The sequence below is a fragment of the Enterobacter sp. 01-M-03-SI-ECC genome, assembly GCF_047530215.1.
Lineage (GTDB): Bacteria > Pseudomonadota > Gammaproteobacteria > Enterobacterales > Enterobacteriaceae > Enterobacter > Enterobacter chengduensis.
This window is the reverse complement of sequence record NZ_JBLKDA010000014.1, coordinates 1-56,961: the sequence shown is the minus strand read 5'-3', so window position 1 is coordinate 56,961 and position 56,961 is coordinate 1. Positions and strand designations below refer to the sequence as shown.

Sequence of the window (56,961 nt, the reverse complement as noted above, 5' to 3'; positions counted from 1 at the left end):
GCGCGCTGAACAGCTTCACCCTCAGCGGACAGGCGGCGGATAACATCAACGACTCTGCTCTCGCCTCCGTCAGCCGGGTCATCACCCCGGTCTTCAAGCCGATTGGCGTGCATGAGGATAACTGGCAGGCAACCGTCGGGCTGTTCACCGGCGCGATGGCGAAAGAGGTGGTTGTCGGCACCCTGAACACGCTTTACACCGCGGAGAACATTCAGGAGCAGGAATTTAATCCGGCAGCGTTTCACCTCGGTGACGAACTGCTGGGTGCCGTAGAGGAGACCTGGCAGAGCCTGAAGGACACCTTCAGCCTGAGCGTGCTGGCGAACCCGATTGAGGCAAGCAAAGGCGACGGCGAAATGGCGACCGGTGCCATGGGGGTGATGGGCGAGAAATTTGGCAGCGCGTCCGCGGCCTACAGCTACCTCATCTTTGTTCTGCTCTACATTCCGTGCATCTCGGTGATGGGGGCGATTGCCCGCGAATCCAGCCGCGGCTGGATGGGCTTCTCCATCCTGTGGGGGTTAAATATCGCCTACTCGCTGGCGACGCTGTTTTACCAAACCGTTAACTTCAGCCTGCACCCGCGCTACAGCCTGATCTGCATTCTCGCGGTCGTGCTGTTCAACGTGGTTGTTCTTGGTCTTCTGCGCCGGGCGCGCAGCCGCGTCGACATCAACCTGCTGGCAAACCGTAAAAACGCCGCGACCTGCTGCAACAGCCCGGCGGGCGACTGTCACTAAGGAGCACTCCATGGCATCGTTAATTCAGGTTCGTGACCTGCTGGCCCTACAGGGGCGGATGGAGGCGAAACAGCTGAGCCTCAGCCTGAATACGCCGCAGCCGATGATCGATGCCATGCTGGAAAGACTGGAGGCCATGGGGAAAGCCGTGCGGATTCAGGAAGAGGCGGACGGCTGTCTCTCCGGCAGCTGTAAAAGCTGTCCGGAAGGCAAGGCCTGCCTCAGAGAGTGGTGGGCACTGCGTTAATAAAGCCAGGCAGCGATGCCTGGCTTTATCGTATTACTTGTAGACGTCCGCCGTTGCGCGTACGTTTTTGGTATATTTCTCGGCGCTGGTGATAACGTAATATTTCCCACCCAGCTCATCCGCTTTTTTAGACAATTCACGTTTCGCATCCATTGGAGCCGTGGTGTCTGACGTCGTAATTTCACCGACTTTAGTCAGTTTCATGCTGGCAACTTTATCTTTTTCCAGCTCTTTTGCCGCAAAGACGCCAAAGGACAGTGACCCAATAACCAGAGAAGTGACGATACCTGTAACAAGTTTCATAGCCTGACTCTCCATAGGATTGTTGTTTTGATTATCGTAGGCAGAACAACCGCAACGACATCTGGAGTATGGTTGCGGTGTGTTACTTTTTCCAGGCTGGATAGAAAATAATCAGTCTAAACGTTGACTTAACGCAACGAGCGCTGAACAAAACTCCGGCGGATGAGAGATAAACGGGGCATGCGCGGCTTTGGCAATGACCTGCGATTCGCTGTCCGGCCAGAGCGCATCCAGAAGCGGTACCACTTTGCGCGGCACCAGGCCGTCAAGATAGCCATAAATACGCAGATGCGGCATCGTCAGCGCGGCCAGCGGCTCGCGCAGGTCGACCGTTTTCAGGATCTCAAGCCCGCCGTTGAGTACCCCAACGTCCGGCATCGGCAAAGAGAGCACCACCTGCTTCAGCGCTCTGGCATCCTGTCGCGCGGTTTCCGTCCCCATCGTCTGCAGCGCGAGGAACCGCTCTACGGTGCGCTGGAAATCGTCGCTCAGCTGCTGCTGGAAGCCCGCCAGCACGTCAGGCTTAATACCGGGCCACGCTTCCTGCGCGCTAAAGCAGGGCGACGACGCCACCGTCACCAGCGCCTTTACGCGTTCGGGCCAGGAAAGCGCAATCTGGCTTGCCACCAGCCCGCCGAGACTCCAGCCCAGCCAGATGGCATGTTGTGGCGCCGCGTCAACCACCTCCTTCGCCATCTCTTCGAGCGTCATCGCACCATAGCCGTGGCTACGGCCATACCCCGGTAGATCAACCAGATGCAATGTAAATTGCGAGGCAAGTTCCTCGCTTATGCAATGCCACACTTCCGCATTCAGGCCCCATCCGTGCAGCAGCACAAGATGGCAATTTCCTGTCCCGACGGTCTGCCACCACAGCGTATTCATCCGTTACTGTTCTCTTTTTTGACATGGAGGTTGAACATGCTAACAGTGCCCGGCTTGTGCTGGCTATGCAAAATGCCGCTTGCCCTCAGCGCCTGGGGCATCTGCTCCGTCTGCACGCGCTCGCTGCAATGGCGAATCGGAACCTGCCCGCAATGTGGTTTACCGGCCACTAATCCCTCGCTGCCCTGCGGCCGTTGCCTGAAAAAATCCCCGCCGTGGCAAGCGCTGGTGGCGGTGGATGATTATATTCCGCCGCTGAGCGGGCTGGTTCACGCGCTGAAGTTTTCCGGGCAGAGCGCGCTGGCGCAGCCCCTTGCCCGCCTGCTGTTGCTGGCGATTTTGCAGGCACGACGTCACCGGGCGCTGGCGAAAGTCGACATGGTGGTGAATGTCCCCTTATACCGACGTCGGCACTGGCGGCGCGGCTATAACCAGAGTGACCTGATCTGCCGCCCCCTCGCCCGGTGGCTCGGCTGCCGGTACGAGGCCGGTGCGCTAACACGTGTACATGCCACCGCCATCCAGCATCAGCTCAGCGCCCGGCAGCGCAAAAGAAACCTCAAGAATGCCTTTCGCCTTGAATTGCCGGTCGACGGTCTCCATATCGCGATTGTGGATGATGTCGTCACCACGGGCAGTACCGTTGCTGAACTTTCCCGACTGCTTTTGCGAAGCGGCGCCGCGTCGGTTCAGGTATGGTGTCTGTGCCGTACCTTGTAGCCCTTCTTCAATGGGCGTATGATTATACCCAGGTAATTTAGTCAACTATTAGGCCAAAGCTATGATCCGTATTTCCGATTCTGCACAAGCGCACTTTGCCAAACTGCTGGCAAATCAGGAAGAAGGGACGCAGATCCGCGTGTTTGTGATCAATCCAGGCACGCCGAATGCAGAATGTGGTGTTTCTTATTGTCCTCCGGACGCCGTGGAAGCCACCGACACTGCCCTTAAGTTTGAACAGCTCACCGCCTACGTTGATGAGCTGAGCGCACCGTATCTTGAAGATGCGGAGATCGACTTCGTCACCGACCAACTGGGCTCTCAGCTCACCCTGAAAGCACCGAACGCGAAGATGCGTAAAGTGTCTGACGATGCCCCGCTGATGGAGCGCGTCGAGTATCTGCTGCAATCCCAGATCAACCCGCAGCTGGCGGGCCACGGCGGTCGTGTTTCCCTGATGGAAATCACGGAAGACGGCCTGGCGATCCTGCAGTTTGGCGGCGGCTGTAACGGCTGTTCAATGGTGGATGTGACCCTGAAAGAAGGGATCGAGAAGCAGCTGCTGAACGAGTTCCCGGAACTGAAAGGCGTGCGCGATCTGACCGAACACCAGCGCGGCGAGCACTCTTACTACTAAGCCGTCTGCCTTTGCCCGGTGGCGCTGCGCTTACCGGGCCTACAAAACACGAATCGTAGGCCGGGTAAGGCGAAGCCGCCACCCGGCTTTTGTTTTCCCCCGCTCCTCCTCTATATGTTGACCTGCGTCTCATAATTCACATTTTGCCTTCCAGGGTGATTCTCAATCACGCCATGTTACCCGTATCATTCACATGGGCACTAAGCACACTCATAACAGCCGACTAAACTTTATGGTTTGCAAGGCATCAGTATTAGTGCCGTTACTTCTCTGTTCCCAGTTGGGACAATCGGAACGTGTCGTTGAAACAATGACGTTACCCATAACAATTCAAAGGCCAGGTAAATCATGCCATTAGTCATCGTCGCTATCGGTGTTGTGTTATTACTGCTCTTGATGATCCGTTTCAAAATGAACGGGTTTATCGCTCTGGTTCTGGTGGCACTTGCAGTCGGTCTGATGCAGGGCATGCCGCTGGTAAAAGTTATCAGCTCCATTAAAGCCGGCGTCGGCGGCACGCTCGGCAGCCTGGCGCTGATCATGGGCTTCGGCGCCATGCTCGGCAAAATGCTGGCGGACTGCGGTGGCGCCCAGCGTATCGCCACCACGCTTATCGACAAATTTGGCAAGAAGAACATTCAGTGGGCAGTGGTGTTAACCGGCTTTACCGTCGGCTTCGCGCTGTTCTATGAAGTGGGCTTCGTGCTGATGCTGCCGCTGGTGTTCACCATCGCGGCTGCGGCGAGCATCCCGCTGCTGTATGTTGGCGTACCAATGGCTGCGGCGCTGTCCGTGACCCACGGCTTCCTGCCGCCGCACCCGGGCCCAACGGCTATCGCGACCATCTTCCACGCGGACATGGGTAAAACCCTGCTGTTCGGTACGATTCTGGCGATCCCGACGGTGATTCTGGCAGGCCCGGTGTATGCCCGCTTCCTGAAAGGCATTGATAAGCCCATCCCAGAAGGTCTCTACAGCGCCAAAACCTTCACCGAAGAAGAGATGCCTGGCTTTGGCGTCAGCGTCTGGACCTCTCTGGTACCGGTGATCCTGATGGCGATGCGCGCCGTGGCGGAGATGGTTCTGCCGAAAGGCCATGCGTTCCTGTCCGTCGCGGAATTCCTCGGTGACCCGGTGATGGCAACGCTGATTGCGGTGCTGATCGCGATGTTCACCTTCGGCCTTAACCGCGGCCGTTCAATGGATCAGATTAACGACACGCTGACCTCTTCCATCAAAATCATTGCCATGATGCTCCTGATCATCGGCGGCGGCGGCGCGTTCAAGCAGGTGCTGGTTGACAGCGGCGTGGACAAATACATCGCGGCCATGATGCATGAAACCAACGTGTCACCGCTCCTGATGGCCTGGTCTATCGCCGCGGTTCTGCGTATTGCGCTGGGTTCTGCAACCGTTGCGGCGATCACCGCAGGCGGTATTGTTGCCCCGCTGATTGCCACGACGGGCGTGAGCCCTGAGCTGATGGTTATCGCCGTCGGTTCCGGTAGCGTGATTTTCTCTCACGTTAACGACCCGGGCTTCTGGCTGTTCAAGGAGTACTTCAACCTGACGATCGGTGAAACCATCAAGTCCTGGTCCGCGCTGGAAACCATTATTTCGGTGTGCGGTCTGGTCGGGGTGCTGCTGTTGAATATGGTGGTTTGATGTCATAAGTCGGGTGGCGGCTTCGCCTTACCCGACCTACATGAGCACTACCGGATAATAAAAAACCCGCCACTGGCGGGTTTTTTATCACTTCTTACCGGCTGCTTTTCGCCGCTTGTCCAAATCCCTAATCAGCCTGTTCACCCCGTCATCGGCAAACATCTTCTCAAGCGTGGTGGACAATTTGCGACGCCAGTTCTTGTACTGATAGCTGGTCCCCGGGATGTTCACCGGCTCCGCCATATCAATCCAGTCTTCCGGCTGCAGGCCCAGCAGGGCGCTGTTGCTGTCGGCAATATAGCGCTGCAAGCCCCGATTGAGGGTGGCGGTCATCGACATCAATGACGCCTTATGCCCGGCACGTTTCGGCAGACAGCCCTGCTTGTGCAGCGCATCCAGCAGCCCCTGTTTGGAGAGCTCGCGATCCTGATACAGCCCGCGCAGCACCTCTTCATCAGGATAGAGGCCCAGCGTTTTACCGAGCGTCAGATCGCCGCTTTCCCAATAGCCACGAAGCGTAGGAAGGTCATGCGTCGTCGCGACTGCCATTGACTGTTCAGGGTACGCTTGCGGCGCGCGGAAGGTTTTCTCATGGTCGTTTTCAAAATAGAGCACTTTATAGGAGTAGACGCCGCTGTCGCGGAGCTTGCTGACAATTTCCACCGGCACGGTCCCGAGATCTTCACCGATCACCATGCACTGATGCCGCTTGCTTTCCAGGGCTAGGATCGACAGCAGATCGTCAACCGGATACTGCACGTACGCCCCATGATCCGCCGTTTCACCGTACGGGATCCACCACAGGCGGAGCACGGACATCACGTGGTCGATACGCAGCGCGCCGCAGTTCTGCATGTTCGCACGGAGCAGGTCGATAAACGGCTCGTAGGCGCGCGCCGCCATAACGTGCGGATCCATCGGCGGCAGGCCCCAGTTCTGGCCCAGCGGGCCAAGAATATCCGGCGGCGCCCCCACGGAGGCCTTCAGGCAGTAAAGCTCACGGTCGCACCAGGTTTCCGCGCCGCCTTCGGCCACGCCCACGGCCAGGTCACGGTACAGGCCGATCGGCATCTTATAGCCCTGGCTTACCTGCCAGCAGGCGGCAAACTGGCTGTACGCCAGCCACTGCAGCCACAGGTAGAAGTCCACTTCATCGGCATGTTTTTCACAAAACGCCTTCACTTCAGGCGTGTCGACGGATTGATACGCTTCAGGCCAGACCGGCCAGCCCCAGCGCATTTCGTCCTCTTTCACCTGATACGCGTGCAGCGCATCGAACGCCGCCTGCCAGTAGAGGCTTTCCCCCTCCTGCATGACAAACTGGCGGAACGCGGCCATCTGGTCGTCATCGCGCTGCGAAAAGCCTTTCCACGCCAGACGCAGCGCGGCCATTTTCAGCGCCGTGACGGTGGAATAGTCCACCCAGTCGGCGTCGCGCGCCTGCTTCAGCGCCTGCTGGGTGGTGCTGAGCGCCCACCAGGCCTGCGCCTCTTTGCTGTTTTTGAAATCATCTAACGCGTTAACGTCGATATAAATCACGTTCAGCCAGCGGCGGGAGGACGGGCTGTACGGGCTGGCGCTCTCCGGGTTCGCCGGATAGAGCGCGTGGATCGGGTTGAGGCCGATAAACGCGCCGCCGCGCTCGCCCACGGAGGCCAGCATGTTCTTCAGATCGCCAAAGTCGCCGATACCCCAGTTGCTGTCGGAGCGCAGCGTGTAGAGCTGCACGCAGGCGCCCCACAGCTTTTTGCCTTCCAGCAGCGCCTGCGGCTCGTAGCAGCGTTTTGGCGCGACGATAACCCGGCAGTGAAAACGCTCTTCGCCCTGGGTGAGCGTCAGGCTGTGATAGCCCTCCGGCAGCTTCGCCGGAAGGGTAAACGTTTTGCCGCCGGTGGCGTGACCTTTGTGCTGATGCCCCTCTTCGGTGGTGAGCAGCCAGCTAAACTCGCCGCGCCCCTCCACCGCGAGCGCCATCTTTTTGCCTGCGGTGAACACCTTCACGTTCGGTACCGGTAGCGCCGACGCTTTCGCGTCGGTTTTGTGCATAGCGTCCAGCAAACGTCTTTTGGTGTCGGCGCCAATAGACTGTGGTTTGCCGTGAGCATTAATGTAACTGAGGCTGATCCCCGCCGCCTGCGCGGCACTGTCCAGACGTTTACTCTCCATCGCGCTTCCTTAGCGTTTTGCCTGCCAGATACGAGCCTGATAATCACGGATTGAGCGGTCAGAGCTGAACATACCGCAGCGGGCGGTGTTCAGGATGCACGCCCGGGTCCACGCTTCCTGGTCGCGATACAGCGCGTCGACCTGCTTTTGCGCTTCCACGTAGGCCGTGAAGTCCGCCATCACCAGATACGGATCACCGCCGTGCTTGTCCATGCTGTGCAGCATCTGGTCAAACGCGTGCTTGTCGCCGTCGCTGTATTTACCGCTCTCCAGCTCTTTCAGTACGGCATCCAGCACCTTGTCTTTCTTACGCCATTTCACCGGGTCATAGCCTTTGGCCTTGATGGCTTTCACCTCTTCCACGGTATGGCCGAAGATAAAGATATTCTCCTCGCCGACCTTCTCGGCGATTTCGACGTTGGCCCCGTCGAGCGTGCCGACGGTCAGCGCGCCGTTCAGCGCCAGCTTCATGTTGCCGGTGCCGGACGCTTCTTTTCCGGCAGTCGAGATCTGCTCGGAGATGTCCGCCGCCGGGATCAGCATTTCAGCCGCCGAAACGCAGTAATCCGGCAGGAACACCACCTTCAGCTTGTCGCCTACTTTTGGATCGCTGTTGATCGCCGCCGCCACTTTATTAATGGCGAGGATGATGTTTTTCGCCAGGTAGTAGCCCGGCGCCGCTTTCGCACCGAACAGGAACACGCGCGGCACGCGGTCGGCCTGCGGGTTCTCGCGGATCTCTTTGTACAGTGCCAGAATGTGCAGCAGGTTCAGGTGCTGACGTTTGTACTCGTGCAGGCGTTTAATCTGGATATCGAAAATCGCATTCGGGCTGATCTCAATCCCGGTGCGTGCCTTCACGAACGCCGCCAGGCGAACCTTGTTCTCCAGCTTGATGGCACGGTACTGCTCGCGGAACTTCGCGTCGTCGGCGTATTTTTCCAGATTGATGAGCTGGTCCAGATCGTTGGCCCACTCTTTCTTCAGGGTCTTATCCAGCAGGCCGGCCAGCAGCGGGTTGCACTGCTTGATCCAGCGACGCGGCGTGATGCCGTTGGTCACGTTGTGGAATTTGGTCGGCCACAGCTGGTGGTATTCCGGGAAGAGATCTTTGACGACCAGATCCGAGTGCAGCGCCGCCACGCCGTTTACCGCGAAGCCGCTCACCACGCACATGTTCGCCATGCGCACCTGCTTATCGTGCACCACCGCGAGCTTCGCCCAGACCGCCTTGTTGCCCGGCCAGGTTTTATCCACCTGCTTTTTAAACTTGTCGTTAATCTTGTTGATGATCTGCATGTGGCGCGGCAGCAGCGCTTTCACCAGCTTCTCGTCCCAGCACTCCAGCGCTTCTGGCATCAGGGTGTGGTTGGTGTAGGCAAAGGTACGGCTGGTGATGGCCCAGGCGTCGTCCCAGGCCAGCTGATGTTCGTCGATCAGCACGCGCAGCAGTTCCGGGATGGCAATCGTCGGGTGCGTGTCGTTGAGCTGAATCACCTCGAAGTCCGGCAGCTGCGCCAGCTTGCGCCCCGCCAGGTGATGGCGACGCAGAATGTCCGCTACGGAGCAGGCGCACTGGAAGTACTGCTGCATCAGGCGCAGCTTTTTACCGGCCAGGTGGTTGTCGTTCGGATAGAGGACTTTGGTCAGCTTCTCGGCGTCGATGCCCTGCTGCTCGGCGCGCAGGAAATCGCCGTCGTTGAATTTGGTCAGGTTAAACGGATGCGCGTGCTTCGCCTGCCACAGACGCAGCGGCTGCGCCACGCCGTTACGGTAGCCGAGCACCGGCAGATCCCAGGCTTCGCCGGTAAGGGTGAACGCCGGTTCCCAGAGACCTTGTTTCGTCACTTTCCCGCCAATGCCCACCTGCACGTCAAGCTGCGCGTTGTGGCGGAACCACGGATAGGTATTACGATGCCAGTCGTCCGGCGCTTCCATCTGATGGCCGTCAGCGAAGGACTGGCGGAACAGGCCGTACTGGTAGTTCAGACCGTAGCCGATCGCCGACTGGCCGACAGTCGCCATGGAGTCCAGGAAGCAGGCTGCCAGACGTCCCAGACCGCCGTTGCCCAGCGCCGGGTCAATCTCTTCTTCCAGCAGGTCGGTCAGGTTAACGTCGTGTTCTTTCAGGACCTCACCGATCTCCTGATACCAGCCAAGGTTCAACAGGTTGTTGCCCGTCAGACGGCCAATCAGGAATTCCATTGAGATGTAGTTCACATGGCGCTGGCCTTTTACCGGCTTTGCCAGAGGTTGAGCATCCAGCTGTTCTGCGAGCGCACCGCTCACCGCCTGCCACCACTGGCGAGGCGTCATTTCGTTTGCAGCATGAAGGCCAAAACGCTGCCACTGACGCGTCAGGGCAGCCTGGAATTGAGCTTTGTTGAAGGTAGGCTGTGACATAGGGGATCGGCATCCTTTAGAAAGAAAACACAAGTTGGCGCTAGTGTGCCAGGCTCATTTCCCCTCTTCCTCCTCCCGTGGGGGATTAGACAGGGAGGAGTAGCGGGGATGAGCATAAAAGTGTGATCGAGGCCACTCTCAGAGCATAGCTGGAGTGTGCCCGGAAGAGAAAAAGTAACCGGGGAGAATGTCAAAGAAATGAAATGCGGTTTCGTGTGAAATTAAACCCCGCTGAAATAATTACTTACGTAGAATAATATTTCTGCAATCGGGTCATCGCTAAGACGATTATTCATTTCTCTTAACGTTACCAGGAGTATATTAAATTTGACGTCACTATCCCTTTCTGAAACCAGTTTCAGCGCAGCCGCAGCACAGCCATACAAGCCAGCATTGACGCGGCATCGCAGACCTTTTCGGAAAGTTCCACCCTCTGTCTGAATGTTTTGTGACAGAGTGCAAATTCACAGCCACCAAATCCAGACATAACTTGCAATAGATAACGTATTGGCCGAACTTATATCCATTAATTACGAAGCGCAAAAAAAATAAAATTTCTCGTTCCCCACAGTGAAGTGAAACCTATGTTGATTCCGTCTAAATTAAGTCGCCCGGTTCGCCTTGACCACACCGTGGTTCGCGAGCGTCTGTTGGCTAAACTTTCCGGCGCGCATAATTTCCGACTGGCGCTGGTTACGAGCCCGGCAGGCTATGGAAAAACAACGCTCATTTCACAGTGGGCTGCGGGTAAGAGCGACCTTGGCTGGTACTCCCTTGATGAAGGTGATAACCAGCAGGAGCGTTTTGCCAGCTATCTGATTGCCGCCATACAGCAAGCCACCCATGGACACTGCGTCGCCAGTGAGGTGATGGTGCAAAAGCGCCAGTATGCCAGCCTGTCCTCCCTTTTCTCTCAGCTGTTTATCGAACTGGCCGAATGGCATCGCCCGCTGTACGTGGTGATTGATGATTACCATCTCATCACGAACCCGGTGATCCATGAATCGATGCGTTTCTTCCTGCGCCATCAGCCGGAAAACCTGACGCTGGTGGTGCTGTCGCGCAACCTGCCGCAGCTGGGTATTGCCAACCTGCGCGTACGCGATCAGCTTCTGGAAATCGGCAGCCAGCAGCTGGCCTTTACCCATCAGGAAGCAAAACAGTTCTTCGACTGCCGCCTGAACTCGCCCATTGAAGCCGCCGAAAGCAGCCGTCTGTGTGACGACGTTGCCGGCTGGGCCACCGCGCTGCAGCTCATCGCCCTTTCTGCCCGGCAAAACAACAGTCCCGCGCATCAGTCGGCGCGGCGTCTGGCAGGCATCAACGCCAGCCACCTTTCTGACTACCTGGTGGATGAGGTGCTCGACAGCGTCGATCCCTCAACGCGTAATTTCCTGCTGAAAAGCTCCCTGCTGCGCTCCATGAACGACGCGCTGATCGTGCGGGTGACGGGCTGTGAAAACGGCCAGCTGCAGCTGGAAGAGATTGAACGTCAGGGCCTGTTCCTGACGCGCATGGACGATCCGGGCGAATGGTTTAGCTATCATCCGCTGTTTGGCAGCTTCCTTCGCCAGCGCTGTCAGTGGGAGCTGGCGGTTGAACTGCCGGAGATCCACCGTGCCGCCGCCGAAAGCTGGATGGCACAGGGCTTCCCGAGCGAGGCCATCCACCACGCGCTGGCCGCCGGTGATGCCAGCATGCTGCGCGATATCCTCCTCAACCATGCGTGGGGCCTGTTTAACCACAGCGAGCTGACCCTGCTGGAAGAGTCCCTCAAAGCCCTGCCGTGGGAAAGCCTGCTGGAGAACCCGCGTCTGGTGCTGCTGCAGGCCTGGCTGATGCAGAGCCAGCACCGCTACAGCGAAGTGAACACCCTGCTGGCGCGCGCCGAGCAGGAGATGGAAAGCGAGATGGATACCACCCTGCACGGCGAGTTCAACGCCCTGCGTGCTCAGGTAGCCATTAACGACGGTGACCCGGACGAAGCCGAACGGCTGGCGATGGTCGCCCTGGATGAACTGCCGCTGGCCAACTTCTACAGCCGCATCGTGGCAACCTCCGTGCACGGCGAAGTGCTGCACTGCAAAGGCGACCTCACGCGTTCGCTTTCACTGATGCAGCAAACCGAACAGATGGCGCGTCGTCATGATGTCTGGCATTACGCGCTGTGGAGCCTGATCCAGCAGAGCGAGATTTTATTCGCACAGGGGTTCCTGCAGGCCGCCTGGGAAAACCAGGAGAAAGCGTTCCAGCTGATTCGTGAACAGCATCTGGAACAGCTGCCGATGCACGAGTTCCTGTTGCGTATTCGCGCTCAGCTGCTGTGGGCGTGGTCGCGTCTGGATGAAGCAGAAAGCTGCGCCCGCCAGGGTGTGAATGTTCTTTCCAGCTTCCAGCCTCAGCAGCAGCTGCAGTGTCTGGCGCTGCTGGTACAGTGCTCGCTGGCGCGGGGCGATCTCGATAACGCCCGCAACCATCTTAACCGCCTGGAAAACCTGCTCGGCAACGGTCAGTATCATAGCGACTGGGTGTCGAACGCCGATAAGGTCCGGGTGATTTACTGGCAAATGACCGGCGATAAAAAATCCGCCGCCAACTGGCTGCGTCAAACCCCAAAACCGGAATTTGCGAACAACCACTTCCTGCAGAGCCAATGGCGCAACATTGCCCGCGCGCAGATCCTGCTCGGCGAACTCGAGCCCGCGGAGATTGTTCTGGAAGAGCTGAACGAGAACGCGCGCAGCCTGCGCCTGATGAGCGACCTGAACCGCAACCTGCTGCTGCTGAACCAGCTTTACTGGCAGGCGGGTCGTAAAAACGATGCCCAGCGCGTGCTGCTGGAAGCGCTGCAGCTGGCGAACCGCACCGGGTTTATCAGCCACTTTGTGATTGAAGGTGAAGTGATGGCGCAGCAGCTGCGCCAGCTTATTCAGCTCAACACGCTGCCGGAGCTGGATCAGCATCGCGCCCAGCGCATCCTGCGCGAGATTAACCAGCACCATCGGCACAAGTTCGCGCATTTTGATGAGAACTTTGTTGAACGTCTGCTAAACCACCCCGAAGTGCCGGAGCTTATCCGCACCAGCCCGCTCACCCAGCGCGAATGGCAGGTGCTGGGGCTGATCTATTCAGGCTACAGCAACGAGCAGATTGCCGGCGAGCTGGCGGTGGCGGCGACCACCATCAAAACGCACATCCGCAACCTGTACCAGAAGCTGGGCGTGGCGCATCGTCAGGATGCGGTGCAGCATGCCCAGCAGCTGTTGAAGATGATGGGGTATGGAGTGTAATTCATTGCCCGGCGGCGCTACGCTTGCACGGGCCTACGGGGTTTGTAGGTCGGGTAAGCGCAGCGCCACCCGACACAACCGCTAGCACAATTCCAGCTGCAGATTATTATCCTTAATCACCTGCATCACGCCCGCCGGCGGCATCACGTCGGTATAGACCGCATCCACCATGCTGATGCTGCCCATGTTCACCATCGCGTTACGGCCAAACTTCGAGTGGTCCACCACCAGCATCACGTGGCGTGAGTTTTCAATGATCGCGCGCTTGGTGCGCACCTCGTGGTAATCGAACTCCAGCAGCGAGCCGTCGCTGTCGATGCCGCTGATCCCCAGAATGCCGAAGTCGAGGCGGAACTGAGAGATAAAATCGAGGGTCGCTTCGCCGATAATCCCGCCGTCGCGGCTGCGCAGCTCGCCGCCCGCGAGGATGATGCGGAAATCGTCTTTTTGCATCAGGGTGTTGGCGACGTTCAGGTTGTTGGTCACCACGCGCAGGTTCTCGTGATCCAGCAGGGCATGGGCGACCGCTTCCGGCGTGGTGCCGATATCAATAAACAGCGTCGCCCCGTTGGGGATCTGGCTTGCCACTTTACGGGCAATGCGCTCTTTCTCCGCCGTCTGCGTGGCTTTACGGTCGTGCCAGGAAGTATTGACCGAGCTGGACGGCAGCGCCGCCCCGCCGTGGTGGCGGAGAATACGGTTCTGATCGGCCAGGTCGTTCAGGTCACGACGGATGGTTTGCGGGCTGACGGCAAACTGCTCTACCAGCTCTTCGGTGCTGACGTATCCCTGTTTTTTGACCAGTTCGATAATGGCGTCATGACGTTGTGTTTGTTTCATCAATTATCCCTGAGAATTATGTTCGTTTTCGCGCATGGAGCGTGTCGGCAAACGCCATCGCCAGCCCCACGGCCAGCCCGGCGACGTGCGCACCGTTGGCGATAGACATACCAAACAGATCAAACCATCCGGCAATTAGCCATATTAACGCAAAGGTTATTAATCCGCGTTGCAGATAGATGCCGCTTTCCGGATCGCGCTCCCCGCGAAGCCAGACGTAGCCCATCAGGGCATATACGACGCCCGACAGCCCGCCGAACCACGGCCCGCTGAACTTGTGCTGTACGTAGCCGCTCAGCAGGGCGCTGATAATTGTGATAACGATCAGCTTGCCGCTGCCCAGACGCTTTTCAACGGCACCGCCGAGATACCACCACCACAGCAGGTTAAAGAGGATATGCATCACCGAGAAGTGCATCAGCGCGTGGGTAAAGTAGCGCCAGACGTCAAACTCAAGAGACGGATCGTACGGCCAGGCCAGGGCAATCATCACGCTCTGGTCGCCCACCACGTTCATAATAATGAAGACGATAATGCAGGCCGCCATCAGCAGCAGCGTAAACGGGCCCGCGCGTTCGCGAATAGTGGCAAGGAAGGGAAAGCGGCTGTAGTGCAGCCCGCTGCCGGTCTGGCCAGACTGCCAGCTTGCCGCGAGATAGCGCGGGTCACCGGGATTTTCAAGAAAACGCGCCAGCTCCTCGTTTACCCGCGCGGCCTGGCTCTCATCGGCCAGCCAGACGTCGGTCTGCGTATGTTGCTGAATAGTCAGAATAATGCCCTGCGTCGCCATATAGTCGACAAACGCCTGGGCTACGCGCGGGTTGGTAAAAGAGGTGATCATCAACATGGGCAGCGGTCGCTTATTTCCACACAAAAGGGGACAGTATAGCGGGATTAGCGCTCAAACGCGTATTCCACTTCCGCCGGGAAATGACGATGCCAGGCATCGAAACCGCCGTCGACGCTATAAACCGCGTCATAACCCTGCTGAAGCAGATACTGCGCCGCGCCTTTGCTGCTGTTGCCGTGATAGCACATGACCATCACCGGCGTGTCGAAGTCGTTATCGCGCATAAACGCGCCCAGCGTGTCGTTGGTGAGATGAAACGCGCCCGGGGTATGGCCCATCGCAAAACTCTGCGGATCGCGGATGTCTACCAGCACCGCTTTTCCCTGGTGCATCTTCTGGTGGGCTTCTTCTACGTTAATACATTCAAACTGATCCATGGTGTTCTCTTAACAGTGGTCAACGACAAGATTTTACCCCGTAGTGTACGTCCTGGCGGCGGGTAAACGCCATTATGTTATCCATATCACTCTAAATTGTTTTTTTGATGTTACCAAAAGCGCGTTCCTTTGCTATTATGAGCGATATCGAACATTTCTGAGCTTTAACGAAAGTGCATGAGGGTGTTATGGAAACCAAAGATCTGATTGTGATAGGCGGTGGCATCAACGGTGCCGGTATTGCGGTCGATGCCGCAGGACGCGGTTTATCCGTACTGATGCTGGAAGCTAACGATCTCGCCTGCGCGACGTCGTCCGCCAGCTCCAAGCTGATTCACGGTGGCCTGCGCTACCTGGAACACTACGAATTCCGCCTGGTTAGCGAAGCGCTGGCCGAACGTGAAGTGCTGCTCAAAATGGCCCCGCATCTGGCGATTCCGATGCGCTTCCGCCTGCCCCACCGCCCGCACCTGCGTCCGGCATGGATGATCCGAATTGGTCTGTTTATGTACGATCATCTGGGTAAACGCACTAGCCTCCCGGGTTCGAAAGGGTTGCGTTTTGGCTCAGAATCGGTCCTTAAGCCTGAAATCGTGCGCGGTTTCGAATATTCCGACTGCTGGGTAGACGATGCGCGCCTGGTGCTGGCGAATGCGCAGATGGTAGAGAAGAAAGGTGGTGAGGTGAAAACCCGCACCCGCGCGACCGCTGCCCGTCGTGAAAACGGCCTGTGGATTGTGGAAGCGGAAGATATCGATACCGGCGAGAAATTCAGCTGGAAAGCGCGCGGCCTGGTGAACGCCACCGGTCCGTGGGTGAAGCAGTTCTTCGACGACGGCATGCATCTGCCTTCGCCGTACGGCATCCGCCTGATCAAGGGCAGCCACATTGTGGTACCGCGCGTGCATACCCAGAAGCAGGCCTACATTCTGCAGAACGAAGACAAGCGCATCGTGTTTGTGATCCCGTGGATGGACGAATTCTCGATCATCGGCACCACCGACGTGGAGTACAAAGGCGATCCGAAGAACGTCGAGATCGACGAGAGCGAAGTGAACTACCTGCTCAAAGTGTATAACGCGCACTTTAAGAAACAGCTGTCGCGCGACGACGTGGTCTGGACCTACTCCGGCGTGCGTCCGCTGTGCGATGACGAGTCTGATTCACCGCAGGCGATTACCCGCGACTATACGCTCGATATTCACGACGTTGACGGCCAGGCGCCGCTGCTTTCCGTATTTGGCGGCAAGCTCACCACCTACCGCAAGCTGGCCGAGCACGCGCTGGAAAAACTGGCGCCGTACTACAAAGGCATTGGCCCGGCATGGACCAAGGGCGCGGTGCTGCCCGGCGGTGATATCGGCGATAACCGCGACGATTACGCCGCGAAGCTGCGCCGTCGCTTCCCGTTCATCACCGAAGGCATGGCGCGCCACTACGCCCGCACCTACGGCAGCAATACCGAGCTGTTCCTGGGTGAGGCGAAGGACATTGCGGATCTGGGCGAGCATTTCGGCCACGAGCTGTACGAAGCCGAGCTGCGCTATCTGGTTGAGCACGAGTGGGTGCGTCGTCTGGATGATGCTATCTGGCGCCGAACCAAAGAAGGGATGTGGCTCAACGCCGAACAGCAGTCTCGCGTGGCGCAGTGGCTGCTGCAAAATGTGGGAAAGCGTGAGCTGTCGTTGGCGTCGTAGTTGGAAAAAAAGCCGGGTGGCGGCTCCGCCTTACCCGGCCTACTCGATCCCGTAGGCCCGGTAAGCGCAGCGCCACCGGGCTCTGTTTTTACAACCGCACCGGATCAATATGCCAGATCGTCTCGGCATACTCCTTGATGGTCCTGTCTGACGAGAAATAGCCCATATTGGCGATGTTGTACATCGCGGCGCTGGTCCACTTCTCCGGCTGGCGATACAGCTCGTCCACCTTGTCCTGACAGTCCACGTAGCTGCGGTAATCCGCCAGCACCTGGTAGTGATCGCCAAAGTTAATCAGCGAATCGACCAGATCGCGATAGCGGCTCGGTTCATCAGGGCTAAACACGCCGGTCGCGATCTGCGTCAGCACCTGGCGCAACTCTTCATCCTCTTCGTAATACTGACGCGGCGAGTAGCCTTTCCTGCGCAGCGCCTCCACCTCTTCCGTCGTATTACCGAAGATAAAGATATTTTCTTCGCCCACGTGCTCCAGCATCTCGACGTTCGCCCCGTCCAGCGTGCCGATGGTCAGCGCGCCGTTAAGGGCAAACTTCATGTTACTGGTGCCGGACGCTTCCGTCCCCGCCGTGGAAATCTGCTCAGAGAGATCCGCCGCCGGGATGATCAGCTGCGCCAGGCTTACGCTGTAGTTCGGAATGAAGACTACCTTCAGCTTATCGCCAATGTCCGGATCCTGGTTGACCACCTTCGCCACGTCGTTGATGAGATGAATGATGTGCTTCGCCATGTAGTAGGCGGACGCCGCCTTACCGGCGAAGATCTTCACGCGCGGCACCCATTCGGCCGTCGGATCGGCCTTGATGCGGTTGTAATGGGTGATCACGTGCAGCACGTTCATCAGCTGACGCTTGTATTCGTGGATGCGTTTGATCTGCACGTCGAACAGCGCTTTCGGGTTTGCCACCACGTTGAGGTGCATCGCCAGCCAGACCGCCAGACGCTTTTTGTTCAGCAGCTTGGCTTCGCGCACGGCCTTGTTCACCGTCGGGAAATCAATGTGCTGTTCCAGCTCGCTCAGCTGGCTCAAATCGGTACGCCAGGTGCGGCCAATGTTCTCGTCCAGCACCTCGGAGAGCGGCTGGTTGGCCAGCGCCAGCCAGCGGCGCGGAGTGACGCCGTTGGTCACGTTGCAGAAACGCGTCGGGAAGATCTTCGCGAAGTCCGCAAACAGCGACTGCACCATCAGGTTTGAGTGGAGCCCGGACACGCCGTTGACCTTGTGGCTGATGACAACAGCCAGCCAGGCCATGCGCACGCGGCGGCCGTTCGATTCATCAATGATCGACGCGCGGCTCAGCAGGCCGGTATCGTTCGGATACTGCTCCTGCAGCGTCTTGAGGAAGTAGTCGTTAATCTCAAAGATAATCTGCAGATGGCGCGGCAGGATTTTGCCGAGCATGTCCACCGGCCACGTCTCCAGCGCTTCGCTCATCAGCGTGTGGTTAGTGTAAGAGAACACCTGGCAGGTCACCTCAAAGGCGTCGTCCCAGCTGAACTTATGCTCGTCGATCAGCAGGCGCATCAGCTCGGGAATAGAGAGCACCGGATGGGTGTCGTTAAGGTGGATCGCGGTTTTCTCCGCCAGGTTGGCGTAGGTTTTGTGCAGCTGATGGTGGCGGCTGAGGATGTCCTGAATCGTCGCCGAAACGAGGAAATACTCCTGACGCAGGCGCAGCTCGCGGCCGGAGTAGGTCGAGTCGTCCGGATACAGCACGCGGGAGACGTTCTCGGAGTGGTTTTTATCTTCCACTGCCGCAAAGTAGTCCCCCTGGTTGAATTTACCGAGGTTGATTTCGCTACTCGCCTGGGCGCTCCACAGGCGCAGCGTGTTGGTGGCATCGGTGTCGTAGCCGGGGATGATCTGGTCGTAGGCCACGGCCAGGATCTCTTCCGTTTCCACCCAGCGGGATTTTTTTCCTTCCTGCTGAATACGCCCGCCAAAGCGCACCTTGTAGCGCGTGTTGTGGCGCTTGAACTCCCACGGGTTGCCGTACTCCAGCCAGTAGTCCGGGGACTCTTTCTGTCGCCCGTCGACAATGTTCTGCTTGAACATGCCGTAGTCGTAGCGAATGCCGTAGCCGCGGCCCGGCAGCGCCAGCGTCGCCAGCGAGTCAAGGAAGCAGGCGGCAAGACGTCCCAGGCCGCCGTTGCCGAGGCCCGGGTCGTTCTCTTCGTCAATCAGCTCTTCTAAATCCAGCCCCATCTCTTCCAGGGCGGTTTTGACGTCGTCGTAAATGCCGAGCGACAGCAGCGCGTTGGACAGCGTGCGGCCAATCAAAAATTCCATCGACAGGTAGTAAACCTGACGCGTTTCCTGCGAGAGCTGGGCGCGGTTTGAGCGCAGCCAGCGTTCAACTAAACGGTCGCGCACCGCAAACAGGGTGGCGTTCAGCCACTCGTGCTTGTTGGCGATGACCGGATCTTTCCCGATGGTGAACATCAGCTTGTAGGCGATGGAGTGCTTTAACGCCTCAACGCTGAGCGTGGGTGAAGAGTAGCTAAATGGAGCGTTCATATCAGTAACTTCGCCTCGTTACATCAAGCGTTGATAGAGATCGCGGTACGACTGCGCCGCGACGTGCCAGCTAAAGTCCATGGACATCGCCTGACGCTGAACGTAACGCCAGAGCGATGGGCGGGACCACAAGACGAAAGCACGCCGAATCGCCCGAAGCAGCGACCAGGCATTACTGTCCTCAAAGACAAACCCGCTGGCGATACCGTCCGCCAGGTTTTCCAGAGAGCTATCGGATACGGTATCCGCCAGCCCGCCCGTGCGGCGCACCAGCGGCAGCGTGCCGTATTTCAGCCCGTAAAGCTGCGTCAGGCCGCAGGGTTCGAAGCGGCTGGGCACCAGGATGACGTCCGCGCCGCCCATGATGCGGTGCGAGAACGCCTCGTGGTAGCCAATCTGCACGCCCACCTGCCCCGGGTGTTCCGCCGCGGCGGCAAGGAAACCTTCCTGCAGCACCGGGTCGCCCGCGCCGAGCAGCGCCAGCTGGCCGCCCTGCTCCAGCAAACCAGGCAGCGCCTCCAGCACCAGATCCAGCCCTTTCTGGCTGGTCAGGCGGCTGACCACCGCAAACAGCGGCACTTTGTCGTTAACCTTCAGGCCCATCGCAATCTGCAGCTGGCGTTTGTTTTCCGCCTTGTCTTCCACGGAATCACGGCCATAGCGCGCCGCCAGCAGGAGATCCGTTTCCGGGCTCCAGATCTTTTCATCCACGCCGTTCAGAATGCCCGAAAGGCGGCCTTCGCGATGGCGCTGCTGCAGCAACCCTTCCATGCCGTAGCCAAACGCCGGCTGGGTGATCTCACGCGCGTAGGTTGGGCTTACGGCAGTAATATGATCGGCGTAATAGAGCCCGGCTTTCAGGAACGAGATCTGCCCGTTGAACTCCAGCCCGTGCATGTTATAGAACGACCATGGCAGATCGATGTCATTCATATGGTGCGCGTAGTACATCCCCTGGTACGCCAGGTTATGCACGGTGAAGACCGATTTGGCCGGGTGGCCGCGCGCGGCGAGATACGCCGGGGCAAGCCCGGCGTGCCAGTCGTGCGCGTGCACCACGTTCGGGCGCCAGAACGGATCCAGCCCCGTCGCCATTTCAGCGCCGACCCAGCCGAGCAGCGCAAAGCGCAGCACGTTGTCGGTGTAGGCGAACAGGTTCGTATCGTGATACGGGCTGCCCGGTCGGTCGTACAGGTGCGGCGCGTCGATCAGGTAAATCCCTACGCCATTGTAGTGTCCAAACAGCAGGGTAATGCGTCCGGCAAACGTTTCACGGCGGGTCACCACCTTTGCATCAGGTATGCCGCGCCGGATATCCGGAAAGGCGGGCAGCAGGACTCGGGTATCCACGCCTCCGGCGATTTGCGCTGCCGGTAATGCACCCAGAACATCTGCCAGACCGCCCGTTTTTAACAACGGGAACATCTCAGAACATACGTGTAAAACCTGCATCATCGCTCCTGTTTGATCTGCAGCTTCCGCAACATTTCCCGTGTAACTAACACGATCCCCTCTTCCGAACGGTAGAAACGACGCGCGTCTTCTTCCGCGTTTTCACCAATGACCATCCCTTCAGGGATGACGCAGGCGCGGTCGATCACGCAACGACGCAGACGACACGAGCGCCCTACCCAGACATCCGGCAATAAGACTGCCGAATCGATATTACAGAATGAATTTATCCGCACGCGCGGGAACAGCACGGACTGCACCACCACCGAACCGGAGATAATGCACCCGCCGGACACCAGCGAGTTCAGCGTCATGCCGTGGCTGCCGGAGCGGTCCTGCACGAACTTGGCCGGTGGCAGGGACTCCATATGGGTTCGAATCGGCCAGTTCTGGTCGTACATATCCAGCTCAGGCGTGACCGACGCCAGGTCGAGGTTCGCTTTCCAGTACGCTTCCAGCGTGCCCACATCGCGCCAGTAAGGCTCCGCGTTCGGATCGGACTGCACGCAGGAGAGCGGGAAAGGATGTGCATACGCCATGCCAGCTTTCGTGATTTTTGGAATGATGTCTTTACCGAAGTCGTGGCTGGAGTTTTCGTCTTTGTCGTCTTCTTCCAGCAGCTCATAAAGATAATCTGCATCAAAGACATAGATCCCCATGCTGGCGAGCGATTTGGTGTCATCGCCCGGCATGGTTGGCGGGTTCGCCGGTTTTTCAACGAAGTCGATAATTTTGTCGTCAGCATCCACATGCATCACGCCAAACGCCGTCGCCTCGGCAACGGGCACCGGCAGACACGCCACGGTGCAGCGCGCTCCTTTTTCGACGTGGTCGATCAGCATGTGGGAGTAATCTTGCTTGTAGATGTGGTCCCCGGCGAGGATAACGATGTATTCCGCGCTATAGCGACGAATGATGTCGAGGTTCTGCGTCACCGCATCCGCCGTTCCGCGGTACCAGTTCTCGCCGTGAACGCGCTGCTGGGCAGGCAGGAGATCGACAAACTCGTTCATCTCCTCGCTGAAGAATGACCAGCCGCGCTGAATATGCTGAACCAGCGTGTGCGACTGATACTGCGTAATGACGCCAATGCGGCGAATGCCCGAGTTCAGGCAGTTGGACAGGGCAAAGTCGATGATGCGGAACTTACCACCAAAGTGAACAGCCGGTTTAGCGCGCTTGATGGTCAAATCTTTCAGACGGGTACCACGCCCGCCCGCAAGTATCAGGGCAACCGTTTTTAAGGGTAGCTGGCGTGCCAACATTAAGGGATCGTTCTTCTCTAATCTAACCATGACTAACTCCTTTTTTATCATCTTTGGAATACGCACACTCCGTGCGCAGGCCCGTGCCAGACAGCCATTACTACCGGATTATCCGCTCCGGCAAAGGGGGGAACGGCGCGCCACTCCCCGTCAGGTAAAACAATCTCTGCGACGTCATCCGTCGCGTTCAGCGTCACCAGCCACTTATCCGACAGCAGGATTTGCAGGCGTGGGACGCCGTGTTGCCACTCTTGCGCGCTTAACGGCTGCGCGTCTTTATTCAGCCAGCGAACGTTGCCGTCCCCCTCCTCCCACCAGCTGTTGGCGGTCAGGGCGGGGATCTGCTGGCGGAGATGGATCAGCGCGGCGGTGAAATGGATCAACCCGCTGTTGGCCTCCCCCCAGTCAAGCCAGGTCAGGGGGTTATCCTGGCAATAGGCGTTGTTGTTGCCGTGCTGGCTGTGGCCGTGCTCATCGCCCGCCAGCAGCATCGGCGTGCCCTGCGACAATAAAAGCGTGGTCAGCAGCGCATGAACGCTGGCGCGTCGCCGCTCTATCACATCCAGACTTCCGCCTAACCCTTCTATACCATGGTTAAAGCTATGGTTATTGTTAGTCCCATCGCGATTCTCTTCGCCGTTTGCCTCATTGTGTTTCTGATTGAAACAAACGCAGTCCCTGAGCGTAAAACCGTCATGCGCCGTCAGCAGATTAACGGTGGCCGACGGGCGTTTGCCGTCGCGCTTAAAGAGATCGCTGGACGCGGCAAAGCGCCCGGCAAATTCCCCCAGCGAGAGATTCCGTTCCAGCCAGAAGCGGCGCGTGGCATCGCGATAATGATCGTTCCACTCGGCAAACAGCGGCGGGAAATTCCCGACCTGATACCCACCTTCACCAATGTCCCACGGCTCGGCAATCAGCTTCACCTGCGAGAGCACCGGACAGTTTTTTATCGCCTCAAACAGCGGCGCCTGCTGGCTGAACGCTGGCGTGCGCCCCATCACCGGTGCCAGGTCAAACCGAAAGCCGTCGACGTGGAACGTCTCCACCCAGTATTTCAGGCATTCATAAGCAAAATGCGTGACCGCCGGATGGCTGAGGTTGAGCGTGTTGCCGCAGCCGGTCCAGTTCTCATAATCGCCATCCTGCCTGATCCAATAATAGCTACGGTTATCAATTCCGCGCATGGAGAGCGTCGGGCCGTCGAGATCGCTTTCTGCGCTGTGGTTCAGCACCACGTCCAGAATGACCTCAATGCCCGCCGCGTGGAGCGCCTTCACCGCATCGCGGAACTCCTCTCGCGCCTTTTCCGGATGGACGGCATAGCGCGGTTCGAGCGCGAACATCGCCAGCGGGTTGTAGCCCCAGTAGTTGCTCAGCCCGAGCCGCTGCAGGCGGGGTTCGCTGGCAAAATGGGCGACGGGGAGCAGCTCCAGCGCGGTGATGCCGAGGTGTTTCAGGTAAGCGATCATGGTGGGATGCCCGAGCGCCTTATAGGTGCCGCGCATCTCCCTGGGGATCGACGGGTGCAGCCAGGTCAGCCCTTTGACGTGGGCTTCATAAATGACGGTATTGCCCCACGGCGTGCGCGGCGGAGCATCGTCTTCCCAGTCGTACAGATCGTTCACCACCACGCTTTTGGGCACGACGGGCGCGCTGTCGCGGTGGTCGGGCTCGCCGTAGCCCACGTGGAAGAGCGGGTCGTCTTTAAACTCGCCATCGACGCGGTGCGCGCACGGGTCAATCAGCAGCTTCGCCGGGTTAAACCAGTGACCCTGCGCCGGTTCCCACGGGCCGTGAACGCGAAAGCCATAGTGCATGCCTGGCCGTCCTCCTGCCAGGTAGCCGTGCCAGGTATCCCCCGTGCGCGCGGGGAGATCGTAACGGTGCTCGTTACCTTCCCCGTCAAACACGCACAGTTCGACCCGCTCAGCGTGAGCGGAAAAGAGGGTGAAATTGACCCCCATTCCGTCAAAGCGCGCGCCGAGCGGTTCGGGTTTACCTGCCGTAAGCTGCGTCATTCGCCCTCCCGCATCAGCCAGATGGTGGCAAGCGGCGGCAGCGTGAGGCTCAGGGAGTTTGGCCGCCCGTGGCTTTCGATGGCGTCGCTCTGTACCAGCCCGCCGTTACCGGCGTTGCTGCCGTGGTAGTGCATCGAGTCGGTATTGAGGATTTCGCGCCACTTGCCCGGCTGGTTAATGCCGAAGCGGTAGTGCTGGCGCGGCACCGGCGTGAAGTTGCTGGCAACGATGATCTCGTTACCCGCTCTGTCGCGCCGCACGAAGATAAATACCGAGCGCTCGTGGTCGTCCACCACCAGCCACTCAAAGCCGTACGGATCGAAGTCGAGCTCGTGCAGCGCCTTGTGGTGGCGATAGGTCAGGTTCAGGTCGCGCACCAGGCGCTGCACGCCGTGGTGCCAGTTGTCGCCGCCTTCCAGCAGGTGCCAGTCAAGGCTGGTGTCGTGGTTCCACTCACGCCCCTGCGCGAACTCGTTGCCCATAAACAGCAGCTTTTTACCCGGGAAGGCAAACAGCCAGCCGTAGTAGGCGCGCAGGTTGGCAAACTTCTGCCACGCGTCGCCCGGCATGCGGTCGAGAATCGACTTTTTACCGTGCACCACTTCATCGTGCGACAGCGGCAGCATGAAGTTTTCGGTGTAGTTGTAGAGTATCCCGAACGTCAGCTTATCGTGATGGTACTTGCGGTGGACCGGATCCAGCTTCATGTAGTCGAGCGTGTCGTGCATCCAGCCCAGGTTCCACTTATACCAGAACCCCAGGCCGCCTGAGGACGGCGGACGGGAGACGCCCGCAAAGTCGGTCGACTCTTCCGCCATGGTCACGGCACCGTCCACCTGCTCGCCGATAATGCGGTTGGTATTGCGCAGGAATTCAATGGCTTCCAGGTTTTCACGGCCGCCGTACTCGTTCGGGATCCACTCGCCCTCTTTGCGGCTGTAGTCGCGGTAGATCATCGACGCCACCGCATCCACGCGCAGGGCATCAATGCCGAAACGCTCGATCCAGTACAGGGCATTCCCGACCAGGTAGTTTGAGACCTCACGGCGACCGTAGTTGTAGATCAGCGTGTTCCAGTCCTGGTGATAGCCTTCGCGCGGGTCGCTGTGCTCGTACAGCTTCGTGCCGTCAAACTCTGCCAGCGCAAAATCATCCGACGGGAAATGGCCCGGCACCCAGTCGAGGATCACGTTCAGCCCGGCGGCGTGCGCTGCATCAATGAAATAGCGGAAGTCATCGCGCGTGCCGAAGCGGCGGGTCGGCGCATACAGCCCGGTAGGCTGGTAGCCCCAGCTGCCGTCGAACGGGTGCTCGTTGACCGGCAGCAGCTCCAGGTGGGTAAAGCCCATCCATTTGGCGTACGGCACCAGCTGGTCAGCAAGCTCCCGGTAGCTGAGCCAAAAGTTGTTATCGGTGTGGCGACGCCAGGAGCCCAGGTGTACCTCATAGACGGAGATGGGGGCATCAAAGCGGTTGGCCTGTTTACGCTCCTCCGTCTGGACCACCTTCTCCGGCAGGCCGCAAATCAGCGACGCGGTATCCGGGCGCATCTGCGCTTCAAAGGCATACGGGTCGGCTTTAATGCGCAGCTTGCCGTGGGCGTCGATCATCTCGAATTTGTACAGCTGCCCGTGGTGCGCCCCCGGGATAAACAGCTCCCAGATGCCGGTTTCCCGACGCAGGCGCATCGGGTGACGGCGACCGTCCCAGTAGTTGAACTGGCCGACCACGGAGACGCGCTGGGCGTTAGGCGCCCACACGGAGAACCGCGTGCCCGTAATGCCGTCCATGGTATCCGCATGTGCACCCAGCGTTTCATAAGGGCGAAGATGCGTTCCTTCGGAGAGCAGCCAGGCATCCATCTCCTTCAGCAGAGGACCAAAGCTGTAGGGGTCGTCAATCAGGTTTTGCTGGCCGTGCCAGAGAACGGCGAGCTGATAGCGAAAAGGGTTTTTACGGCGGGGCATTACGCCCGAGAAGAAGCCACGAGAATCGAGGCATTCAAGATTACCGACCTTGCGGCCGGTTTTGGGCTCAATCACCCAGACTTCGGTGGCATCCGGTAACAGCGCCCGAACTTCCAGACCCGCCTCTGTACGGTGCATCCCCAGCACGGAAAAGGGGTCGGCAAAATGACCCGCAATAAGCGCATTAATCACGTCTCTATCCACACGATCGGACATGGTATTCATCCTGTTTTTTATGTCGTCCTTTTTAAGCGCTCCGGGACGACTTTTAATGTGACCTGAACGGGACAGCACAAAAATGTGCATCCATTCTGTTCCGTTCGAACCTCAGGTAAGAAATGACTCTTCCTTAAAGCATAGCCAACGCTCTAGATGACTCCTGATAAAAAATAAGACATACGCGTGTTACTCCATGTAGTACGCAAAAAAAAGGGGTGAAAATCACCCCTGGTCGTTAACAAATTATTACGCGAGCTGGCGCAGCATGCGGCGCAGCGGCTCGGCGGCGCCCCACAAAAGCTGGTCGCCGACGGTGAACGCGGAGAGATACTCCGGCCCCATGTTCAGCTTGCGCAGACGGCCAACCGGCGTGGTCAGCGTGCCGGTCACGGCAGCCGGGGTCAGCTCGCGCATGGTGATATCGCGATCGTTTGGCACCACTTTCGCCCACGGGTTGTGCGCGGCCAGCAGCTCTTCCACGGTCGGAATAGACACATCTTTTTTCAGTTTAATGGTGAAGGCCTGGCTGTGGCAGCGCAGCGCGCCGATACGTACGCACAGACCGTCAACCGGAATGGTGTTCGCGGTGTTAAGGATTTTGTTGGTCTCGGCCTGGCCCTTCCACTCTTCGCGGGTCTGGCCGTTATCCAGCTGTTTGTCGATCCACGGGATCAGACCACCGGCCAGCGGTACGCCGAAGTTATCCACCGGCAGCTCGCCGCTGCGGGTCAGTTGAGTCACTTTACGCTCAATATCCAGAATAGCGGACGCCGGGTTTGCCAGCTCGGTCGCGACGCTCTGGTGCAGCTGGCCCATCTGGGTCAGCAGCTCGCGCATGTGGCGCGCGCCGCCGCCGGACGCGGCCTGGTAGGTCGCCACGGAGACCCACTCCACCAGCTCCTGCGCGAACAGGCCGCCGAGGGACATCAGCATCAGGCTGACGGTGCAGTTACCGCCGACAAAGGTTTTCACGCCGTTGTTCAGACCGTCGGTGATAACCCCCTGGTTCACCGGGTCGAGAATGATGATGGCATCGTCCTTCATGCGCAGCGAAGAGGCCGCGTCAATCCAGTAGCCCTGCCAGCCGCTTTCACGCAGCTTTGGATAGATTTCGTTGGTATAATCGCCGCCCTGGCACGTCACAATAATGTCGAGTGCCTTCAGCGCTTCCAGATCGTAAGCATCCTGCAACGTGCCTGTGGTACCACCAAAGGACGGAGCAGCCTGGCCGAGCTGAGAAGTGGAGAAGAAGACCGGGCGGATAGCGTCGAAATCGCGCTCTTCAACCATGCGTTGCATGAGTACAGAGCCGACCATACCGCGCCAGCCGATAAAACCAACGTTTTTCATAGCATTTTTTTCCTGCTGAGGGTGTGTGCTGATTGTGCAAGCCAGTATTGAACTGGGATATGCTTCACATTACAAAATGCTGCCAAAGTCGCAAGCGAAATTAATCGATGATTGCCCGGCAATCAGAAAAAGCGCTAATCATCGAAATAACACTACTAAGTATCAGGGATAATTTAAAGATGAGTGAAATCATTTCCGCGGCGGTTTTATTGATCCTGATTATGGATCCACTCGGAAACCTGCCTATCTTCATGTCGGTGCTAAAGCACACCGAGCCGAAGCGTCGCCGGGCGATCATGATCCGCGAGCTGCTCATCGCCCTGCTGGTGATGTTTATCTTCCTGTTTGCGGGCGAAAAAATTCTCGCGTTCCTGAACCTGCGTGCTGAAACCGTGTCGATTTCCGGCGGGATTATTCTGTTCCTGATTGCCATTAAGATGATTTTCCCGAGCGCGGAAGGCAGCAGCAGCGGACTGCCTGCGGGTGAAGAGCCGTTTATCGTACCGCTGGCAATTCCCCTCGTCGCGGGGCCAACCATTCTTGCCACGCTGATGCTGCTGTCGCATCAGTATCCGAACCAGATGAGCCATCTGGTGATTGCCCTGCTGATCGCCTGGGGCGGGACGTTTATTATCCTGCTGCAGTCATCCCTGTTCCTGCGCCTGCTGGGCGAGAAAGGGGTAAACGCGCTGGAACGCCTGATGGGGCTGATTCTGGTGATGATGGCGACGCAGATGTTCCTGGACGGGATACGGGCGTGGATGAAAGGATGACTTTCTTCCTCTCCCCGTGGGCTGAGGGCCGGGGTGAGGACATCAGGCCGCAGACGCCGTATTTTTGCCGGGTGGCGGCTTCGCCTTACCCGGCCTACAACTGCTCTAGTCCCGTAGGTCGGGTAAGCGTTAGCGCCACCCGACTTTTTTCACAGTGGCAAGATGCCTTCATTTGTACGTAGCCAGCGCGATGCTTTCAGCAGCAGCTGTGTTAACAGCTGGCAATAGCTTCCCAACTGATCAACTTCCGGTTCGAAGGCAGGGACGTCCAGCGGCAGGTCATCTACCGTTAAACTCGCTTTTAAATATTCAGGAACAGGTTCAAGCAATGTTGGCTGGAGAAGAGCCAGACAGGCGGAAAGCCGCCCGCACAGCGCCATCTTCTGTGGCCGATCTTCGCATTCAACCATTGCGTCAACAAACCGCTCGCAGTTGTCTGCAAGTTTGGTGAAATCGGTGGTGCGATCGAACGGAATAGTGAATAAAGAGTGAGAAACGTTAGGGGTAGTAGTCATATGACCGCCTCCAAAGAGTAGTTTTTATCCACCACTGGAGAGGCTAATCCTGGCGCCTGATTTTGCAGGCGCGGCAAGAAGATACTGCTTTGCCGATCGGGTGGCAAGAGAGGCTCTGGAAGGCGGCTCGCAAAACGAATGATTATTTATGATGGGTACGGCCTGATACCCTCAACCTCTCCCAAATAAGTGAGTGCTACCCCTTACGAATCAAATACCGGTACGGCAGCGCGTCGGTCTGCTGTGCCACCAGCTCATGTTCCATAAAGGTACAAAAACCGGGAATATCGCGGGTCGTGGCCGGGTCGTCGGCAACGATCAGCAGCGTTTCACCGGTCTGCATGTTGCGCACGGTTTTACGTACCATCATTACCGGTTCCGGGCAGCGAAGGCCCTGGGCATCAAGGGTATGGTCTGGGCTGGAAAACAGGTCGGTCATGGTCTTCTCGGTCTGGTAAAAACGGCTGTAGTTTACGCCCGGTTGCGCGCAATGCAAACCAGGTTAACGATTGCGTAAAAACTAACCATTGCATTGTCCTGCCAAAGCAGTATCATGCTGCGGTTTTTATTGGGTTCCCTCACCCCAACGTATAAAAAGGTCACAATATGACGCAGTTTTCTGAATCACAGCGCGTAAAAGCGTTGTTCTGGCTTTCCCTTTTCCATTTGCTGGTGATCACCTCCAGTAACTATCTGGTGCAGCTCCCGATCTCCATCTTTGGTTTCCATACCACCTGGGGCGCGTTCAGCTTTCCGTTTATTTTCCTCGCCACGGATTTAACCGTGCGTATCTTTGGCGCCCCGCTGGCTCGCCGCATTATTTTTGCGGTCATGCTTCCGGCGCTGTTCATCTCGTACGTAGTGTCGTCTCTGTTTTACATGGGAAGCTGGCAGGGCGTTGAGGCGTTAACCCACTTCAACCTGTTTGTTGCCCATATCGCCGCGGCAAGCTTTATGGCCTACGCGCTGGGGCAGATCCTCGACGTGCACGTGTTTAACCGCCTGCGTCAGAATCATCGCTGGTGGATGGCGCCCACTGCCTCCACGCTGTGCGGAAACGTGAGCGATACGCTGGCCTTCTTCTTCATTGCCTTCTGGCGCAGCCCGGATGCGTTCATGGCCGAACACTGGATGGAAATCGCGCTGGTGGACTACTGCTTCAAGGTCCTCATCAGCATTGTTTTCTTCCTGCCGATGTACGGCGTGCTGCTGAATATGCTGCTGAAAAGGCTGGCAGATAAATCTGAAATCACCGCATTGCAGGCTGGTTAAGGGTTCGCTTTGCCAGTTGTGATAAGATGAGCGAATGAGCCGCTATGGCCGTTTATCGAAAGGAAGAAGTCAATGCGCAATCTGGTTAAATATGTCGGGATTGGCCTGCTGGTTGTGGGTCTTGCAGCCTGTGATAACAGCGACACGAAAACGCCTGCTCAGGGCGCATCCGCTGAGAGCAACGCGACCGGCCAGCCGGTGAATCTGATGGATGGCAAACTCAGTTTCTCTCTGCCAGCCGATATGACTGACCAGAGCGGCAAGCTGGGCACCCAGGCGAACAACATGCACGTTTACTCCGACGCCACCGGGCAGAAAGCAGTGATTGTGATTGTGGGCGACGATACCAGTGAAGATCTGGCCGTGCTGTCCAAACGTCTGGAAGACCAACAGCGCGCCCGCGACCCGCAGCTGCAGGTCGTCACCAATAAATCTATCGATCTGAAAGGCCACACGCTGCAACAGCTCGACAGCATTATCTCTGCCAAAGGCCAGACCGCGTACTCTTCTGTAGTGCTGGGCAAGGTCGATAACAAACTGCTGACCCTGCAGATCACCCTGCCAGCGGAAGATCAGCAGAAAGCGCAGACGGCCGCTGAAAACATCATTAACACCATCGTGATTCAGTAACGCTTTACGATGATGACGTGGCCTCCGGTGCCTGCACCGGGGGCCATTTTTTTAGCCGCCACGTCAGCAGCAGCGCAATCACCACCAAACCCGCCGCGGCAAGGTAGATCACCGGCACGCCCGCCCAGGCCATCACCAGCCCCGCCAGCGGGCCGGTAATGCCTAAAGACATATCCATAAACACCGTGTAGGTCGCCAGCGCCGCGCCCTGATTCTGCTGCGGCACGGCTTTTACCGCCACCACGCCCAGCGCCGGGAAGACCAGGGAAAAGCCTGCTCCCGCGAGAAACACGCCCGCCTTCGCGACCCAGGGCACCATCGCTATTCCGGTCAGCAGCAGCCCGACGATCTCTATCGCAAAGCAGATCATCGCCACGTTCAGCCCGCCCAGTCGGTTGATGCCGTTAGGGAAAAGCAGGCGCGCGCCAACAAAGGCACAGCTGAACAGGGTTAACGCAAAGGCTGCGCCGTCCCAGCCTTTGGCGTCGTAGAACAGGGTAATGAAGGTCGCGATGACGCCGAAACCGGTGGTCGCCAGGGCCAGGGCCATGCCGTATGGCCAGACGCGTCCCAGCACCGCCCGAAACGGCAGCGGCTTGCCCTTGCTGGCCTTCACCTTCGGGCGCGGCAGCGCAAACAGGATCGCCAGCAGCGCAACCGCCATTATGGTCGCGGCCAGCCCATACAGCCCGCCAAGCGCATAGCAGGCCACGCCGAGCGGCGCCCCGAGCGCCATCGCGCCGTAGGTGACAATCCCGTTCCAGGAGATCACCCGGCCAATGTGCGGCGCGCCAACCACCCCCACGCCCCACAGCGTCGAGCCGGTTCCCGCCAGGCTTTGCCCGATGCCGAGGATGACGCGCCCCAGGCAGAGCAGCACCAGGCTGACCAGCGGCCAGTGGCTGGTGGTGGCCGCCAGCAGATAGCTCAGGCCGCTTAGGAAACAGCCGCACAACCCCACCACCACGATGCTTTTGGGTCCGAACAGGTCAGCGTAGCGCCCGGCATACGGACGGCTGAGGAGCGTGGCGAAATATTGCAGGCTAATCACCAGCCCCGCCCAGAAGGCGCTAAAGCCCATCACGTCATGGACATAGCCCGGCAGGACCGCCAGCGGCAGGCCGATGGTCAGATAGCTGGCAAAGTTAAAAATCACGACGGAAACGATGCGCAGATTGAGGCGCAGTCCGCTCAGTGCCGGTTCAGCGGCAGGTTCGGGCATGGGGTTCTACCTGGATTTTTACAACAGTGTTTCACTATTACCACGGCGCCATAAGAAAATCAGCCCCGACTTTCAGATTAACGGTGCCAGACGAAGCGAGGCCCGGGCACTACACTTACCGGGTCATCATATTAAGGAACACGCATGATCGCTAACCCGTCCGACAAAGCAGGACTCCACATCTTATTAAAACTCGCCTGCCTGGTGGTTATCCTTGCGGGTATCCATGCTGCCGCCGACATTATTGTTCAGCTCCTGCTGGCGCTCTTTTTTGCCATCGTGCTTAACCCGCTGGTCACCTGGTTTTTACGCCGGGGGGTCAGCCGGCCGGTTGCCATCACCATCGTCGTCATCGTGATGCTGATTGCCCTGACGGCGCTCTTTGGGGTGCTGGCGGCATCGCTGAGTGAATTCTCCACCATGCTGCCGCAGTACAACAAAGAGCTGACGCGTAAGATCGTGGCGCTGCAGGAGATGGTACCGTTTCTTAATCTGCATATCTCCCCCGAACGGATGCTGCGCAGGATGGATTCCGAGAAGGTCATGACCTACGCCACCACGCTGATGACGGGGCTGTCAGGCGCGATGGCCAGCATTCTGCTGCTGGTCATGACGGTGGTATTTATGCTGTTCGAGGTTCGCCACGTTCCCTACAAGCTGCGCTTTGCACTGAACAATCCACAAATTCACATTGCTGGCCTACACCGGGCGCTGAAGGGCGTCTCTAAATATCTGGCGCTGAAAACCCTCCTGAGCGTCTGGACGGGGGTGATTGTCTGGCTGGGGCTGATGCTGATGGACGTGCAGTTCGCGCTGATGTGGGGCGTGCTGGCCTTTCTGCTTAACTACGTGCCCAATATTGGCGCGGTGCTTTCCGCCGTGCCGCCGATGATTCAGGCGTTTCTGTTTAACGGGTTCTACGAATCTATGCTGGTCGGCGCGCTGTTCCTCGTCGTGCATATGGTGCTGGGGAATATTCTTGAGCCGCGCATGATGGGACACCGGCTGGGCATGTCGACGCTGGTAGTGTTTTTATCCTTACTGATTTGGGGATGGCTGCTGGGGCCGGTCGGCATGCTGCTTTCGGTCCCGCTGACCAGCGTGTGTAAGATCTGGATGGAGACCACCAAAGGCGGCAGCAAGCTGGCGATCCTGCTGGGGCCGGGACGACCTAAAAGCCGGTTGCCGGTGTAAGCCGCTGGTCGGGTTAGCCATCACCGGGGACAATAGATTATAGTAATGGTTTCGCTGCGCAACTTTGCGACGCGCTGTTTTGACTGAAGGCCAGACGTTATATGTACCAGGTTTTTCTGGGAAAAATCTCCTCGCTGAGCACCAGCCGCTGGGCTGACGCGCTCTCCCGACACGCGCCGGAAGGCACCCAGCGCGCGCGCTGGCTGGCAGGTCGCGGGCTGCTTTCGCGTCTGCTGGCCCCGGCGTCGCTCCCGGAGATTATCCACAACGAACAGGGGAAGCCCCTTTTTGCCGGCGACTTTCCGCTGTGGTTCAGCCTTAGCCACTCGGAAGATGACATTGCGTTAATTATCAGTGACGAAGGTAACGTGGGCTGTTCCCTGGAGCGTATTCGCCCGCAAGATAACTGGCGCACGCTTGCCAATGCCGTCTTCAGCGGCGCCGAGCACGAAGAGCTGGAAAAGGAAACGCCAGAGCACCGGCTTACGGCATTCTGGCGCATCTGGACGCGGAAGGAAGCGATCGTTAAGCAGTGCGGCGGCCACGCCTGGCAAATGGTGAGCATTGACAGTACCGCCAGCGCGTTTCACTCGGTCAGCCACTGCCGGATAGACTCGCTGAGTCTTGCGGTCTGTACCGCGACGCCTTTTGAACTCAGCGCCGGGATCATCCATTCTGCTGACGACGTACTGGCCGAAAAATCGTTAACACGCCCAGAATAATGAATCCCACGCCCACCAGCCCGTGCCAGGAGAAGCGCTCCTCCCAGCCCGGCAGCAGGATCGCGGCACCCCACACCAGGATATAGCTGAGGCTCAGCAAGGCATACGCTTTGCTGAGCGCCATGCGGTGCAGCGCCAGATACCAGCAGCCCATGGAGGCCACATACCCTATCAACCCTAACAGCAGCGCGCCGGTGCCGGATGAGAAGTGCCACAGCGCGGAAATAAGCGCCAGAACATCGCTGACCGGCGGCAGTGCCTGCATGGCATCGCGCAGCAGCAGCTGCGCCGCGCTGACCAACAGCACGCTGCATAACGCCCAGAACGTTCCTTTCACAGGCTCCCTCCCAGAACGACAATCCCAATGATGATCAACCCGACCCCCAGCCAGTGGTGCGACGCGACGTTTTCACGCCAGAATACCTTCGCCGCCAGCGTCACCCAGACGAAATTGAGGCTCAGCATCGGGTAAGCAATGCCGACGGGCAGGCGCTGCAGCACCACCAGCCAGACCAGCATGCCGCAGCCCAGCGCCAGCAGCGCCAGGCCAAGCCACAGCGCGATATGCGCCCCACGCCGCCCGGCTTTCGCCGGACGGGTAGCCTGTTTCTGGCACAGCTGCCCCGCGCAGCTGAGCAGGCTTGCCAGGATCAGCCAGATCCAGGTCATCACTTCGGCAGATACTGCAGGTAGGCCAGACGCCCCTGTATATACAGGCTATCCGGCTCTGGCAGATTTGCGCGCGCCAGTTCGTCCTGTTTTGACAGGAGAATCACCAGCGAGATGCGCCCCTGCTGACGATGCGTCGCCAGCCACTGCGCGAAGTCATCTTTATCGACAAAACGATCTTTTGCATCAGGATAAGCCAGCCCGTAGCGCAGCTCGCCGCTCTGATCGAACATCGTGATGTCATTACGCTTCAGCTCCCACGCCAGGCCCGCGGCCACGCCCACGTTATTGGTCAGCACAAACCGGCTGTCCTGCAGCGGCTCGCGCACGGTGTCGACCAGCGACTGCGGCTGTTTGGAATCCACCACCAGGTTAGGAATGGCAAAACCAATCAGCAACGCCAGGCCCGCAGGACACAGCGCGGCCAGCCACCACCGCTGCTGGCTCTGCCTGAGCGTAAACCAGCCTACTGCCGCCCAGACGAGGAACGCGACCACCGCGCAGAACACTTTATACAGTTCGACCGAGGTCCAGACCGGATGCTTGGTCAGCCCCCACGGCGAGACCACCAGCGCCGCCACCACGCCGATAACGCCAAACGCCAGGTTAATCCCGCCGTTAATGCGTAACGCTTTGGCGCCCTTTTCCGCCGCGAGGCAGGCATAGCGAGCCATCAGGATAGCCAGCGGGGCAAAGCACGGCAGGATATAGGTCGGCAGCTTGCCCTTAGCGATGCTGAAGAACAGCAGCGGCATCACCACCCAACCCAGCAGATAGAACCCACCGCCCGTGCTTTGTCTGTCATTCCAGCCGAGACGAATCGCGCCGGGCAGCAGCGCCAGCCACGGCAGGCTGCCCGCAATCAGGAACGGCACGTAGTACCAGAACGGGGCTTTATGCTGCGCGTCGCTCTGGGCAAAACGCTGAATATGCTCAACCCAGAAGAAGTAACGCCAGAAGTCAGGCTCACGCTGCGCAATGGCCAGCCCCCACGGCAGAACAATCAGCACGCAGCTCAGGATCGCGAGCCAGCCAAAAATCAGCACCTCTTTCCAGCGCTTCTGGGCAATCACCCACGGCAGCACGCCAATCACCGGTACCGCCAGCGCCAGGAAGCCTTTGGTCATCACCCCCATCCCGCAGGCCAGCCCGAGCAGCACATAGCCACCCGCTTTTCCGGCCACGGTTTGAGCCTGGGACGCCAGCCAGAAGCTGCACATCGCCGCCACCAGCCACAGGGTGATGATGGGATCCAGCACCGCATACGTGCCGATGCCATACACCAGGAACAGGGTCAGGAAGATAAGGCCGGAGAAAATGGCTACCCGCTTATCCTGCCAGAGACGCCAGGCCATCCAGATCACCAGCAGCGCCGCAACCCCGGTGGAGAAAATGGACCCGGCGCGCACGGCGAGGTTCGTGTGCCCGAAGAGCATCTGCCCGATGCTGTTGATCCAGTAGCCAGCAATCGGTTTTTCAAAGTAACGCAGCCCCAGAAAATGCGGGACAATCCAGTCTCCGGAGGCCAGCATTTCGCGGCTGATTTCCGCATAGCGGGTTTCATCAGGCTGCCACAGCAGGCGGACATCGACAGGAATGAGGTAGTAAACGATAAACAGTGCGAGAAGCGCTAAGCCATAACGGGCTGTTTTCATGGGACCGGACTCACGGTTTGTTGATAGCCAAGCCAGCCTTCCCGGCCAGCCATTTCATTACGCACAACTTTGCCCACGGGCAGGGTGCTGAGGTCGTTTGGCAGCAGCTCGCTCAACGGGCAGAATTCAATGCCCTCCTGAGCGGCCATCGTCAGCAGCTCGTCGAAATCATGCTGATACGCAATCCCCTCCACTTCGGCATGGATCGTATACACCGGCGTACCGGCGTCACGATGAATGCGGTCCAGAATGAAGCGATTGAACTCATCGGCCTTCACCTCGCGCCCGACCACTTCATCCCAGGTGGGAAGCGTGACCGGAATTTGCACCGTACCGTAGCGATTTTCGCCTAAAAGCGGCAAAAAGGGCCCGGTTCCGCGGCAATCGCTGTTGTAGCGAAACGCGAAGGCCTCTTTGGCCTTCACGACGCGCTGATCCGCGCGCCATCCCGCCACGGCGGAACAGCGCACGGGCTGGCCGATAATGGCCTCCAGCTCCAGCATCCCACGCTCGACCTCGCGGGACAGGCGCGGGATATCCCAGACGCCCGCCCAGGCTTGCCAGGCATGGTGATCCCAGGCGTGCAGACCCACCTCATGATGCTGCGCCGCCTCACGGATAACGGCTTCATTACCCGCGCCGATGCGTCTGCCGGGCCAGGCGGTGCCGGCCAGCAAAATATCCCAGCCGTAGAGGGATGCTGCGCGCGAGCGCAGCATTTTGAACAGAAATGCCGGTTTAATCAGACGCCATAAATGGCGTCCCATGTTGTCAGGCCCCACGCTGAAGAAAATGCTTGAACGCACGTCGTGCTTGTTCAGCAGTTCCAGCAGTTTGGGTACGCCGTCACGCGTTCCCCTGAAGGTGTCGACATCAATGCGTAAACCGACTTTTTTCATGAGACCTGTTCCGACAGCTCCACGGTGCGCAGGAAGAAATCAAGCGTTTCATCAATGGTCTGTTCCATCTTCACCGTCGGCGTCCAGTTCAGGCAGCGCTTCGCGTTGCGAATGCTTGGCTTACGGTGCTCAACGTCCTGATACCCTTTACCGTAGTAGCTGCTGCTTTCCACTTCGCGGAAACCGGCAAATGGCGGGAATTTATCGCGCAGCGGATGGCGCTCAAAGCTGGCCAGCAGCATCTCGGCCAGCTCGCGAATGCTCGCTTCGTTGTCCGGGTTACCGATGTTGATAATTTGACCGTTGCAGCGGTTATCTTTGTTCTCAATGATGCGGAACAGCGCTTCGATACCGTCGCTAATATCGGTGAAGCAGCGCTTCTGCTTGCCGCCTTCGATCAGCTTAATCGGCGAGCCTTCGACCAGGTTCAGGATCAGCTGGGTGATCGCACGGGAGCTGCCGATACGCGCCGCGTTCAGGTTATCCAGACGCGGGCCCATCCAGTTGAACGGACGGAACAGGGTAAAGCGCAGGCCCTCTTTCTCACCGTAGGCCCAAATCACGCGGTCCAGCAGCTGTTTGGAAACGGAGTAAATCCAGCGCTGTTTGTTGATCGGCCCGACCACCAGGTTGGAAGTGTCTTCATCGAAGTTCTTATCGGTACACATGCCGTACACTTCAGAGGTGGACGGGAAGATGATGCGCTTGTCGTATTTCACGCAGTCGCGGATGATCTTCAGGTTCTCTTCGAAGTCCAGCTCGAACACGCGCAGCGGGTTACGGGTGTACTCGATTGGTGTGGCGATGGCGACCAGCGGCAGCACCACGTCGCATTTCTTAATGTGGTATTCAATCCACTCGGAATGGATGCTGATATCCCCTTCCACGAAGTGGAAGCGCGGGTTGTCGAGGAAGCGGCTGATGGCATCGGAGCCGATATCCAGACCGTAAATCTCGTAGTTATCGTCCTTAAGCAGACGTTCGGTCAGGTGGTTACCGATAAAGCCGTTCACGCCGAGGATCAGCACGCGGGTGCGGCGTTTGATGGCGACCACCGGTGCGCTGGTGATCAGCGCCCCGGCCACCAGGCCCAGGGACTGCGCCAGCTGAGTGCCCTGAACGTACAGACCGTTGTCGGTTTGTCCGGTAACGATCTCCAGCGCCTGCTCGCCGCAGCTCACTACCAGCGGGGAGACGGAGACGACGGTGCCCGGTTTCGCGGCAGGAATGTCGTCACGCACGCGGGATTTCCAGACGATGAATTTGCTTACGCCCGCAAAGCTGTACGCGCCCGGCCACGGATCGGTCACGGCGCGCACCAGGTTGTGCAGCTGGCGAGCCGGTTTGTTCCAGTCCAGACGACCATCTTCCGGCGTGCGGCGACCAAAGCAGCTTGCCTTGCTCTCGTCCTGCGCGGTCTCGCTGAAGGTGCCGCTCAGGATGGCGGGAAGGGCATCACGCAGCAGCGTCTGAGCCGTTGCGTTCAGCTTTTGGTGCAGCTGCAGCGCGGTCTCGTCCGCATCAATAGCGACTTTCTGCTGTGCCACGATAGCGCCCGCATCCGCACGATGCACCATGCGGTGCAGCGTGACGCCGGTTTCCGTTTCACCGTTTACCAGCACCCAGTTCAGCGGGGCGCGGCCACGGTAGGCTGGAAGCAGAGAACCATGGAGATTAAAGGCGCCTTTTGCGGCCAGGCCTAAGATCTCATCGGAAAGCAGGTTGCGATAGTAGAACGAGAAAATCACGTCAGGCGCGAGCGCGCGAATGCGATCTACCCACAGCGGGTGGTTAACGTCGTCCGGCGCATAGACCGGGATCCCGCGCTCGGCGGCGATACGCGCCACGGATCCGAAAAAGTTATTCTCTCCGGCCGTGTCCGGATGGGTAAAGATTGCCGCAATGTCATAGCCCGCTTCCAGCAGGGCCAGCGTGCCCGTGCACCCCATATCGTGATACGCAAATACAACAGCTTTCATGGGTGAATTTCCTCTTGAGATGCTTTGTGTTCCTGACGGACAACACGTTGAATAAAGTAGCGCGGACGCGCGCGAACATCGTTATAGATACGGCCAATGTATTCACCGAGAAGGCCCATTCCGACAAACTGGGCGCCGATGAACATAAACAGCACGGCAAAGAGCATGAAGACCCCTTCCGCCGCCCACTGAGGGCCAAAGACCAGGCGCAGTACCACCAGCAGGACAGAAATCGCAAAGCCCGCCAGCGCGATAATGCTGCCGAAAACGCTCAGCAGACGCAGCGGCGTGGTGGTCAGGCAGGTGATGAGGTCATACATCAGATTGATGAGACGCATAAAGCTGTACTTCGATTCCCCGTGCTCGCGCTCGGCGTGCAGAACCGGAATTTCCGTTGCCTTACGGGCAAAGGTATTCGCCAGAATCGGAATAAAGGTGCTGCGCTCGTGGCAATGCAGCATGGCATCGACAATATGGCGGCGGTAGGCGCGCAGCATGCAGCCGTAGTCGCCCATCGCTTTACCGGTCGTGCGCTGGATCAGACGGTTGATGGTACGCGAGGCCAGCTTGCGGAACAGGCTGTCCTGACGGTTCTGACGGACCGTGCCGACCACGTCATAGCCTTCGTCGGCTTTGGCCACCAGGCGCGGGATCTCTTCTGGCGGGTTTTGCAGGTCAGCGTCCAGGGTGATGATGAGATCGCCCGTGACGTGGCTGAACCCCGCCATAATTGCCGAGTGCTGGCCGTAGTTGCGGTTGAGCAGCACGGCAACGACATGGCTGCCTTCAGCCTGCGCGGCCTCTGTCAGCATCTGAGCGGAATTATCGCTACTGCCATCATCCACCAGCAGAATTTCGTAAGCCTTGCCCATCGTGTCGCAGGCGGCCGTTGTGCGGCGGATCAGTTCGGGCAGGCTCTCCTGCTCGTTATAAACCGGGATTACCACGGAAACTTTTTGTACAGGCGGTGCACTGAACATATCAATGTCCTGCGAGCTGATGGAGTGCGGTAATGACGCGGGTTGTGTCGTCATGAGTCATGTCCGGGAAAAGAGGGAGAGAACAAATACGCGCGCTATTCCATTCAGAATTCGGGAGCGATACATCAGGAAAACGCTCGCGGTAGTATTTTTGGGTGTGGGCCGCGCGGAAGTGGAGACCGGTACCAATGCCTTTCTCTTTCAGCGCCGCCATCAGGTTGTCGCGTGAAATCCCGCAGCGCGCTTCGTCAACGCGAATAATAAACAGGTGCCAGGCGTGCACGTGCGGCCATGACGGAATGGTGAGCGGCTGGAACGGCGTATCGGCAAGCTCCCGCAGATAGCGTTGAGCTATTTCCTCACGGCGCCTGTTGGCCTCTTTCAGTTTGCCTAACTGCACCAGCGCCAGCGCGGCGTTGATGTCTGCCAGGTTGTATTTATAGCCCGGCGCGATCACTTCCGCCTGCGGCGCGCGGCCGTGCGTCTGGCGATCATAGGCGTCTACGCCCAGGCCATGGAATTTCAGACTGCGGATCCGCTGTGCCAGCTGCGCGTTATCGGTGACCACCAGGCCGCCTTCCGCGCAGGTCATATTTTTAATGGCGTGGAAGGAGAAAATCGCTGTCCCTTTCCAGCCCACATGGCGGTTCTTGTAGTACGTTCCGGCGGCGTGGGCCGCATCTTCAATCACCGGAATACCGTGACGTTCACCAATGGCATGAATAGCGTCGATGTCACACGGCGCACCGGCATAATGAACGGGGATAATGGCTTTGGTACGCGGGGTAATAGCGGCTTCAACGGCTTCTGGCGTCACCATTAATGTGTCTTTGTCCACATCAATCATGACCGGCGTGGCACCCAGCAACACGATCATATTCAGCGTGGAGACCCAGGTCTGGGAAGGGGTTATGACTTCATCGCCCGGGCCAATATCCAGCGCCATCAGCGTGACGTGCATGCCTGCGGTGGCTGAACAGACGGCAATCGCGTGTTGATTCCCGGTAAGCTGACAGAATGCCTCTTCGAGTTCCTGATTCTTAGGCCCAGTGGTGATCCAGCCCGACATCAAAACGTCCTGAAGCGCCGCAATTTCCTCAGCGCCCATCGACGGTCGCGAAAAAGGCAGAAAATCACTCATTATTAATTTCCTTGCTGTATTAAAGGCGTCATCTTTTACTGCGCTGTCGTAATGGGCAGCTCAATGGGATCATGCAAGATGGTTATTAAATAAAGACCAAATAAAATTAAGTCGCTATAACAGTTATGTCAACAAACCATCAACTGAAGCAAAAGTAGCGTCGTTTTCTTAGGAAAAAATTAAGACAGAGGATAAGCAGGGGAGTAACAGCACAGGAAAAAGAATAAGAAGTCGTTTTACAACAGCATGATAGTGAATTTTGCTATTTTTTTATTTTTTGTGGGGTGACTCACAGCAGTAAATCTATTATTTCATTTCGTTTACATTAAAATTATAAGAAAAGTAAATGGATACTCAACCAAAATAAAAATCCCGGAGGTTTGGGCGGAAATTCCGTCCTCCTCCGGGAACTTTTTATTAATTTGAATTGTCGCGGATTCAACTGTCGCGCTTAGTTAAGATTAGCAGGAAAATCATCCGGCAGTTCGCTGGCGGCGCAGGCAATCACGCTTTCGTTATTTGCACCGCAGTCGCGTACAAAGGTGATGGTGGCAAATTCATCAATCACTTCCGTTGGATATGCCGGGCCCGCATCGCGATAGCTGTTCATCAGCGGAATATGATCGTTCTGGAAGCAGACGGTTTTCTCCGGATTGTTCATGACCCAGCGCGGGAAGAAGATAGTACCGTGGAACAGTTTGTCGCCCAGGTTCGCAATCAGGCTCACGTCGGTGCCGGTTGGCTCGGTCCAGGAAATTTTATAGATATTCTCCCCAACGCGAACGATGTACGCCTGCTGATCTTTCACCCAACGGTTTGCCACAAGGCCGCTGTGGATACGGTAGTCGAGGGTGTTCTCATTTTTGACGTAAATTTCGTAGTTCCAGCCGTTATCGTAGGTATAAACCAGATGTTTGCCGACGAAGCCGCTTAAGTCATGTTTGTCGAAGTTGCTCATAATGTGTCTCCTTTGTTTTGATGAACGTATCGTACCCCTTCAAAAAATGAATTAATAACGCTATGTTTGAATCAAATTAATTCAAAAATTAGATATGTTATGCATAAAACAACCCTTGAACAGTGGTCATTACTTGAAAAAGTGGTCGAGGCCGGGAGTTTTGCCAAAGCGGCAGAACAGACGCACCGCAGCCAGTCTTCCGTTAGTTACAACCTCTCTTTGCTGCAGGAGCGCCTGGGCGTAGCGCTGCTGGTTGTGGAAGGGAGACGGGCCGTCCTCACGCCCGCTGGAGAATTCTTGCTGAATCAGGTGAAACCGCTGCTTAAGGCGTTCTCTTACGTTGAGACGCGCGCCGCGACGCTGCGCAGCGGTATGCGAACCCGAATCGATCTGATCGTAGACAGTATTTTTCCCCGCCGCAGGCTGTTTGCGATTTTAAGACAATTCCAGCAGCGGTATCCGCAAACCCAGGTGCATCTCACCGAGGTGCTGGAAAATAGCCGCGTGGACACCCTGAACGACGAAGCGGACGTGATGATCTTAACCCGCCGCCAGGACATGACCGGGCTTGGCGAATGGCTGATGAATATCGACTTTGTTGCCGTGGCCCATCACCAGCATCCCCTCTTTCACCTCGACGCGCCGCTAAATGATGAGATGCTGCGCCCGTGGCCGCTCATCCAGATTGCGGACAGCCAGCCCGCCGCGCCTGCTGCCGGCGAGTCGTGGACCTTCTCTACCATCGACGCCGCCATCGAGGCCGTCGTCTCTCAGGTTGGCTACGGCTGGCTGCCAGAGGAACGCATCCAGACGCTGCTGGATCAGGGCGTACTGAAACGCCTGCCGCTGAGCCACGGCGCACGCAGGGCAACGCCGCTACACCTGATCGTTAAGCGTACCCTCGCCCCGCTTGATGAGCAGGTTGAGACGCTGCTGCGCCTTTTTAGCCAGGAGCCGCCATCCTCACCTGCTACGCTTTAAGGTCCGAACGTTAAAACGATAGGGAGCAGATGATGAAAATCGACTTTGCGGGGAAAGTGGCGCTGGTCACCGCCTCAACCGGCGGGATCGGGTTCGCCATTGCCAGAGGGCTGGCAGAAAGCGGTGCGGAAGTGATCGTCAATGGCCGCAGCACGGAATCGGTGAATAAAGGCATTCAGCAGCTACAGCAGGTGGTGCCGGGCGTGCAGGTGCGGGCCGCGATTGCCGATCTCAGCACTCCTGAAGGGGTTGAGTCGCTTCTGAAGGTGGCGAACAACGTCGATATCCTGGTTAACAATGCGGGGATTTACGGTCCTCAGGATTTCTATGCCACCGACGATGAGACCTGGGAACGATACTGGCAAACCAACGTGATGTCCGGCGTGCGTCTTTCCCGCGCCCTGCTGCCGGGCATGGTGCAGAAAGGCTGGGGGCGCGTGGTGTTTATCTCCTCCGAGTCGGCCTGCAATATTCCGGCGGACATGATCCACTACGGCGTGACCAAAACGGCGCAGCTCTCGCTGGCGCGCGGCCTGGCGAAATTCGTGGCCGGAAGCGGCGTAACGGTCAACAGCGTATTGCCGGGCCCGACGATGTCTGACGGTTTCGCTGAGATGATGAAAGATGAAATCGAGAAAACCGGCAAATCGCTGGATCAGCTGGCGAAAGAGTTTGTAATGGCCAACCGCCCAAGCTCGGTTATCCAGCGCGCGGCCACGGTGGAAGAGGTCGCCAATATGGTGATTTATGTCTGTTCGCCTCAGGCCTCCGCCACCTCGGGCGCGGCGCTGCGCGTCGACGGTGGCGTGGTAGATGACATCATCTGATGCTGTCAGGCCGCACTGCCCGCGACGCGACGGGCGGTAATGTAGTGCGCTTGCCAGTAATCATCCGTCAGGGTTGAGACCGTTACCCCCTGGCTGCTTGAGGCGTGAATAAACTGGCTATTGCCGATATAAACGCCGACGTGCTGGCGGTTTGGGCCCGTCTGGAAGAAGACCAGATCGCCGGCGTTGCTGCCAGTTCACTGTTCATCGATAACATCGACGCGGGTAATTGAAAGCTGAACGCAAAAAACGAAGCAAAACTTAACGTGAGGATTGAAATAAGCGATCTCAGAGTCATATCAAGAAAGAAGCAGTGAGTGAGTTTTTCCTTACCTGTGGGGGCCAATGGTTCCCCTAAAATCGTGCGATGTGGCGACAATATAGACAGCTCGTTTTTTCACCAAATATTATCGAGACCAAAATTGGACTCACTTTGAGATCGCAAGATCGCGAAAAAAATGGTGGTGATATAAGGACTGTCCAGGTAAAGCAGGTAAACTGATCCCCAGAATGTGTATTTCAGCTAAGACGTATTTATGACCAATATGATTGCCGACGAGACGGTGGCAAAATCCAACGTGCTCTCTGTCTTTGACTTTGATGGGACGTTAACGCACCACGACAGCTTTATTCCTTTCCTGCGTTTTGCCTTCGGGAAACGTTACTTCGCGGGCCGCCTGGTGCGTATGGCGCTCCCCACGCTCCACTGCGTGCGTCGCAAGCTGACGCGCGACGAGCTGAAGGAAGTGCTGATCAAAACGTTCCTGACGGGCGTGGACGAGCACTGGCTGCGCCAGCAGGCGGAAGCCTTTTGCGAAAAATACTGGAACAAGCTGATGCGCCCCGAAGGGGTGCTGGCGGTGGCGGCGGAGGTAAATTCCGGTGCGGAGGTGACCATCTGTTCCGCCTCCCCGGCGCTGGTGCTCCAGCCTTGGGCGGATAAGCTGGGCATTAAGCTGATTGGCACGCAGCTGGAAGTCAAAGACGGCAAGCTGACGGGACGCATCACGGGCAATAACTGCCGCTGTGCCCAGAAGGTGGCAAGGCTGGAAAAAGTGTATGGCGACCTGAACGCCTATCATCTGCGCGCCTGGGGGGATACCCGCGGCGACCACGAGCTGCTGGCGGCGGCGCAGGATCCGCACTGGCGGCACTTCCATCACCCGCGCAAGCGCCGTAATTCACCGATTAAGTAGCCTTTTGCCGGGTGGCGGCTGCGCCTTACCCGGCCTACATTCGATCCGTAGGCCCGGTAAGCGAAGCGCCACCGGGCGAGACATCAGGCAGTACGTTTCCCCGGGAACATCACGCTCGCGATAATCCCCAGCGCCAGCACGCCCAACACCACAAACAGGCTGGCCGTTGCGCCAATGCTGTAACCGTGATGCCAGAAGTGATCGGTGGCATTTAGCCCCAGCTTGAACGCCACGAAGAACAGCAGCAGCACCACGGCTTTTTCGAGGTGCACCAGATACTGCTTCAGCGCTTCCAGCACGAAGTAGAGCGTACGCAGGCCGAGGATGGCGAACATCATGGCGCTGTAGATAATCAGCGGCTCGCGGCTCACGGCAATAATGGCCGGCACGGAGTCAAACGCAAACATCACGTCAGAGAGCTCGACAACGGCCACGCACAGCAGCAGCGGCGTCGCATAGCGCTTCGCCTTCTTCACGCGGCCCACCATCACGTCCTGGTTTTCCGGCTTCTCAAGCTCCGCATCCACCTCTTTCTGCGTCAGAAGAAAGGCGTTGCTGCTGATTTTCGGCCAGACCGGATAGAAGCGCTTCACCAGGCGATAGGCGAGATGACCGGAGTAATCTTCGACTTCGTCACTCTCTTCATTGCGTCTGAGCATCATCACCGCCGTCCAGCCGACGACCAGCGCGAAAATCACCTCTACGTACGGCCCCAGGCTTAACAGGCTGGTACCGATCGCCACAAAGATGCCGCGGAAGACAATCGCCCCCAGCACGCCCCAGTAGAGGACGCGGTGGCGGTACTTATCCGGCACGCCGAACCAGGCGAAGATCGCCATCATGACGAACAGGTTATCAACGGAAAGCACCTCTTCCAGCGCATAGCCGGTGAGGAACAGGCTTGCCATCTCGGCGCCGTGGTGGACATACAGGAACCCGGCGAACGCCATCGCCATCATGACCCAGAACAGGGACCACATGGCGGCGCTTTTCAGCGAGATGGGCTTGTCGTGACGGTGCATAAAGAGGTCGATAAACATCGCCCCAGCGGCCATCACCACAAAGACAACAACGGTTTCCGTGGGGAAACCGAGATGAGCAGCAGACATACATAACCCTTTTATAGAGGCAAAGAACAACACCATGCAGGCTGGCGTCAACCAGCAGAGAAAAAGGGTGGGCTGTTTCTTCACATCCCCCCTCAAAACCGCAGCGCCAGGGCCGCGCAAGGTGTGTACTTTACCTCACAACGTGGGGTGGCGCATCTGTCGTTTGGACGCTTTGCGTAACCCGTTCTATCTGTGAGTTACCTCTTATTTACATCATTTAAACCTGCCATTAACTGGATAAAAAGAATGCACCGCCGCTATAGTGGTTTTGTTAAATAAAACTTAGTTGTACCTGATAAAACCAATAAGAAACCCTGCGAGGACACAATGACAGAACATTTACGTAATGGCGCCACCGCCAATGAGGACATTGAAAGAGAGACGATGCGGAAGGTGATCTGGCGTATTCTCCCGTTTCTGATTGTCAGTTACCTGGTTTCCATTATCGATCGCGGGAATATCGGCATGGCTTCGCTGCAGATGAATGAGGACCTTGGCCTCAGCAAAGCGGCGTTTGGCTTCGCGAGCAGTCTTTACTTTGTGGCCTATTTTTTGTTTGAGGTGCCCAGCAACCTGGCCATGCAGAAAGTGGGGGCACGGCTGTGGATCCCGCGCATTATGATCAGCTGGGGCATCGTCTCCATGTGTATGTCCCTGGTGCAAAACACAACTTCGCTTTATATCGTCCGCTTTCTTCTCGGGGCTGCAGAGGCGGGCTTCTTCCCGGGCGTCGTGCTGTATCTGACCTGGTGGATCCCTTCCCGCTACCGCGCACGCATTATTGCGTCCTTTATGGTCGCCATCCCGCTCGCTAACTTCATCGGCTCCCCGCTCTCCGGGTTGATTTTGTCCCTGGATGGCTGGCTGGGCCTTCGCGGCTGGCATCTGCTGTTTATTATTGAAGACTTACCGGCCGTCATGCTGGGCATTGTCGCCTGGTTTATTCTTCGCGATCGCCCTCATCAGGCGAACTGGCTTAGCAGTGAACAGAAACAATGGCTGGAAACCACGCTCGAGAGTGAACGTCAGCAGCAAAAAAATATCGGCCATCAGACAACATGGCAGCTGCTGAAGCATCGCCAAATCTGGCTGATGGCGCTGATTTACGCGGGCGCATCTTCAGCGGGCACAACGATCAGCGTCTGGTCCCCTCAGCTGCTCAAAACGTTTCATCTCGATAATCTGGAGACGGGTCTGTTCAACGCCATCCCCTACGGTCTAGCGTCCGTCCTGATGATTGTCTGGGGACGAAGTTCTGACCGGACCAACGAACGCCGCTGGCATACCGCGCTGACGCTCTTCATGATTGCAGCGGGCGTCATTGCCGCGTTCATGAACGCATCGCTGTTTGCCACGATTGTGATACTCAGTATCATCTTGATCGGTGCTTATTCCATGAAGGGACCGTTCTGGGCGCTGGCATCTGGCTGGATGAGCAGCACCTCAGCCGCCGCAGGCCTCGCCGCGATTGGGGCCATCGCCAACCTTATTGGCGGTGCGGTGATGGTCAATGCTTACGGCATTATTAATGAGCATACGGGCAGCAGTACCCTTGCCATGCTTCCTCTGGCTGGGCTGTGCGTAGCGGGTGGTATCGCGGTGCTGGTGATGGGGCGTCAGGCGCGCAACGCAGGCGTGCATAAAAAGCAGGTCACAAACTAGTCAAAACCAGAGCGGGACGCCTGTCCCGCTTTGCCCGTCAGGCGTTCTCTTCCGTCGTATCGCTCGTTTCACCATAAAACTGCGTGCAGAAGGCTTTACTCGCCCCCATTTTCTGCGACAGACGGCTGGCAGCCGCATTCATCAACTGGCCTATCTCCTTCTCACGGCGATCTTCCGTCAGCCGTGAGATGGGGCCGGTCAGGGCTAACGCCGCAACCAGCTTGTCGTGAACGCCAAAGACAGGCATCGCGAACGCCGCGGTATGGGGATCGCGCGCGCCTGACGTGTAGAGAGGAAGTTCAGCATCGCCTTCCGGCAGGCTCTCGTTCAGCCCCCAATGACGCAATACCTTACTGATGGCCGAATCATCGAGTGGAAACTGGCTGCCGGGAAGATTGCTGTGTCGCAGGCCATGCGACGCTTCAGCGCGAAACAGGCAAAGACGCTGCCCTCCTTCCAGCACATACCAGCTGGCACTCTCCTCAGAGGCCAGGGATAAGGCCTGAAGCTCTGGCTGCACCACACGGGAAAGATGGAAGGACTGTTCGTACAGCTTGCCGAGGTATAGCAGACGTGGGCCAAGCGCATAATTGCCGTCTTCATGTCTGACGACGTAATTCATCCGTTCCAGAGAATTCATCAAGCGGTAAACCGTGGTTTTGTGATAACCCGACAGCTGTGCCAGCGCGGTCAGCGTCAGGCTCTCTTCCCCTGGACGGAAGCAATCCAGTAAAGCCAGCGCTTTTTCAACCGCTACAACGCCTTCATTCCCCATCATTATCTCCTTGTTAGCCCGGCAGTGAGTGTACCTCAAATTTTGTGAGTCACTTCGTGTTTACATCACAAACGCTGCCTCGGGTCTGGCTAAAAGGAAAGCAACACCGCTATAGTTGTTTTGTATTGTACACCTGAATTGTACACAGTAAAACAATATGGAGGCATTCATGTCCGTTTCTGAAAAACAACCGATTAACCGCCAGTTCGAACGCGTCTCTGCTGAGGATGTTCGTCGGGCTGCCGATTATCAGGCAGCGATTCTGGCCGACGTGGCCGGTCGCCGCGGTACGCTTCATGGCCGAATCAAACCGCTTGCACCCCACATGAAGGTTGCGGGTCCGGCCATCACCGTTGAAGTTCGCCCGGGTGATAACCTGGCGATTCATGCCGCGATGGCGGTTGCACAGCCCGGCGATGTCCTGGTCGTCGATGGCAAAGGTGACCTGAGCTGCGCGCTGCTTGGCGAAATCATGGCCACTCAGGCCCGGGCGAGCGGCATTGCGGGCATCATGATTGACGGCGCTGTACGTGATGCCGATACCCTGAGCAAAGGTGACTACCCCGTCTTCTCTGCCGGCCTGAACCCCTGCGGCCCGACAAAGTTAATTTCTGGCCGGGTTAATCATCCCATTTCGGTCGCCGGGGCGACGGTTCAGGCCGGGGATCTGGTCGTTGCGGATATCGACGGCGTGGTCGTCATCCCCCGCGGTGAGGTTCAGGAGGTTATCGCGCGGGCCAGAGGAAAGCTGGAGATGGAGACCCGGCGTCTTGCCGCCATCCGTGAAGGCGATTTGCGTCCGCACTGGCTTGATGACGCGCTTCGCCAGGCGGGGATGTTAGCTGACGGGGAGGCGCTGTGATGGGGGGCAAAGACGTTATTCTGGTTACCGGAAGCGACCTGGCGGAGCAGGCGATGGAGATGTTACAGGGCTTTGAGGTGGTGTTTGCAGGTCGCCAGCCCACGGAAGATGATCTGATCGCGCTGTGTAAACAACATAATCCCGTGGCGATTCTGGTGCGTTACGGCAGGATCACCGCGAACGTCATGGATGCCGCCCCGGCTCTGCAGGTGATTTCCAAGCACGGAAGCGGGATCGACGTGATAGACCAGGCGGCAGCGGCCGAGCGCAACATCGCCGTTCGCGCTGCGCCGGGCGCAAACGCGGCGGCCGTGGCTGAACACACCTGGGCGCTGATCCTCGCCTGCGCAAAGTCCGTGGTGCCTATGGACAAGCGGCTGCGCGACGGGCACTGGGATAAGGCAACGCATAAATCCATTGAACTGGAGGGCCTCACGTTAGGACTGATCGGGTTGGGTGCCATCGGCTCGCGCGTGGCGAATATTGGTCACGCCTTCGGCATGAAGGTGCTGGCTTACGATCCCTATGCTAAATCCATGCCTGCCGTGTGCGAACGCGCCGAAACGCTGACCGGGCTGCTTTCCCGTGCCGATGTCATCTCGCTGCACTGCCCGCTGACCGATGAGAATCGGGGGATGATCAATAGCCAGACGCTCGCCCACTGCAGGCGGAATGCCATTCTGGTGAATACGGCACGCGGCGGACTGATCCACGATGAATCGTTACTGGCGGCGCTCCGGGACGGCACGCTGCACAGCGCGGCGCTGGACAGCTTTACCCATGAGCCGCTAACGGCGCCGCACGTCTGGCAGTCCGTAGAAAACGTGGTTATTTCACCTCATATTGGCGGCGTTAGCGCAGCGTCATATATCAAGATGGGAACCGTGGCCGCGAGCAATATTCTGGCCGTGACGGACGCCACCACCGTCACCCCGTAAAACCAACCGCGACGGGTGGCAGCGCGCTTAGGTCACTTGTCTTCTGCTGTGTAGAGACATTAAAGTTGTCTCCTTTAACATGAAAAAGACTTTAAAGTTGTAAAGTTTTAAAAAAACACATACAAAACATGATGCTAAGTGTGTATCACACGCTGTTCCAACATTATGCCTTGATGTTCTTGCAGGAACTGCAATTTACAGGAGGAAAAAGGTGTTTTTGTAGTTATCTGGCGTTACGTGACAGTGTTGGTCAGATACTTCCACCTCTTCAGAGTTAAAGTTTGATATATGGGAAAAAAAACGCTCCCGGACGGGAGCGTAAGCCAGTGACTTCGGCGTCAAATGAGGGTCTAACAAGTGGAGCTGCGGGTTAATTCTGGGTGATCTGACTGCGATGCTTATCAGCCTGCTGCTGGTGAACAACGGAAGACTGACCATTATTCGCCTTCTCATGTACAGCTGCGGCCTTCTCATGCTCGCTCATTTCAGAAAATGACTTTGCTGTTTCGTTGGTAGCTCCGGGTTTAGCTTTCATCATTTTTTTATGCATTTCAGCCATGTCCTGGTGGGCAGCAGAATTGCTGTTTTGCATCATGTCATGGGACATTGCGGCCTGATCGTGACTGCTCATATCCATCATTGTCATGCTGTCTCCCTGAATTGCACTTTTTTCAGCAGATGACTGCATCTGGTGGGCAGGTGCCTGTGCATTATTTACCTGGTCATGCATGTTCATTGTCTCTGCAGCCATGGCAGATGAAGCGGCAGCCATAATGGCAACAAATGATACGAGAATCTTTTTCATGGTTGGGTCTCCGGTGTTTACATACCCAAACAATCAATGGCTTATAACAGAGAAAGCAGTTGATCTCAGGGCGGGTTAATCATCACTCCAGGAACCAGGTGATTGTGTTATCACGCTGCTCCTGATTTATGAATAATTATAAAAAACCGCCTCTGTTTATCGCGTGACTGAATGATGACAATTTTGTCACCTTCCAGGTTTCTCCTGAACAACGGGATTAATCCATTAACAGGCGCACTTTGAACACAATTTCACGCCCCTGCTGTTCTGCTGACAGCTCGCCGCCGTGAGCATGAATGATCGACCTTGTAATTGATAATCCCAGCCCCGCGCCTTCCGTGTTGTAGAACCTTGATGAGTCTGCGCGATAGAACCGGTCAAACAAACGTTCCAGATTAGCGGGAACCTGGCCGGACATCGTATTCGTAATCATCACGTTCACACAGTCACTGTCACGCTCAAGGTGTATCGCTGTACAGGTGTTATCGGGAGAATACTTGATTGCATTGGAAAGCAGGTTACTGAAAGCACGTCGGAGCATATCGCTGTCTCCGGCAACAACGCCCTCTCCTTCAACCGTGATTGTCTTTCCTGTTTCGTCTGCCAGGGGCTCGAACAACTCACGTAATTCATTCAGTTCGGCTGCCAGATCCACATCATGTTTATCCAGCCGCAGCAGACCATGCTCTGAACGTGCCAGAAAAAGCATGTCACTGGTCATTCGTGACAACCTTTTCAGTTCTTCCAGGTTAGCGAATAAAATTTCGCGGTAATGCGAAACATCCCTTTCCTTAGCCAGTGCAAACTGCGTCTGCATCATCAGATTACTGACTGGTGTGCGCAGCTCATGCGCGATGTCAGACGAGAAATCTGACAGTTTCCGGAATGCCCCCTCCAGGCGATCAAACATATTATTGAACTCCTGCATGGTCTCAGAGATTTCCGGCGGAGCCAGATCGGGATTTAGACGCTGATCCAGGCTGTGTACGGTCATGGAGGAAGCCAGACTGGTCATTTCCCGTAGCGGTTTCAGACCAATACGTGTGGTCAGCCAGCCCAGAAAAACAGAAATAAAGACCAGACCGATATTGAACCAGAACAGCCAGGTACTGAGTTTGTCCATAAACAGGGTGTGATACCCAGTATCCGTGGCAACCGTAATGATGACATGTTTGCTTTTACCCTGTTCCGGCGTCACGGCAACCCGCCGCGAGATACTGCGGTACACGGTGTTATTTTCTTCCGTCTGGATCATATAGTCGAGAATATCACCCGACTTATTAAGCAGGACCGCTGGAACAACAGAATTTTTGGCATAGAGTTCAACAATTTTTTCATTTTCCATGTTTTTTATAGAAATGAATAAGCCATTGTGCCCCACCATCGCATCGTTTATTTTTTCTGATAATGACTTAATATCCGTTTTGTTCCTGAACGTCTCTGTTTTAAGAAACTCTTCGGTGAGCTGAAGTTTACCTGTCAGAAAATCGCGGTCCTGATTATCGAAATAGCCATTAAGGGTGCTAATCAGGATAAAACTTGATAACCACCATACCGTAAGCATCACCGCAGAAAAAATCAGGCTCAGGCGTGTGGTCAGGGAAATTTTGAACCTCACTCTTCTCTGATCTCCAGGACATATCCGGCACCGCGAACGGTATGGATCAGTTTTGGCTCAAAGTCATCATCAATTTTACTTCTCAGACGTCTCACGGCGACATCAATCACATTCGTATCACTGTCAAAATTCATGTTCCAGACCAGGGACGAGATAAGACTCCTGGGTAACACTTCTCCGGTGCGTTGCAGCAGCAACTCAAGCAGAACGTATTCTTTACCGGTGAGATGGATCTTCTTCCCCGAACGGATCACGGTCCGGCGCACCATATCAACGGTCATATCGGCGATGGTGCAGACTGTTGCGGCCTGCGAGCGTGCCCGGCGCAGTAGGGTTCTTACACGTGCAACCAGCTCCGTAAAATCAAAGGGCTTAATCAGGTAGTCATCTGCGCCAAGCTCCAGTCCTTTCACTTTGTCCCGCACGTTGTCCTTTGCGGTTAAAAACAGGACCGGTTCTTCGTGCCCGGACTCCCTCAGTGCGCTGATGATTTGCCACCCGTCGAGGAAAGGCAGCATCACGTCCAGTATTATCAAATCATACTGTCCCTTCGACGCGGCCCCGAGACCATCGCGGCCATTATTAAAGAGATCGGCCTGATAGCCTTCCTCAACCAGTCCCTGCTGCAGGTAACGACCTGTTTTTTGTTCGTCTTCAACGATTAAAATACGCTGCATGGTCAACTCGCTGATATGAAAGTAAAAATCTCACGCATGAGCTTTGGCTGTCCCCTAGCTGACCTGAGACGGAGCAAGCATTCCGAGCCACGCTACGGCGCCCAGAATGATAATCGCAACAACGAATTCTGTCAGGATGCTGTTTCGCATCAGGGCAACGCTGCGATCATAATTCCCTTCCCTGACCATAACTTCAAGCCGGGGACCCAGGTGAAACCGGTTTGCTGCAGCCAGAAGAAGCATCAGAACAAACAGAGCCGTCTTGGCAAGCAATATCCTCCCCCAGGAACTGTTGAATAAGGGAGTTAAGTTACCCTCAGCAATATACAGATAGTTGACCAGCGCACTCAGGATCAGGGCTACAACAATCACCGTTCCTGCCGTGGCAAATTTTGCCAGGGAGTCAGATATCACAATGACGCTCTGTGCATTATGCTCGTTTCTGCGCATCAGCAGGATAGCAAATGCAACCAGAGCACCTGTCCAGGCACCTGCAGCGCCGAGATGGGTCAGATCGCTCAGTAAATGGAGATAGTAATGCAGACCGTCATGCATAACGGCGTGTCCTCCCCAGGCAAGTGTAGCCAGCGCCACGCCCCCACTCATCGTCATCAGCAGGCAGGACAATACTCTCTTATTAGTGTAAAGGAACAAAGCACCGAGTGTGGTAAACAGGGCACAGAGCCTGACAATCCAGCTAATACCCACATCAGTTTCTTCTATCACCATCTCGATAACATGGATGGATAATTCTCTGAGGTCAGTTACTCCACTCATGGCATTAGATACCAGGAGCATATTAATGCCAGTAAGAATGATGCCTGTAACAACAGCAAAAGTTATAAACGACCTGAAATTAGTCAGGTTATAGGTTTCATGTCTAACACCGCTTATTCCATATATCTGAAAAAATGGCAATCCAAATATTACCATCAAATCCAGATAAAGAAGAAAACGAATAACAATCATAATCAGGTCGTTCATAATATTACTTCACTGTAAAGGTGTAATTACCGGTAATAGGGTGCGTATCTGAAGAAACCGCGCGCCAGTCAACACGATAAGTGCCAGCGGGTAAAGGCTCTCGCGGAATAATGACCATCGATTTAGGGTCAGCGCCTGGCGCCACTTTTGCCGCGACCGGCATCGGAGAATGTGATGACATGCCTTTCATACCCGTCATCGTTAATTTTGCACCTGAGAATTTCACGGTCAGATTTTCCGAGAAATTAAGCTGAATCTTTTCCGGGGCCGCTACGGCTGAATCAGCCTGTGGCACAGAGCTTTTTAATTCCGGATGGGCCATAGCAGAGAAAGCAACGCCCATAACGAGGCCACCTGTAAGAATGGCTTTATTTAAAATCGACATTTTATTTACCTATTTAGTTGAGTGTTTTATATCAGTGCGTTAAAACCAGATTCTGGCTCCCGCCAGGAATACTACCTGATGGTCTTTCTCACCTTCTCTTTTCGCCATATCGGATGTTTTCCCGTAAAGTTGATTCCAGGAAACGCCTATATAGGGTGCAAACTCACGGCGTATTTCATAGCGCAGCCGGAGCCCCAGCTCTGTGTCAGTCAGTCCCCTGCCGCGACCCCGCGATTCATCATCCTGACTGTAGAAATTCACCTCATAGGATGGCTGGAGTATGAGCCGGTTAGTCAGTAAAACGTCGTATTCTCCTCCCAGACGAAGGGCTGCTTTTCCGCCATTACTGACAAAACCCGTAATTTCAGACTCAAAATTATAGAGTGCCAGCCCCTGAAAACCGACAGCAGCCCAGGTCCGGGCAGAAGCAGGTCTGAAATCCTGCCTGACACCCGCAACCAAATCCCACCATGGGCCAACCGCATGTCCCCAGAGTAACTGCGCTTCAGCCGCCTCCGTTTCCCCATTGCTTCGTTCACCTTCACTCTTTAGCCAAATCCGATCTGTGTCGCCTCCAATCCAGCTGTTAACACTCCAGCTGAAATTGTTGGTGTTATCCGACCGTTGCCATTCCAGTTGATCCAGCAGAACCAGATAATTAATCGCACTGTCGTGAATCGCATGCCCCTGTAAATTGCCGAATGCAGCCTTCCGGTCGGCATCGGTAACAGGCGGAATTGGCGTTCTGCTCTCAGTTACAATGGGCTCCATTGACGTCATCTCAGTGAAATTCTCATCTGCTGGCATCTGCATGGCAGACATGTCGTGCCCGGCGTGGGGATCTGCAGAGACGGAGCCCGCCGCAATAGAAAGCTGTGAGGTAAACAAACCGGCGACCAGAACAGGTATGGCCTTCAAATTTCTCTTCATTCGCATCATTCCTCCACCCGGACTTCACGAAACATTCCCATTTCCATGTGATAGAGCAAATGGCAGTGATACGCCCAGCGGCCAAGCGCATCTGCTGTCACTCTGTAACTGCGTTTTGTACCAGGGGGAACATCTATTGTGTGTTTACGAACCATGAAATTACCGTTTTCATCTTCCAGATCGCTCCACATACCATGCAGGTGAATGGGGTGAGTCATCATGGTATCGTTGATCAGCGTGATCCTGAGCCGCTCACCGTATTTCAGCAGCACCGGTGCGGCATCTGAAAACTTGATTCCGTTAAATGACCAGGCAAACTTTTCCATGTGGCCGGTTAAATGCAGTTCTATGGTACGGCCAGGTTCACGTCCGTCAGGATCCTCAAAGCGGCTTTTCAAATCCGCGTACGTGAGAACCTTTCTTCCGTTATTTCGAAGACCAATACCCGGATCATTTAATTTCGGAGAGACGCTCATCGCCTGCATATCAACCAGTGGGTTATCCGTTTCTGACGCAGGATGACTTTGCATACCCGGCATTCCGGCCATCCGGGAATGATCCATACCGGCCATGCTGCTGTGATCCATGGGCGCGGAGGATGTCCCGCTATCCGGAAGGTCAGCACCGTCCATAGACATCATCTCTCCGCTGTTATCCATGCCTCCCATCTGGCTGTGGTCCATTCCTGCCATATCATGTCCCATTCCCCCCATACCCATATCTTCCATGGTCAACAGAGGACGGGGATCGAGGGGGGGAACGGCAGCACTTAACCCCTCTCTCGTGGCCAGTGTCCCTCGAGCGTAACCGGTCCTGTCCATGGATTGTGCGAAGATGGTATAGGCCTCACCCTGTACTGCACCCATTTTGTTGGACGATGAAATGGAATAGTCCCTGATATGTCAAAGCCAAAATACCCCTTCGAAAAGCGCCTTGAAGTCGTGAATCACTACTTCACAACTGATGATGGTTA

At 56.9% G+C, this 56,961-nt stretch carries 50 protein-coding genes and 2 pseudogenes (1 of these 52 only partly in view); 18 read left to right on the top strand and 34 right to left on the bottom strand.

Annotated features, from left to right (window positions below; genetic code table 11):
• Positions 1–740: the 3' portion of a Fe(2+) transporter permease subunit FeoB gene (gene feoB, locus ACMWKK_RS14090; RefSeq protein ID WP_112779960.1), read on the top strand. The gene continues 1,579 nt to the left of window position 1, outside the view; 740 of the gene's 2,319 nt are visible here — the last part of the coding sequence; its start codon lies beyond the left edge, outside the window; the stop codon is at positions 738–740.
• Positions 741–750: 10 nt separating this feature from the next.
• Complete coding sequence (feoC, locus tag ACMWKK_RS14085; RefSeq protein WP_045330451.1) at positions 751–987, top strand: [Fe-S]-dependent transcriptional repressor FeoC; 237 nt, start codon at positions 751–753, stop codon at positions 985–987.
• 33 nt (positions 988–1,020) lie between these two features.
• On the opposite strand, the gene ACMWKK_RS14080 is transcribed toward feoC, so the two are convergent.
• Together ACMWKK_RS14080 and bioH are read right to left on the bottom strand one after the other, a co-directional pair.
• Positions 1,021–1,290 (bottom strand): DUF1471 domain-containing protein, encoded by a 270-nt coding sequence (locus ACMWKK_RS14080; protein ID WP_045330447.1) that lies wholly within the window; start codon positions 1,288–1,290, stop codon positions 1,021–1,023.
• A 111-nt stretch (positions 1,291–1,401) separates the two neighbouring features.
• Positions 1,402–2,175, bottom strand: coding sequence for a pimeloyl-ACP methyl ester esterase BioH (gene bioH / locus ACMWKK_RS14075; protein ID WP_045330446.1), 774 nt, complete (start codon positions 2,173–2,175; stop codon positions 1,402–1,404).
• A gap of 36 nt (positions 2,176–2,211) precedes the next feature.
• On the opposite strand from bioH, the gene gntX reads away from it, so the two are divergent.
• The 3 genes from gntX (at position 2,212) to gntT (ending at position 5,197) form a co-directional block, all read left to right on the top strand.
• Positions 2,212–2,895, top strand: coding sequence for a DNA utilization protein GntX (gene gntX / locus ACMWKK_RS14070; protein ID WP_045330444.1), 684 nt, complete (start codon positions 2,212–2,214; stop codon positions 2,893–2,895).
• A 61-nt stretch (positions 2,896–2,956) separates the two neighbouring features.
• Complete coding sequence (gene nfuA / locus ACMWKK_RS14065; RefSeq protein WP_003861601.1) at positions 2,957–3,532, top strand: Fe-S biogenesis protein NfuA; 576 nt, start codon at positions 2,957–2,959, stop codon at positions 3,530–3,532.
• Positions 3,533–3,880: 348 nt separating this feature from the next.
• On the top strand, positions 3,881–5,197 hold the full coding sequence (gntT, locus tag ACMWKK_RS14060; protein ID WP_013099097.1) for a gluconate transporter: 1,317 nt from the start codon (positions 3,881–3,883) through the stop codon (positions 5,195–5,197).
• 87 nt (positions 5,198–5,284) lie between these two features.
• Here gntT and malQ read toward each other — a convergent pair whose 3' ends face one another.
• Together malQ and malP are read right to left on the bottom strand one after the other, a co-directional pair.
• Positions 5,285–7,363 carry a 4-alpha-glucanotransferase gene (gene malQ, locus ACMWKK_RS14055; protein ID WP_112779959.1) on the bottom strand — a complete coding sequence of 693 codons (2,079 nt, stop codon included), beginning with the start codon at positions 7,361–7,363 and terminating at the stop codon, positions 5,285–5,287.
• A gap of 9 nt (positions 7,364–7,372) precedes the next feature.
• On the bottom strand, positions 7,373–9,766 hold the full coding sequence (gene malP, locus ACMWKK_RS14050; protein WP_161656363.1) for a maltodextrin phosphorylase: 2,394 nt from the start codon (positions 9,764–9,766) through the stop codon (positions 7,373–7,375).
• Between the two features lie 584 nt (positions 9,767–10,350).
• Here malP and malT point away from each other — a divergent pair.
• Positions 10,351–13,056, top strand: a complete 2,706-nt coding sequence (gene malT, locus ACMWKK_RS14045; protein ID WP_045327138.1) for an HTH-type transcriptional regulator MalT — start codon at positions 10,351–10,353, stop codon at positions 13,054–13,056.
• An 81-nt stretch (positions 13,057–13,137) separates the two neighbouring features.
• Here the strand turns inward: malT and ACMWKK_RS14040 are convergent, their stop codons facing one another.
• From ACMWKK_RS14040 to glpE, 3 genes are read right to left on the bottom strand one after another with little or no spacing between them, the layout of a single operon-like run.
• Entirely contained in the window at positions 13,138–13,896 is a 759-nt protein-coding gene (locus ACMWKK_RS14040; RefSeq protein ID WP_008503060.1) for a DeoR/GlpR family transcriptional regulator, read from the bottom strand.
• A gap of 16 nt (positions 13,897–13,912) precedes the next feature.
• Complete coding sequence (glpG, locus tag ACMWKK_RS14035; RefSeq protein ID WP_045327140.1) at positions 13,913–14,743, bottom strand: rhomboid family intramembrane serine protease GlpG; 831 nt, start codon at positions 14,741–14,743, stop codon at positions 13,913–13,915.
• A gap of 47 nt (positions 14,744–14,790) precedes the next feature.
• Positions 14,791–15,123 carry a thiosulfate sulfurtransferase GlpE gene (gene glpE / locus ACMWKK_RS14030; RefSeq protein WP_008503062.1) on the bottom strand — a complete coding sequence of 111 codons (333 nt, stop codon included), beginning with the start codon at positions 15,121–15,123 and terminating at the stop codon, positions 14,791–14,793.
• Between the two features lie 188 nt (positions 15,124–15,311).
• Here glpE and glpD point away from each other — a divergent pair, with 188 nt between their 5' ends.
• Positions 15,312–16,820, top strand: a complete 1,509-nt coding sequence (glpD, locus tag ACMWKK_RS14025; RefSeq protein ID WP_112779956.1) for a glycerol-3-phosphate dehydrogenase — start codon at positions 15,312–15,314, stop codon at positions 16,818–16,820.
• Positions 16,821–16,908: 88 nt separating this feature from the next.
• Here the strand turns inward: glpD and glgP are convergent, their stop codons facing one another.
• The 6 genes from glgP to asd form a co-directional block, all read right to left on the bottom strand.
• Positions 16,909–19,356, bottom strand: coding sequence for a glycogen phosphorylase (gene glgP / locus ACMWKK_RS14020; RefSeq protein WP_112779955.1), 2,448 nt, complete (start codon positions 19,354–19,356; stop codon positions 16,909–16,911).
• 18 nt (positions 19,357–19,374) lie between these two features.
• The gene (gene glgA, locus ACMWKK_RS14015) at positions 19,375–20,808 is read right to left on the bottom strand and encodes a glycogen synthase GlgA (protein ID WP_045327145.1); all 1,434 of its coding nucleotides are present in this window, start codon (positions 20,806–20,808) and stop codon (positions 19,375–19,377) included.
• Positions 20,808–22,103: a glucose-1-phosphate adenylyltransferase gene (gene glgC, locus ACMWKK_RS14010; RefSeq protein WP_023333724.1), complete on the bottom strand. Its 1,296-nt coding sequence runs from the start codon at positions 22,101–22,103 to the stop codon at positions 20,808–20,810. Before glgC ends, glgA begins: the two co-directional genes overlap by 1 nt.
• 17 nt (positions 22,104–22,120) lie before the next feature.
• A complete protein-coding gene (gene glgX, locus ACMWKK_RS14005) occupies positions 22,121–24,094 on the bottom strand; it encodes a glycogen debranching protein GlgX (RefSeq protein WP_112779954.1) in 1,974 nt (657 codons plus the stop codon).
• Positions 24,091–26,277: a 1,4-alpha-glucan branching enzyme gene (gene glgB, locus ACMWKK_RS14000; protein WP_112779991.1), complete on the bottom strand. Its 2,187-nt coding sequence runs from the start codon at positions 26,275–26,277 to the stop codon at positions 24,091–24,093. Before glgB ends, glgX begins: the two co-directional genes overlap by 4 nt.
• Positions 26,278–26,526: 249 nt before the next feature.
• Positions 26,527–27,630, bottom strand: a complete 1,104-nt coding sequence (gene asd, locus ACMWKK_RS13995) for an aspartate-semialdehyde dehydrogenase (RefSeq protein WP_112779953.1) — start codon at positions 27,628–27,630, stop codon at positions 26,527–26,529.
• 179 nt (positions 27,631–27,809) lie between these two features.
• On the opposite strand from asd, the gene yhgN reads away from it, so the two are divergent.
• Positions 27,810–28,403 carry an NAAT family transporter YhgN gene (gene yhgN, locus ACMWKK_RS13990; RefSeq protein WP_003861574.1) on the top strand — a complete coding sequence of 198 codons (594 nt, stop codon included), beginning with the start codon at positions 27,810–27,812 and terminating at the stop codon, positions 28,401–28,403.
• 149 nt (positions 28,404–28,552) lie between these two features.
• Here the strand turns inward: yhgN and ACMWKK_RS13985 are convergent, their stop codons facing one another.
• Together ACMWKK_RS13985 and tusA are read right to left on the bottom strand one after the other, a co-directional pair.
• Entirely contained in the window at positions 28,553–28,918 is a 366-nt protein-coding gene (locus ACMWKK_RS13985) for a hypothetical protein (protein ID WP_112779952.1), read from the bottom strand.
• Between the two features lie 196 nt (positions 28,919–29,114).
• Positions 29,115–29,357 (bottom strand): sulfurtransferase TusA, encoded by a 243-nt coding sequence (gene tusA / locus ACMWKK_RS13980; protein ID WP_025759645.1) that lies wholly within the window; start codon positions 29,355–29,357, stop codon positions 29,115–29,117.
• A 167-nt stretch (positions 29,358–29,524) separates the two neighbouring features.
• Here tusA and ACMWKK_RS13975 point away from each other — a divergent pair, with 167 nt between their 5' ends.
• On the top strand, positions 29,525–30,190 hold the full coding sequence (locus ACMWKK_RS13975; RefSeq protein ID WP_406542818.1) for a 7-cyano-7-deazaguanine/7-aminomethyl-7-deazaguanine transporter: 666 nt from the start codon (positions 29,525–29,527) through the stop codon (positions 30,188–30,190).
• 72 nt (positions 30,191–30,262) lie between these two features.
• Positions 30,263–30,820: a DcrB family lipoprotein gene (locus ACMWKK_RS13970; protein WP_045327158.1), complete on the top strand. Its 558-nt coding sequence runs from the start codon at positions 30,263–30,265 to the stop codon at positions 30,818–30,820.
• 4 nt (positions 30,821–30,824) lie between these two features.
• Here ACMWKK_RS13970 and ACMWKK_RS13965 read toward each other — a convergent pair whose 3' ends face one another.
• Positions 30,825–32,042 (bottom strand): MFS transporter, encoded by a 1,218-nt coding sequence (locus ACMWKK_RS13965; protein WP_112779950.1) that lies wholly within the window; start codon positions 32,040–32,042, stop codon positions 30,825–30,827.
• 144 nt (positions 32,043–32,186) lie between these two features.
• Between ACMWKK_RS13965 and ACMWKK_RS13960 the strand changes: the two genes are divergently transcribed.
• The gene (locus tag ACMWKK_RS13960) at positions 32,187–33,236 is read left to right on the top strand and encodes an AI-2E family transporter (RefSeq protein WP_406542817.1); all 1,050 of its coding nucleotides are present in this window, start codon (positions 32,187–32,189) and stop codon (positions 33,234–33,236) included.
• Between the two features lie 101 nt (positions 33,237–33,337).
• Positions 33,338–33,958, top strand: a complete 621-nt coding sequence (gene acpT / locus ACMWKK_RS13955) for a 4'-phosphopantetheinyl transferase AcpT (RefSeq protein ID WP_112779949.1) — start codon at positions 33,338–33,340, stop codon at positions 33,956–33,958.
• Here the strand turns inward: acpT and arnF are convergent.
• The 8 genes from arnF to ACMWKK_RS13915 all read right to left on the bottom strand — a co-directional run bounded on the left by arnF (position 33,903) and on the right by ACMWKK_RS13915 (position 42,239).
• Positions 33,903–34,295, bottom strand: a complete 393-nt coding sequence (gene arnF, locus ACMWKK_RS13950; RefSeq protein WP_112779948.1) for a 4-amino-4-deoxy-L-arabinose-phosphoundecaprenol flippase subunit ArnF — start codon at positions 34,293–34,295, stop codon at positions 33,903–33,905. The genes acpT and arnF overlap by 56 nt on opposite strands.
• Positions 34,292–34,630 (bottom strand): 4-amino-4-deoxy-L-arabinose-phosphoundecaprenol flippase subunit ArnE, encoded by a 339-nt coding sequence (gene arnE, locus ACMWKK_RS13945; RefSeq protein ID WP_181663637.1) that lies wholly within the window; start codon positions 34,628–34,630, stop codon positions 34,292–34,294. Before arnE ends, arnF begins: the two co-directional genes overlap by 4 nt.
• Complete coding sequence (gene arnT / locus ACMWKK_RS13940) at positions 34,627–36,282, bottom strand: lipid IV(A) 4-amino-4-deoxy-L-arabinosyltransferase (protein ID WP_045327168.1); 1,656 nt, start codon at positions 36,280–36,282, stop codon at positions 34,627–34,629. The genes arnE and arnT overlap by 4 nt, the downstream gene beginning before the upstream one ends.
• A complete protein-coding gene (arnD, locus tag ACMWKK_RS13935; protein ID WP_112779946.1) occupies positions 36,279–37,181 on the bottom strand; it encodes a 4-deoxy-4-formamido-L-arabinose-phosphoundecaprenol deformylase in 903 nt (300 codons plus the stop codon). Before arnD ends, arnT begins: the two co-directional genes overlap by 4 nt.
• Positions 37,178–39,160, bottom strand: coding sequence for a bifunctional UDP-4-amino-4-deoxy-L-arabinose formyltransferase/UDP-glucuronic acid oxidase ArnA (gene arnA / locus ACMWKK_RS13930; protein WP_045327172.1), 1,983 nt, complete (start codon positions 39,158–39,160; stop codon positions 37,178–37,180). Before arnA ends, arnD begins: the two co-directional genes overlap by 4 nt.
• Positions 39,157–40,140, bottom strand: coding sequence for an undecaprenyl-phosphate 4-deoxy-4-formamido-L-arabinose transferase (gene arnC / locus ACMWKK_RS13925; RefSeq protein ID WP_045327174.1), 984 nt, complete (start codon positions 40,138–40,140; stop codon positions 39,157–39,159). The genes arnA and arnC overlap by 4 nt, the downstream gene beginning before the upstream one ends.
• Before the next feature lies 1 nt (position 40,141).
• Positions 40,142–41,281: a UDP-4-amino-4-deoxy-L-arabinose aminotransferase gene (arnB, locus tag ACMWKK_RS13920; protein ID WP_045327177.1), complete on the bottom strand. Its 1,140-nt coding sequence runs from the start codon at positions 41,279–41,281 to the stop codon at positions 40,142–40,144.
• Between the two features lie 451 nt (positions 41,282–41,732).
• Positions 41,733–42,239, bottom strand: a complete 507-nt coding sequence (locus ACMWKK_RS13915; protein ID WP_112779945.1) for a phenolic acid decarboxylase — start codon at positions 42,237–42,239, stop codon at positions 41,733–41,735.
• 99 nt (positions 42,240–42,338) lie between these two features.
• On the opposite strand from ACMWKK_RS13915, the gene ACMWKK_RS13910 reads away from it, so the two are divergent.
• Together ACMWKK_RS13910 and ACMWKK_RS13905 are read left to right on the top strand one after the other, a co-directional pair.
• Complete coding sequence (locus ACMWKK_RS13910; RefSeq protein ID WP_045327180.1) at positions 42,339–43,220, top strand: LysR family transcriptional regulator; 882 nt, start codon at positions 42,339–42,341, stop codon at positions 43,218–43,220.
• 32 nt (positions 43,221–43,252) lie between these two features.
• On the top strand, positions 43,253–44,047 hold the full coding sequence (locus ACMWKK_RS13905; protein WP_045327183.1) for an SDR family NAD(P)-dependent oxidoreductase: 795 nt from the start codon (positions 43,253–43,255) through the stop codon (positions 44,045–44,047).
• Between the two features lie 5 nt (positions 44,048–44,052).
• Here ACMWKK_RS13905 and ACMWKK_RS13900 read toward each other — a convergent pair.
• A pseudogene (locus ACMWKK_RS13900) lies at positions 44,053–44,232 on the bottom strand (NlpC/P60 family protein); the annotation flags it as partial.
• A 351-nt stretch (positions 44,233–44,583) separates the two neighbouring features.
• Here ACMWKK_RS13900 and ACMWKK_RS13895 point away from each other — a divergent pair.
• A complete protein-coding gene (locus ACMWKK_RS13895) occupies positions 44,584–45,243 on the top strand; it encodes an HAD family hydrolase (protein WP_072265755.1) in 660 nt (219 codons plus the stop codon).
• Between the two features lie 83 nt (positions 45,244–45,326).
• Here the strand turns inward: ACMWKK_RS13895 and ACMWKK_RS13890 are convergent, their stop codons facing one another.
• Entirely contained in the window at positions 45,327–46,352 is a 1,026-nt protein-coding gene (locus ACMWKK_RS13890; RefSeq protein WP_045327187.1) for a TerC/Alx family metal homeostasis membrane protein, read from the bottom strand.
• A 327-nt stretch (positions 46,353–46,679) separates the two neighbouring features.
• On the opposite strand from ACMWKK_RS13890, the gene ACMWKK_RS13885 reads away from it, so the two are divergent.
• A complete protein-coding gene (locus ACMWKK_RS13885; RefSeq protein ID WP_112779944.1) occupies positions 46,680–48,014 on the top strand; it encodes an MFS transporter in 1,335 nt (444 codons plus the stop codon).
• Between the two features lie 37 nt (positions 48,015–48,051).
• Here ACMWKK_RS13885 and ACMWKK_RS13880 read toward each other — a convergent pair whose 3' ends face one another.
• Entirely contained in the window at positions 48,052–48,789 is a 738-nt protein-coding gene (locus tag ACMWKK_RS13880) for an IclR family transcriptional regulator (protein WP_112779943.1), read from the bottom strand.
• A gap of 169 nt (positions 48,790–48,958) precedes the next feature.
• Here ACMWKK_RS13880 and ACMWKK_RS13875 point away from each other — a divergent pair, with 169 nt between their 5' ends.
• Together ACMWKK_RS13875 and ACMWKK_RS13870 are read left to right on the top strand one after the other, a co-directional pair.
• Positions 48,959–49,651 (top strand): RraA family protein, encoded by a 693-nt coding sequence (locus tag ACMWKK_RS13875; RefSeq protein ID WP_112779942.1) that lies wholly within the window; start codon positions 48,959–48,961, stop codon positions 49,649–49,651.
• Complete coding sequence (locus ACMWKK_RS13870) at positions 49,651–50,589, top strand: NAD(P)-dependent oxidoreductase (RefSeq protein WP_045327193.1); 939 nt, start codon at positions 49,651–49,653, stop codon at positions 50,587–50,589. Before ACMWKK_RS13875 ends, ACMWKK_RS13870 begins: the two co-directional genes overlap by 1 nt.
• Positions 50,590–50,959: 370 nt before the next feature.
• Here ACMWKK_RS13870 and pcoE read toward each other — a convergent pair whose 3' ends face one another.
• From pcoE to pcoA, 7 genes and pseudogenes are all read right to left on the bottom strand, one after another.
• Positions 50,960–51,394: a copper resistance system metallochaperone PcoE gene (pcoE, locus tag ACMWKK_RS13865; protein ID WP_000723069.1), complete on the bottom strand. Its 435-nt coding sequence runs from the start codon at positions 51,392–51,394 to the stop codon at positions 50,960–50,962.
• 217 nt (positions 51,395–51,611) lie between these two features.
• Positions 51,612–53,012 (bottom strand): copper resistance membrane spanning protein PcoS, encoded by a 1,401-nt coding sequence (pcoS, locus tag ACMWKK_RS13860; protein WP_001211180.1) that lies wholly within the window; start codon positions 53,010–53,012, stop codon positions 51,612–51,614.
• A complete protein-coding gene (pcoR, locus tag ACMWKK_RS13855; RefSeq protein ID WP_001188930.1) occupies positions 53,009–53,689 on the bottom strand; it encodes a copper response regulator transcription factor PcoR in 681 nt (226 codons plus the stop codon). Before pcoR ends, pcoS begins: the two co-directional genes overlap by 4 nt.
• 54 nt (positions 53,690–53,743) lie before the next feature.
• On the bottom strand, positions 53,744–54,622 hold the full coding sequence (gene pcoD / locus ACMWKK_RS13850) for a copper resistance inner membrane protein PcoD (RefSeq protein WP_229692861.1): 879 nt from the start codon (positions 54,620–54,622) through the stop codon (positions 53,744–53,746).
• A 55-nt stretch (positions 54,623–54,677) separates the two neighbouring features.
• Complete coding sequence (gene pcoC / locus ACMWKK_RS13845; RefSeq protein WP_000025662.1) at positions 54,678–55,058, bottom strand: copper resistance system metallochaperone PcoC; 381 nt, start codon at positions 55,056–55,058, stop codon at positions 54,678–54,680.
• A 39-nt stretch (positions 55,059–55,097) separates the two neighbouring features.
• The gene (gene pcoB / locus ACMWKK_RS13840; protein WP_001378118.1) at positions 55,098–55,988 is read right to left on the bottom strand and encodes a copper resistance outer membrane transporter PcoB; all 891 of its coding nucleotides are present in this window, start codon (positions 55,986–55,988) and stop codon (positions 55,098–55,100) included.
• A gap of 5 nt (positions 55,989–55,993) precedes the next feature.
• Positions 55,994–56,842 (bottom strand): annotated as a pseudogene (pcoA, locus tag ACMWKK_RS13835) (multicopper oxidase PcoA); the annotation flags it as partial.
• Positions 56,843–56,961 lie beyond the last annotated feature (119 nt).

What these genes read in the sequence shown, in the direction of transcription:
- nfuA (WP_003861601.1), top strand. Translation starts at nt 2,957, where the DNA reads ATGATCCGTATTTCCGATTCTGCACAAGCGCACTTTGCCAAACTGCTG.
- glgC (WP_023333724.1), bottom strand. Translation starts at nt 22,103, where the DNA reads ATGGTTAGATTAGAGAAGAACGATCCCTTAATGTTGGCACGCCAGCTA.
- malP (WP_161656363.1), bottom strand. Translation starts at nt 9,766, where the DNA reads ATGTCACAGCCTACCTTCAACAAAGCTCAATTCCAGGCTGCCCTGACG.
- arnT (WP_045327168.1), bottom strand. Translation starts at nt 36,282, where the DNA reads ATGAAAACAGCCCGTTATGGCTTAGCGCTTCTCGCACTGTTTATCGTT.
- arnC (WP_045327174.1), bottom strand. Translation starts at nt 40,140, where the DNA reads ATGTTCAGTGCACCGCCTGTACAAAAAGTTTCCGTGGTAATCCCGGTT.
- glgB (WP_112779991.1), bottom strand. Translation starts at nt 26,277, where the DNA reads ATGTCCGATCGTGTGGATAGAGACGTGATTAATGCGCTTATTGCGGGT.
- glgA (WP_045327145.1), bottom strand. Translation starts at nt 20,808, where the DNA reads ATGCAGGTTTTACACGTATGTTCTGAGATGTTCCCGTTGTTAAAAACG.
- asd (WP_112779953.1), bottom strand. Translation starts at nt 27,630, where the DNA reads ATGAAAAACGTTGGTTTTATCGGCTGGCGCGGTATGGTCGGCTCTGTA.
- ACMWKK_RS13890 (WP_045327187.1), bottom strand. Translation starts at nt 46,352, where the DNA reads ATGTCTGCTGCTCATCTCGGTTTCCCCACGGAAACCGTTGTTGTCTTT.
- gntX (WP_045330444.1), top strand. Translation starts at nt 2,212, where the DNA reads ATGCTAACAGTGCCCGGCTTGTGCTGGCTATGCAAAATGCCGCTTGCC.
- ACMWKK_RS14080 (WP_045330447.1), bottom strand. Translation starts at nt 1,290, where the DNA reads ATGAAACTTGTTACAGGTATCGTCACTTCTCTGGTTATTGGGTCACTG.
- glpD (WP_112779956.1), top strand. Translation starts at nt 15,312, where the DNA reads ATGGAAACCAAAGATCTGATTGTGATAGGCGGTGGCATCAACGGTGCC.
- ACMWKK_RS13970 (WP_045327158.1), top strand. Translation starts at nt 30,263, where the DNA reads ATGCGCAATCTGGTTAAATATGTCGGGATTGGCCTGCTGGTTGTGGGT.
- glgP (WP_112779955.1), bottom strand. Translation starts at nt 19,356, where the DNA reads ATGAACGCTCCATTTAGCTACTCTTCACCCACGCTCAGCGTTGAGGCG.
- arnD (WP_112779946.1), bottom strand. Translation starts at nt 37,181, where the DNA reads ATGAAAAAAGTCGGTTTACGCATTGATGTCGACACCTTCAGGGGAACG.
- bioH (WP_045330446.1), bottom strand. Translation starts at nt 2,175, where the DNA reads ATGAATACGCTGTGGTGGCAGACCGTCGGGACAGGAAATTGCCATCTT.
- arnB (WP_045327177.1), bottom strand. Translation starts at nt 41,281, where the DNA reads ATGAGTGATTTTCTGCCTTTTTCGCGACCGTCGATGGGCGCTGAGGAA.
- pcoE (WP_000723069.1), bottom strand. Translation starts at nt 51,394, where the DNA reads ATGAAAAAGATTCTCGTATCATTTGTTGCCATTATGGCTGCCGCTTCA.
- malT (WP_045327138.1), top strand. Translation starts at nt 10,351, where the DNA reads ATGTTGATTCCGTCTAAATTAAGTCGCCCGGTTCGCCTTGACCACACC.
- pcoR (WP_001188930.1), bottom strand. Translation starts at nt 53,689, where the DNA reads ATGCAGCGTATTTTAATCGTTGAAGACGAACAAAAAACAGGTCGTTAC.
- malQ (WP_112779959.1), bottom strand. Translation starts at nt 7,363, where the DNA reads ATGGAGAGTAAACGTCTGGACAGTGCCGCGCAGGCGGCGGGGATCAGC.
- ACMWKK_RS13885 (WP_112779944.1), top strand. Translation starts at nt 46,680, where the DNA reads ATGACAGAACATTTACGTAATGGCGCCACCGCCAATGAGGACATTGAA.
- ACMWKK_RS13870 (WP_045327193.1), top strand. Translation starts at nt 49,651, where the DNA reads ATGGGGGGCAAAGACGTTATTCTGGTTACCGGAAGCGACCTGGCGGAG.
- glpE (WP_008503062.1), bottom strand. Translation starts at nt 15,123, where the DNA reads ATGGATCAGTTTGAATGTATTAACGTAGAAGAAGCCCACCAGAAGATG.
- ACMWKK_RS13895 (WP_072265755.1), top strand. Translation starts at nt 44,584, where the DNA reads ATGACCAATATGATTGCCGACGAGACGGTGGCAAAATCCAACGTGCTC.
- arnA (WP_045327172.1), bottom strand. Translation starts at nt 39,160, where the DNA reads ATGAAAGCTGTTGTATTTGCGTATCACGATATGGGGTGCACGGGCACG.
- ACMWKK_RS13960 (WP_406542817.1), top strand. Translation starts at nt 32,187, where the DNA reads ATGATCGCTAACCCGTCCGACAAAGCAGGACTCCACATCTTATTAAAA.
- ACMWKK_RS13905 (WP_045327183.1), top strand. Translation starts at nt 43,253, where the DNA reads ATGAAAATCGACTTTGCGGGGAAAGTGGCGCTGGTCACCGCCTCAACC.
- feoC (WP_045330451.1), top strand. Translation starts at nt 751, where the DNA reads ATGGCATCGTTAATTCAGGTTCGTGACCTGCTGGCCCTACAGGGGCGG.
- ACMWKK_RS13910 (WP_045327180.1), top strand. Translation starts at nt 42,339, where the DNA reads ATGCATAAAACAACCCTTGAACAGTGGTCATTACTTGAAAAAGTGGTC.
- ACMWKK_RS13965 (WP_112779950.1), bottom strand. Translation starts at nt 32,042, where the DNA reads ATGCCCGAACCTGCCGCTGAACCGGCACTGAGCGGACTGCGCCTCAAT.
- glgX (WP_112779954.1), bottom strand. Translation starts at nt 24,094, where the DNA reads ATGACGCAGCTTACGGCAGGTAAACCCGAACCGCTCGGCGCGCGCTTT.
- ACMWKK_RS13875 (WP_112779942.1), top strand. Translation starts at nt 48,959, where the DNA reads ATGTCCGTTTCTGAAAAACAACCGATTAACCGCCAGTTCGAACGCGTC.
- pcoC (WP_000025662.1), bottom strand. Translation starts at nt 55,058, where the DNA reads ATGTCGATTTTAAATAAAGCCATTCTTACAGGTGGCCTCGTTATGGGC.
- glpG (WP_045327140.1), bottom strand. Translation starts at nt 14,743, where the DNA reads ATGTTGATGATCACCTCTTTTACCAACCCGCGCGTAGCCCAGGCGTTT.
- ACMWKK_RS13880 (WP_112779943.1), bottom strand. Translation starts at nt 48,789, where the DNA reads ATGGGGAATGAAGGCGTTGTAGCGGTTGAAAAAGCGCTGGCTTTACTG.
- pcoD (WP_229692861.1), bottom strand. Translation starts at nt 54,622, where the DNA reads ATGGTAATATTTGGATTGCCATTTTTTCAGATATATGGAATAAGCGGT.
- ACMWKK_RS13985 (WP_112779952.1), bottom strand. Translation starts at nt 28,918, where the DNA reads ATGACTACTACCCCTAACGTTTCTCACTCTTTATTCACTATTCCGTTC.
- gntT (WP_013099097.1), top strand. Translation starts at nt 3,881, where the DNA reads ATGCCATTAGTCATCGTCGCTATCGGTGTTGTGTTATTACTGCTCTTG.
- ACMWKK_RS13915 (WP_112779945.1), bottom strand. Translation starts at nt 42,239, where the DNA reads ATGAGCAACTTCGACAAACATGACTTAAGCGGCTTCGTCGGCAAACAT.
- pcoB (WP_001378118.1), bottom strand. Translation starts at nt 55,988, where the DNA reads ATGAAGAGAAATTTGAAGGCCATACCTGTTCTGGTCGCCGGTTTGTTT.
- acpT (WP_112779949.1), top strand. Translation starts at nt 33,338, where the DNA reads ATGTACCAGGTTTTTCTGGGAAAAATCTCCTCGCTGAGCACCAGCCGC.
- ACMWKK_RS13975 (WP_406542818.1), top strand. Translation starts at nt 29,525, where the DNA reads ATGACGCAGTTTTCTGAATCACAGCGCGTAAAAGCGTTGTTCTGGCTT.
- ACMWKK_RS14040 (WP_008503060.1), bottom strand. Translation starts at nt 13,896, where the DNA reads ATGAAACAAACACAACGTCATGACGCCATTATCGAACTGGTCAAAAAA.
- tusA (WP_025759645.1), bottom strand. Translation starts at nt 29,357, where the DNA reads ATGACCGACCTGTTTTCCAGCCCAGACCATACCCTTGATGCCCAGGGC.
- yhgN (WP_003861574.1), top strand. Translation starts at nt 27,810, where the DNA reads ATGAGTGAAATCATTTCCGCGGCGGTTTTATTGATCCTGATTATGGAT.